The organism is Sphingopyxis sp. GW821-FHT02C12 (assembly GCF_059421785.1).
In genome coordinates this window covers 279,744-336,257 of sequence record NZ_JBWKVQ010000002.1, presented here as the reverse complement: position 1 = coordinate 336,257, position 56,514 = coordinate 279,744, and the positions used below count along the sequence as shown (strand labels likewise).

53 protein-coding genes (2 of these 53 running past the window's edge) are annotated in these 56,514 nt (G+C 65.7%); 16 read left to right on the top strand and 37 right to left on the bottom strand.

What is annotated here, in order from left to right:
• The 7 genes in view from AC07U1_RS16805 to AC07U1_RS16775 are tightly spaced (at most 35 nt apart) and all read right to left on the bottom strand, a layout consistent with a single transcriptional unit that may run on beyond the window.
• A protein-coding gene (locus AC07U1_RS16805) for a flagellar basal body L-ring protein FlgH (RefSeq protein WP_495178230.1) crosses the window boundary here: on the bottom strand, positions 1-471 show its 5' portion. It extends 210 nt beyond the left edge of the window; the window shows 471 of its 681 coding nt (coding positions 1-471); its start codon is at positions 469-471; its stop codon lies beyond the left edge, outside the window.
• Complete coding sequence (gene flgG, locus AC07U1_RS16800) at positions 452-1,240, bottom strand: flagellar basal-body rod protein FlgG (RefSeq protein WP_056349416.1); 789 nt, start codon at positions 1,238-1,240, stop codon at positions 452-454. The genes AC07U1_RS16805 and flgG overlap by 20 nt, the downstream gene beginning before the upstream one ends.
• Positions 1,241-1,252: 12 nt before the next feature.
• On the bottom strand, positions 1,253-1,996 hold the full coding sequence (locus tag AC07U1_RS16795; RefSeq protein ID WP_492740143.1) for a flagellar basal body rod protein FlgF: 744 nt from the start codon (positions 1,994-1,996) through the stop codon (positions 1,253-1,255).
• A gap of 35 nt (positions 1,997-2,031) precedes the next feature.
• Complete coding sequence (locus AC07U1_RS16790) at positions 2,032-2,859, bottom strand: flagellar hook-basal body complex protein (protein ID WP_056349411.1); 828 nt, start codon at positions 2,857-2,859, stop codon at positions 2,032-2,034.
• A gap of 12 nt (positions 2,860-2,871) precedes the next feature.
• On the bottom strand, positions 2,872-3,186 hold the full coding sequence (locus AC07U1_RS16785; RefSeq protein ID WP_495178231.1) for a flagellar hook assembly protein FlgD: 315 nt from the start codon (positions 3,184-3,186) through the stop codon (positions 2,872-2,874).
• Between the two features lies 1 nt (position 3,187).
• Positions 3,188-3,598 (bottom strand): flagellar basal body rod protein FlgC, encoded by a 411-nt coding sequence (gene flgC, locus AC07U1_RS16780; RefSeq protein ID WP_056349404.1) that lies wholly within the window; start codon positions 3,596-3,598, stop codon positions 3,188-3,190.
• Complete coding sequence (locus AC07U1_RS16775) at positions 3,595-3,933, bottom strand: flagellar basal body rod protein FlgB (RefSeq protein ID WP_056349402.1); 339 nt, start codon at positions 3,931-3,933, stop codon at positions 3,595-3,597. Before AC07U1_RS16775 ends, flgC begins: the two co-directional genes overlap by 4 nt.
• 277 nt (positions 3,934-4,210) lie before the next feature.
• On the opposite strand from AC07U1_RS16775, the gene AC07U1_RS16770 reads away from it, so the two are divergent.
• From AC07U1_RS16770 to AC07U1_RS16745, 6 genes are all read left to right on the top strand, one after another.
• Positions 4,211-4,720 (top strand): flagella basal body P-ring formation protein FlgA, encoded by a 510-nt coding sequence (locus AC07U1_RS16770; RefSeq protein ID WP_495178232.1) that lies wholly within the window; start codon positions 4,211-4,213, stop codon positions 4,718-4,720.
• 181 nt (positions 4,721-4,901) lie between these two features.
• Positions 4,902-5,207 carry a flagellar biosynthesis anti-sigma factor FlgM gene (flgM, locus tag AC07U1_RS16765; protein ID WP_495178233.1) on the top strand — a complete coding sequence of 102 codons (306 nt, stop codon included), beginning with the start codon at positions 4,902-4,904 and terminating at the stop codon, positions 5,205-5,207.
• Positions 5,204-5,509, top strand: coding sequence for a hypothetical protein (locus tag AC07U1_RS16760; protein WP_187139378.1), 306 nt, complete (start codon positions 5,204-5,206; stop codon positions 5,507-5,509). The genes flgM and AC07U1_RS16760 overlap by 4 nt, the downstream gene beginning before the upstream one ends.
• 81 nt (positions 5,510-5,590) lie before the next feature.
• Entirely contained in the window at positions 5,591-6,421 is an 831-nt protein-coding gene (locus AC07U1_RS16755) for a transglycosylase SLT domain-containing protein (RefSeq protein WP_495178234.1), read from the top strand.
• Complete coding sequence (flhA, locus tag AC07U1_RS16750) at positions 6,418-8,541, top strand: flagellar biosynthesis protein FlhA (protein ID WP_495178235.1); 2,124 nt, start codon at positions 6,418-6,420, stop codon at positions 8,539-8,541. The genes AC07U1_RS16755 and flhA overlap by 4 nt, the downstream gene beginning before the upstream one ends.
• Positions 8,531-9,277, top strand: coding sequence for a sigma-70 family RNA polymerase sigma factor (locus tag AC07U1_RS16745; RefSeq protein WP_187139376.1), 747 nt, complete (start codon positions 8,531-8,533; stop codon positions 9,275-9,277). The genes flhA and AC07U1_RS16745 overlap by 11 nt, the downstream gene beginning before the upstream one ends.
• 55 nt (positions 9,278-9,332) lie before the next feature.
• Here the strand turns inward: AC07U1_RS16745 and AC07U1_RS16740 are convergent, their stop codons facing one another.
• The 19 genes from AC07U1_RS16740 to AC07U1_RS16650 form a co-directional block, all read right to left on the bottom strand.
• Positions 9,333-9,824: a winged helix DNA-binding protein gene (locus AC07U1_RS16740; RefSeq protein ID WP_187139375.1), complete on the bottom strand. Its 492-nt coding sequence runs from the start codon at positions 9,822-9,824 to the stop codon at positions 9,333-9,335.
• A 24-nt stretch (positions 9,825-9,848) separates the two neighbouring features.
• A complete protein-coding gene (locus tag AC07U1_RS16735; RefSeq protein ID WP_056349371.1) occupies positions 9,849-10,268 on the bottom strand; it encodes a hypothetical protein in 420 nt (139 codons plus the stop codon).
• Positions 10,269-10,295: 27 nt separating this feature from the next.
• Positions 10,296-10,673 carry a hypothetical protein gene (locus AC07U1_RS16730; protein WP_056349369.1) on the bottom strand — a complete coding sequence of 126 codons (378 nt, stop codon included), beginning with the start codon at positions 10,671-10,673 and terminating at the stop codon, positions 10,296-10,298.
• A 59-nt stretch (positions 10,674-10,732) separates the two neighbouring features.
• The gene (locus AC07U1_RS16725) at positions 10,733-11,227 is read right to left on the bottom strand and encodes a response regulator transcription factor (RefSeq protein ID WP_056349365.1); all 495 of its coding nucleotides are present in this window, start codon (positions 11,225-11,227) and stop codon (positions 10,733-10,735) included.
• A 169-nt stretch (positions 11,228-11,396) separates the two neighbouring features.
• The gene (locus AC07U1_RS16720) at positions 11,397-12,371 is read right to left on the bottom strand and encodes an ROK family protein (RefSeq protein WP_495178236.1); all 975 of its coding nucleotides are present in this window, start codon (positions 12,369-12,371) and stop codon (positions 11,397-11,399) included.
• On the bottom strand, positions 12,368-13,081 hold the full coding sequence (locus AC07U1_RS16715; protein WP_495178237.1) for a FadR/GntR family transcriptional regulator: 714 nt from the start codon (positions 13,079-13,081) through the stop codon (positions 12,368-12,370). The genes AC07U1_RS16720 and AC07U1_RS16715 overlap by 4 nt, the downstream gene beginning before the upstream one ends.
• Positions 13,078-13,833, bottom strand: a complete 756-nt coding sequence (locus AC07U1_RS16710) for a helix-turn-helix transcriptional regulator (protein ID WP_156377742.1) — start codon at positions 13,831-13,833, stop codon at positions 13,078-13,080. The genes AC07U1_RS16715 and AC07U1_RS16710 overlap by 4 nt, the downstream gene beginning before the upstream one ends.
• A 75-nt stretch (positions 13,834-13,908) precedes the next feature.
• Positions 13,909-14,814 carry an SDR family NAD(P)-dependent oxidoreductase gene (locus tag AC07U1_RS16705; protein WP_495178238.1) on the bottom strand — a complete coding sequence of 302 codons (906 nt, stop codon included), beginning with the start codon at positions 14,812-14,814 and terminating at the stop codon, positions 13,909-13,911.
• A 91-nt stretch (positions 14,815-14,905) separates the two neighbouring features.
• Positions 14,906-15,592: a TetR/AcrR family transcriptional regulator gene (locus AC07U1_RS16700; RefSeq protein ID WP_495197753.1), complete on the bottom strand. Its 687-nt coding sequence runs from the start codon at positions 15,590-15,592 to the stop codon at positions 14,906-14,908.
• A gap of 43 nt (positions 15,593-15,635) precedes the next feature.
• On the bottom strand, positions 15,636-17,222 hold the full coding sequence (locus tag AC07U1_RS16695; RefSeq protein ID WP_495178240.1) for an AMP-binding protein: 1,587 nt from the start codon (positions 17,220-17,222) through the stop codon (positions 15,636-15,638).
• Positions 17,219-18,844, bottom strand: coding sequence for a carboxylesterase/lipase family protein (locus AC07U1_RS16690; RefSeq protein ID WP_495178241.1), 1,626 nt, complete (start codon positions 18,842-18,844; stop codon positions 17,219-17,221). Before AC07U1_RS16690 ends, AC07U1_RS16695 begins: the two co-directional genes overlap by 4 nt.
• On the bottom strand, positions 18,841-20,148 hold the full coding sequence (locus AC07U1_RS16685; RefSeq protein WP_495178242.1) for a spinster family MFS transporter: 1,308 nt from the start codon (positions 20,146-20,148) through the stop codon (positions 18,841-18,843). The genes AC07U1_RS16690 and AC07U1_RS16685 overlap by 4 nt, the downstream gene beginning before the upstream one ends.
• A gap of 3 nt (positions 20,149-20,151) precedes the next feature.
• Positions 20,152-22,458, bottom strand: coding sequence for a TonB-dependent receptor (locus AC07U1_RS16680; RefSeq protein WP_495197752.1), 2,307 nt, complete (start codon positions 22,456-22,458; stop codon positions 20,152-20,154).
• A gap of 273 nt (positions 22,459-22,731) precedes the next feature.
• Complete coding sequence (locus AC07U1_RS16675; protein ID WP_187139367.1) at positions 22,732-24,444, bottom strand: cation acetate symporter; 1,713 nt, start codon at positions 24,442-24,444, stop codon at positions 22,732-22,734.
• Positions 24,441-24,779, bottom strand: coding sequence for a DUF485 domain-containing protein (locus AC07U1_RS16670; RefSeq protein WP_262408112.1), 339 nt, complete (start codon positions 24,777-24,779; stop codon positions 24,441-24,443). Before AC07U1_RS16670 ends, AC07U1_RS16675 begins: the two co-directional genes overlap by 4 nt.
• Before the next feature lie 58 nt (positions 24,780-24,837).
• The gene (locus AC07U1_RS16665) at positions 24,838-26,118 is read right to left on the bottom strand and encodes a mannitol dehydrogenase family protein (RefSeq protein WP_495197751.1); all 1,281 of its coding nucleotides are present in this window, start codon (positions 26,116-26,118) and stop codon (positions 24,838-24,840) included.
• A gap of 38 nt (positions 26,119-26,156) precedes the next feature.
• Positions 26,157-27,569, bottom strand: a complete 1,413-nt coding sequence (gene uxaC / locus AC07U1_RS16660) for a glucuronate isomerase (RefSeq protein WP_495178244.1) — start codon at positions 27,567-27,569, stop codon at positions 26,157-26,159.
• Entirely contained in the window at positions 27,566-28,882 is a 1,317-nt protein-coding gene (locus tag AC07U1_RS16655; protein WP_056349337.1) for an MFS transporter, read from the bottom strand. The genes uxaC and AC07U1_RS16655 overlap by 4 nt, the downstream gene beginning before the upstream one ends.
• Positions 28,883-28,907: 25 nt before the next feature.
• A complete protein-coding gene (locus AC07U1_RS16650) occupies positions 28,908-29,702 on the bottom strand; it encodes a 2-keto-4-pentenoate hydratase (RefSeq protein ID WP_495178245.1) in 795 nt (264 codons plus the stop codon).
• Positions 29,703-29,848: 146 nt separating this feature from the next.
• Here AC07U1_RS16650 and AC07U1_RS16645 point away from each other — a divergent pair, with 146 nt between their 5' ends.
• Both AC07U1_RS16645 and AC07U1_RS16640 read left to right on the top strand, forming a co-directional pair.
• Positions 29,849-30,898 carry a LacI family DNA-binding transcriptional regulator gene (locus AC07U1_RS16645; protein ID WP_495178246.1) on the top strand — a complete coding sequence of 350 codons (1,050 nt, stop codon included), beginning with the start codon at positions 29,849-29,851 and terminating at the stop codon, positions 30,896-30,898.
• A gap of 4 nt (positions 30,899-30,902) precedes the next feature.
• On the top strand, positions 30,903-32,423 hold the full coding sequence (locus AC07U1_RS16640) for a UxaA family hydrolase (RefSeq protein ID WP_495178247.1): 1,521 nt from the start codon (positions 30,903-30,905) through the stop codon (positions 32,421-32,423).
• 167 nt (positions 32,424-32,590) lie between these two features.
• On the opposite strand, the gene AC07U1_RS16635 is transcribed toward AC07U1_RS16640, so the two are convergent.
• The 3 genes from AC07U1_RS16635 to AC07U1_RS16625 all read right to left on the bottom strand — a co-directional run bounded on the left by AC07U1_RS16635 (position 32,591) and on the right by AC07U1_RS16625 (position 37,729).
• Entirely contained in the window at positions 32,591-32,992 is a 402-nt protein-coding gene (locus tag AC07U1_RS16635) for a hypothetical protein (protein ID WP_495178248.1), read from the bottom strand.
• 185 nt (positions 32,993-33,177) lie between these two features.
• Complete coding sequence (locus tag AC07U1_RS16630; protein ID WP_495178249.1) at positions 33,178-34,791, bottom strand: family 43 glycosylhydrolase; 1,614 nt, start codon at positions 34,789-34,791, stop codon at positions 33,178-33,180.
• 76 nt (positions 34,792-34,867) lie between these two features.
• Positions 34,868-37,729, bottom strand: a complete 2,862-nt coding sequence (locus AC07U1_RS16625) for a TonB-dependent receptor (RefSeq protein ID WP_495178476.1) — start codon at positions 37,727-37,729, stop codon at positions 34,868-34,870.
• A gap of 259 nt (positions 37,730-37,988) precedes the next feature.
• Here AC07U1_RS16625 and AC07U1_RS16620 point away from each other — a divergent pair, with 259 nt between their 5' ends.
• Genes AC07U1_RS16620 through AC07U1_RS16610 form a run of 3 tightly spaced genes read left to right on the top strand, consistent with a single transcriptional unit; the run spans position 37,989 to position 40,750 of the window.
• Positions 37,989-39,371 carry a pectate lyase family protein gene (locus AC07U1_RS16620; protein WP_495178250.1) on the top strand — a complete coding sequence of 461 codons (1,383 nt, stop codon included), beginning with the start codon at positions 37,989-37,991 and terminating at the stop codon, positions 39,369-39,371.
• Positions 39,368-39,766: a cupin domain-containing protein gene (locus AC07U1_RS16615; protein ID WP_495178251.1), complete on the top strand. Its 399-nt coding sequence runs from the start codon at positions 39,368-39,370 to the stop codon at positions 39,764-39,766. The genes AC07U1_RS16620 and AC07U1_RS16615 overlap by 4 nt, the downstream gene beginning before the upstream one ends.
• A gap of 3 nt (positions 39,767-39,769) precedes the next feature.
• Positions 39,770-40,750 carry an alpha/beta hydrolase gene (locus tag AC07U1_RS16610; RefSeq protein WP_495178252.1) on the top strand — a complete coding sequence of 327 codons (981 nt, stop codon included), beginning with the start codon at positions 39,770-39,772 and terminating at the stop codon, positions 40,748-40,750.
• A 115-nt stretch (positions 40,751-40,865) separates the two neighbouring features.
• On the opposite strand, the gene AC07U1_RS16605 is transcribed toward AC07U1_RS16610, so the two are convergent.
• Genes AC07U1_RS16605 through kduI form a run of 4 tightly spaced genes read right to left on the bottom strand, consistent with a single transcriptional unit; the run spans position 40,866 to position 45,019 of the window.
• Complete coding sequence (locus tag AC07U1_RS16605; RefSeq protein ID WP_495178253.1) at positions 40,866-42,380, bottom strand: carboxylesterase/lipase family protein; 1,515 nt, start codon at positions 42,378-42,380, stop codon at positions 40,866-40,868.
• Positions 42,367-43,380, bottom strand: a complete 1,014-nt coding sequence (locus tag AC07U1_RS16600) for a sugar kinase (RefSeq protein WP_495178254.1) — start codon at positions 43,378-43,380, stop codon at positions 42,367-42,369. The genes AC07U1_RS16605 and AC07U1_RS16600 overlap by 14 nt, the downstream gene beginning before the upstream one ends.
• Positions 43,381-43,421: 41 nt before the next feature.
• Positions 43,422-44,177: a 2-dehydro-3-deoxy-D-gluconate 5-dehydrogenase KduD gene (kduD, locus tag AC07U1_RS16595; protein WP_495178255.1), complete on the bottom strand. Its 756-nt coding sequence runs from the start codon at positions 44,175-44,177 to the stop codon at positions 43,422-43,424.
• Positions 44,177-45,019 (bottom strand): 5-dehydro-4-deoxy-D-glucuronate isomerase, encoded by an 843-nt coding sequence (gene kduI, locus AC07U1_RS16590; RefSeq protein ID WP_495178256.1) that lies wholly within the window; start codon positions 45,017-45,019, stop codon positions 44,177-44,179. Before kduI ends, kduD begins: the two co-directional genes overlap by 1 nt.
• Before the next feature lie 158 nt (positions 45,020-45,177).
• On the opposite strand from kduI, the gene AC07U1_RS16585 reads away from it, so the two are divergent.
• Positions 45,178-46,344 carry an iron-containing alcohol dehydrogenase gene (locus AC07U1_RS16585; protein ID WP_495178257.1) on the top strand — a complete coding sequence of 389 codons (1,167 nt, stop codon included), beginning with the start codon at positions 45,178-45,180 and terminating at the stop codon, positions 46,342-46,344.
• Between the two features lie 6 nt (positions 46,345-46,350).
• Here AC07U1_RS16585 and AC07U1_RS16580 read toward each other — a convergent pair whose 3' ends face one another.
• The 4 genes from AC07U1_RS16580 to AC07U1_RS16565 all read right to left on the bottom strand — a co-directional run bounded on the left by AC07U1_RS16580 (position 46,351) and on the right by AC07U1_RS16565 (position 53,434).
• Positions 46,351-48,033, bottom strand: coding sequence for a hypothetical protein (locus AC07U1_RS16580; protein WP_495178258.1), 1,683 nt, complete (start codon positions 48,031-48,033; stop codon positions 46,351-46,353).
• An 18-nt stretch (positions 48,034-48,051) separates the two neighbouring features.
• Positions 48,052-50,652 carry a TonB-dependent receptor gene (locus tag AC07U1_RS16575; RefSeq protein WP_495178259.1) on the bottom strand — a complete coding sequence of 867 codons (2,601 nt, stop codon included), beginning with the start codon at positions 50,650-50,652 and terminating at the stop codon, positions 48,052-48,054.
• A 177-nt stretch (positions 50,653-50,829) separates the two neighbouring features.
• Entirely contained in the window at positions 50,830-52,032 is a 1,203-nt protein-coding gene (locus AC07U1_RS16570; protein WP_495178260.1) for an alginate lyase family protein, read from the bottom strand.
• Positions 52,033-52,231: 199 nt separating this feature from the next.
• Positions 52,232-53,434: a glycoside hydrolase family 88/105 protein gene (locus AC07U1_RS16565; RefSeq protein ID WP_495178261.1), complete on the bottom strand. Its 1,203-nt coding sequence runs from the start codon at positions 53,432-53,434 to the stop codon at positions 52,232-52,234.
• A 133-nt stretch (positions 53,435-53,567) separates the two neighbouring features.
• On the opposite strand from AC07U1_RS16565, the gene manD reads away from it, so the two are divergent.
• The 4 genes in view from manD to fdhD are tightly spaced (at most 45 nt apart) and all read left to right on the top strand, a layout consistent with a single transcriptional unit that may run on beyond the window.
• Complete coding sequence (gene manD, locus AC07U1_RS16560; protein WP_495178262.1) at positions 53,568-54,779, top strand: D-mannonate dehydratase ManD; 1,212 nt, start codon at positions 53,568-53,570, stop codon at positions 54,777-54,779.
• Positions 54,779-55,684 carry a DUF4861 family protein gene (locus AC07U1_RS16555; RefSeq protein ID WP_495178263.1) on the top strand — a complete coding sequence of 302 codons (906 nt, stop codon included), beginning with the start codon at positions 54,779-54,781 and terminating at the stop codon, positions 55,682-55,684. The genes manD and AC07U1_RS16555 overlap by 1 nt, the downstream gene beginning before the upstream one ends.
• Before the next feature lie 34 nt (positions 55,685-55,718).
• Entirely contained in the window at positions 55,719-56,447 is a 729-nt protein-coding gene (locus AC07U1_RS16550; RefSeq protein WP_495178264.1) for a FadR/GntR family transcriptional regulator, read from the top strand.
• Positions 56,448-56,492: 45 nt separating this feature from the next.
• On the top strand, positions 56,493-56,514 hold the 5' portion of the coding sequence (fdhD, locus tag AC07U1_RS16545) for a formate dehydrogenase accessory sulfurtransferase FdhD (protein WP_495178265.1). It continues 785 nt past the right edge of the window; only the first 22 of its 807 coding nucleotides appear in the window; it begins with the start codon at positions 56,493-56,495; its stop codon lies beyond the right edge, outside the window.

Below are 56,514 nucleotides of genomic sequence, written 5' to 3'. Positions count from 1 at the left end.
CACCAGCATCGTGCCGTTCGGATAGACGGCGGCGACGGTCACGCTGACCTCGCCCGACAGCGTGTTCGACTGGGCAGCGTCGCCCTTGCCCTTGAATTGGGACCCGCCCCCCATGGCGACATCGCTGGGATTGAACAAAGACAGCGGTCCGGTGGCCGGCGGGGTCAGCCCGACGCTGCCGTCGCGCGTCGTGCCGGCGCTGTTGCTCTTCGCCGCGATCGTCCGTTCGACGAGCTGGATGGTCAGGATATCGCCGACCTGCCCCGCACGCCCACCCGAGGTGAGCGCGACATAGCTGCCCTGAAAGATCGAGCCATTGGCGGGCGACACCGGCGGCGCCGGTTCGGGCATGGTGATCGAAAAGGCGTCGGGCGCGATCTGGTCCTTCTTCTTCGCCTCGACCGCGGCCGGAGCCGCGAGCAGCGCGAAGAACAGGAGGCCGGTCAGGCCGTCAGAGCGTTTGCGTGGCATTTTTCAGCATCTCGTCGGTGGCCTGGATCATCTTCGAGTTGACCTCGTAAGCGCGCTGGGTCTCGATCATGTCGACAAGTTCCTCGACGACATTGACGTTCGATCCCTCGAGCATGCCGCCGCGCAGCGTGCCGCGGCCTTCCTCGCCCGCAGCGCCGACCAGCGGCGCACCCGAGGAGGCGGTCTCGACGAGGATATTGTCGCCGATCGCCTGCAACCCCGAGGGATTGGCGAAGCGCGCGATCTCGATGCGGCCGAGTTCGGTCGCTTCCGACTGGCCCGCGACCTGCGCCGAGACGGTGCCATCGGCGCCGATCGAGATGCTCGTCGCATCCTCGGGAATCTGGATCTGCGGTTGCAGCGGTTTGCCATCGGGGGTGATGATCGTGCCGTCGGCCGAGCGGTTGAAATTGCCCGCGCGGGTGTATCCGGTGCGCCCGTCGGGCATCTGGACCTGAAAATAGCCAGCGCCTTCGATCGCGACGTCGAGCGCATTGCCCGTCGTCTGCAGCGTGCCCTGCGTGTCCATGCGCGAGGTGCCGGCGAGTTCGACGCCGGTGCCGAGGTTGAGCCCGGTCGCATAGCGGTTTTCCGCCGACGAAGGCGCCCCCGCCTGCGTCATGATCTGATAGCCCAGCGTTTCGAAATTGGCGCGGTCGCGCTTGAAACCCGTGGTGTTCACGTTGGCGAGGTTGTTCGCGATCACCTGCATCCGGAAGCCCTGGGCGTCCAGACCGGTTCGTGCGACGTGCAAGGCACCATAGCTCATATTCTTGTCTCCTTAACGGGGCAGCGCCATCAGGTTCGCGGTCGCGCTGTCCATGTCGCGCGCGTCACTGATGAGCTTGAGTTGCGAATCCCAGGCCTTGCTGGCCTCGATCATGTCGACGAGGGCGACCGTCGCGGTGACGTTCGAGCCCTCGATCGAGCGGGTGATAACGCGCGCTTCGGGATCGTCGGGCAGGATGCCGCCACCCTTGACGCGGAACAGATTGTCGAGCCCCTTGACGATGTCCGACCCCGTCGGGGTCGCGAGGCGCAGCCGATCGACCTCCTGCGGATTTTCAGGATCGCCGCCGGCGGGCACGACAAAGACGCGCCCTTCTTGGTCGATCTTGATCGAATCCGCGGGCGGGATGGTGACGGGTCCTTGCGAACCCTGCACCGGATGACCGTCGCCGGTGGTGAGCAGTCCGCTGGGCGAAACCTGAAGGTCACCGCGGCGGGTATAGCCCTCCTCGCCATTCGGCGCCTGGACGACGAGCATCGCGTCGCCGGCCATCGCGATATCGAGGTCGCGGCCGGTCGCGGTGATCGTGCCGGCGCGCATATCGGCGCCGACGACTTCCTCGGACGCCATGGCGCGTCCGCCCGCACCGCTGCCGTGCAGCCACAGCGACTGCGCTTCGGCCATGTCGGCGCGAAAGCCGGGGGTTTGGGCGTTGGCGAGGTTGTTGGCGATCGCCGTCTGCCGGGCCATGCTGCCCCGCATCGCGGTGAGGCTGGTATAGATGACGCGGTCCATGGGGTTGCTCCTGGCAGGCGGCTAATCGCGAGCTATCAGCGGAGGCCGATGATCGTCTGGGTCAGCGCGGACGCGCCCTCGATCGCCTTGGCATTCGCCTGGAAATTGCGCTGCGCCGCGATCAGCATCACCAGTTCCTCGGTGATATCGACGTTCGAGCGTTCGAGCGCGCCCGACTGGATCGTGCCCATCGGGCCGTTGGTCGCCGCATCGATCGTCGGCTGGCCGCTCTCGCCGGTCGCCTGCCAATGCGCATCGCCGACGGGGCGCAGGCCCTCGGTCGCGGGGAAGGTCGCCATGGCGATCTTGCCGAGCGTCTGGTTCGAGCCATCGGCGAAGGTCGCGGTGGCGAGGCCGTCCTGGCCGATCGACACGTTGACGAGCGCGGCGTCGGGATTGCCGGCGGCGTGCTGCGGCACGACGAAGTCGGTCGTCGAGGCAAGGGTGCGGCTGGTGACATTGCCGTCGGCATCGACGGGCAGCAGCTGCAGCGTCGCGCCGGTCGAGTCGACGACGCGGCCATCCTCGAGCGGCGAGAAGGAGCCGTTGCGGGTGTAGGTGACCTGGTTGCGCGGCGGTTCGCCCTTCACGACGAACATGCCGTCGCCGATGATCGCCATGTCGAACGTCTTTTCGCTCGATTCATACGACCCTTGGGTGAACTGCTGGGTGATGCCGGTCAGGCGCGTGCCCTGCCCCGCGACGGTCTTGGTCGACTGGTTCGGCGAGGCGGCGAAGATATCGCCGAACTGCGCCTTGCTGCGCTTGAAGCCGATCGAACCGGCGTTGGCGATGTTGTTCGAAACGACCGACATTTCGGTCTGGGCGCCCTTGAGGCCCGAAAGCGAGGTGTAGAAAGACATGGGATCGGTTCCTTACTGCGTGCTGGTGGTGTCGGTGGTGGTGGCCGGCGCCGGGGTCGAGGCCTTGATGTCCTTGAGCAGCTGGGTCTGTGCCGTGAGCTGGTCGGAAATCGTCTGAAGCGTCGTGTTCGTCTCGGTGATCCCCGCGAGGCTGGAGAATTGCGCCATCTGCGCGACCATCTGCTGGTTATCGACTGGGTTGAACGGGTCCTGCTGGCTCAGCTGCGCGGTCATCAGGCGCAGGAAATCGCTCTGCCCCATCTGGTTCGCGCTGCCCTTCGGCTGGAGCACGACATTGCTGGTGTTGGTGACGCTGTTCACGGCCATCTTACTGTCCCATCCGCAGGGTTTCGTTGATCAGGCCCTTGGCGGTTTCGAGGACCTGGACGTTGTTCTGATACTGGCGGGCGGTCTCGACCATCTCGACCAGCTCGGCGGCGCTATCGACCGCGGCGTCCCAGACATTGCCGTCGGCATCGGCCAGCGGGTTGTTTGGATCGTGCCGTTTCGACGGCGCCATTTTCGTCTGCGTGACCTGGTCGACCGCGACCGTCGCGCGGCCGCCTTCGTCCATGACGGTGCGGAACACCGGCTTCATCGAGCGATAGGCGCCGGCTTCGCTGCCGGCGGTCGTGCCCGCATTGGCGAGGTTCGACGCCGTGGTGTTGAGCCGGATCAGCTGCGCCGACATCGCGCGGCCGCTGATGTCGAAGACCGAGAAATTGCCGTTCATCGTCATTCGCCCTTCAGCGCGCGGGTCAGCGTGTTGACGCGACCCGAGAGGAAGGAGAGGCTCGAACGATAGGCGAGCGCGTTTTCGGCGAAGGCGGTCTGCTCGGTCGCCATTTCGACGGTGTTGCCGTCGAGCGACGACTGGACGGGAATGCGATATTCGATCGCCCCTTCCATCGAGCCGCCCTGCTGCGCGAGGTCGAGCGCTTTCGAAAAGTCGAGGTCGCGCGCCTTGTAATTGGGCGTCGCGGCGTTGGCGATGTTCGACGCGAGCAGCATCATCCGCTGGCTGCGGAGCTGCAGCGCATTGGCGTGGATGCCGAAGAGCTTCTCTGATGCCATCGTACACAATCCTTCTTTCGGTGGTCCGCTCCGGCACCGGCCGGCGCAGACGCGCGAAAAACACCAAGGCATAATGCAATCGGCGTGCCAAACGTGGACTATTGCCGGATTTCCGCCATTTTTCAGGCCCCGGAACCGTCAGTTGTGCGAGCTGTCGGCGCGAGGGTCAGATTTTTGACGGCCGTGCGGCGGGCCGCCCCGAAAGCCGCGGCAAAGCGCGACTGGCACGCATCCTGCAATCAGGCGAGCGACCATTTTGGACCAAAGGAGATGGGTCATGAACCGCAATCTTTTCCTTGCCATCGGCGCGTTGGCCATGGCGATCCCTGCCGAAGCGCCGGGCCAGACCACCAGCGAGGACTGGCAGACGATCGACGTGCTCACCGCGATGGTGGCCAGTGCCATGGGCCGCACCGCGACCCCGATCGACCGCCGCATCAAGCTCGCGCGCTGCCCCGAACAGGCATCGGTGACCGCCGTCGACAGCTCGACGCTCGCCGTCCGTTGCCCGTCGCTCGGCTGGCGGCTGCGCGTGCCGATGACCGCCCCCGCCGGGGCCAGCGCCGCGGGCGGCTTCGTCGCCAAGCCCGCCGCCGCCGCGCCGGTGGTGCGCCGCGGCGACAATGTCCGCGTCACCATCGATACCGAAAGCTTCTCGATCAGCTATGCCGCCACCGCGACGCAGGACGGCCGCGTCGGCGACCTGATCGCGCTGCGCGGCAGCGACACGAAGAGCGCGCTGAGCGCCGTCGTCACCGGCCCCGGCCGCGCGCGCCTGGTCGACTGACCCTTCCTGATCAAGGTCCCGAGCCTTGCCCTGGGCCCGGTGGTTGTCGGTTTCCCGACGCCGCCGGGCCTTTTCTTTGGTTTTTTTGACCGATCGCGCTTAATCGCCCGATTTCGCGTCCGTTAAGTCCCTTCGAACAGGCCCGTCGTTTTTCTGACGGACCCGAGGAAAGGAGGCGCACATGACGGGAGACGGCAAAATCGGGCTGCAGGTCGGCAACGTCGTGCGCATCGGCGCCGTGCGCAAGATCGCCGGCGCCACCGCCGAACCCGCACCGACGCCCGCGCAGCCCAGGGCCGCGAGCGAACCGGTACCGGTCGCCAGCCTGATCAGCCTCGCCGCCGATATCGCCAGCCAGCCCGCACCGATCGACGGCGCGCGCGTTGCGGCGATCCGCGGCGCCATCGCCGGGGGCAGCTATGTCCTCGACCCCGCCGCCACCGCGCGCGCGATGATGCAGTTCCACGGACGCGGCGCCGACGCATGATGATGCAGATGGAAGAGGTGCAGGCCCAGCTCGACACGCTGGTCGCGGCGCTCGACGGGCACGACGCCGGCGCGATCATCGCGGCGACCGAAGCGCTCGCCACCGCGGTGATCCTGTTCCGCAGCGCGAAGGTTCCGCCGGGCCGCGAAGACCATGCGCGGATGCTGATCGACATGGTGCTGCGCAAGCTGGAGGCCGCCGCGATCCGGGTCAATGTCCTCAAGGACTGGACGCGTCAGAGGATTGACAGAAACCACCAGGTCCGCGGCACCGGGCCGCAGGGCATCGCGCTAAGCTATTAATTAACCAAGACAACTACGCCATTTCCGAAGAATGGCACGATGATTGCTTTTGGTCTGCTGAATGCAGCGGAACCAACAGCCATGACGACGATCAACAACAGTGCCGCCAGCAGCGCCGCCTCCCCCGTGATGGCGGCGGTGCAGGACGCGTCGGGCCGTACCGGGGTCGATTTCGACTATCTGGTCGATGTCGCGCGCGTGGAAAGCGGGTTCAACCCGACCGCGAAGGCCTCGACCTCGTCGGCGCGCGGACTGTACCAGTTCACCAAATCGACCTGGCTCGCGACGCTCGACCGCCACGGCGCCGACCATGGCCTCGGCTGGGCCGCCAACGCGATCGGCCGCGACGCTTCGGGGCGGCTCACCGTCACCGACCCCACCCTGCGCCAGCAGATCTTCGACCTGCGCGACGACCCCGCCGCTTCGGCCGCGATGGCCGCCGCCTTCACCTCCGACAATCGCGCCTATGTCGAAAGCCGGACCGGCCGCACCGCCGAGCCCGTCGACCTGTACCTCGCCCATTTCCTGGGGAGCGGCGGCGCGGTGAAATTCCTGTCGGCGTGGGCGGCCGACCCCGACCAGGCGGGCGCGACGATGCTGCCCGAGGCCGCGGCCGCCAACCGATCGATCTTCTACGCCGCCGACGGCAGCATGCGCAGCCTCGGCGACATTCGCGAACGCTTCCGCGCCAAGCTCGATGCCGGCGGCGAGCCCGGCTTCACCCCCGGCGCCTTCCCCGGCGGCACTGCCCCAGCCCCCGGCTGGCGGATGCAGATGGCGAGCATGAGCGGCACCCAGGCCGGGCGTCCGCCGCTTTCGATGATGGATATTCAACCAATGCCCAAGAAACTCTCGATGGGCTTCGCGGCCCAGGCCTATCAACGCCTCGCCTCGCTCGGAGGCGGCGCATGAACCTGAGCTTCAACGCCCGCGACGCCGGTCGTTTCGCCGGCGCCGCCGCGCTGCCGGCGGGGATGCTGATCCTCGTCGCGCTGATGGTGATCCCGGTATCGCCGCTGATCCTCGACATCAGCTTCGTCGCCAACATCATGGTCAGCCTCGCGGTTCTGATGGTCGCGCTGTCGGCCGCCAAGCCGCTCGATTTCTCGGCCTTTCCGACGGTGTTGCTGCTCACCACCCTCTTTCGCCTCGCGCTCAACGTCGCCTCGACGCGCGTCGTGCTCGTCCATGGCCACGAGGGCACGCACGCCGCGGGTCATGTCATCGAAGCCTTCGGCCAGGTGCTGATCGGCGGCGACTATGTCGTCGGGCTGTTCGTCTTCGTCGTGCTGATGATCATCAACATGGTCGTCATCACCAAGGGCGCGGGGCGCGTGTCCGAAGTGTCGGCGCGCTTCACCCTCGACGCTTTGCCCGGCAAACAGATGGCGATCGACGCCGACCTCAACGCCGGGCTGCTCACCCCCGACGAAGCCAAGGCGCGGCGCCTCGAAGTGGCGACCGAAGCCGATTTCTATGGCTCGATGGACGGTGCGTCGAAATTCGTGAAGGGCGACGCGGTCGCCGGCCTGCTGATCCTGTTCGTGAATATCGTCGGTGGCCTGATCCTCGGCGTGTTCAGCCACGGCCTCAGCTTCTCCGAAGCAGGGAGCACCTATGTCACTCTCGCGATCGGCGACGCCCTCGTCGCGCAGATCCCGGCGCTGCTGCTGTCGATCGCCGCCGCGTCGATCGTCACCCGCGTCACCTCGCCGCTCAACCTGAGCGACCAGATCGGCAGCCAGTTCGCCTCGCCGCATGTCTGGTTCGCGGTCGGCGGCATCCTGTTCATTCTCGGAATGGTCCCGGCGATGCCGCAGATGCTGATCCTGCCTGCCGCGGCGCTGTCGCTCGGCATGGGATGGCAGTTGCGCAAGGCCGCCGCCGCGGTCGCCGCAACTCCCGAACCGGCGCTGCCCGCGCCCGACCCGCACCTGATCGAATGGTCCGACGTCAGCGATTCGAGCCCGTGCCAGCTCGAGATCGGCTATGCCCTCGTCGCCCTCGTCGACGAACGCAAGGGCGCGCCGTTGATGGGCCGGATCACCGGCATCCGACGCCAGCTGTCGAAAGAACTCGGCTTTGTCGTCCCCGCGGTGAAGGTCAGCGACGACCTGTCGCTGCCCGGCAACGTCTATCGCATCTCGGTCGCGGGGGTGATCGTCGGCGAGGACGAGGTCTTCCCCAATGAAATGCTCGCGCTCGACTCGGGCGACCTCGTCACCAAAGTCACCGGACGGCCGTGCAAGGACCCGACCTTCGGCCTCGACGCCTTGTGGATCCCGCGCAGCAGCCAGAACGACGCGATCGCGGCCGGCTATACCGTCGTCGATCCGGCGACCGTTGTCGCAACCCACCTCAACAACAGCATCGTCGCCGCGTCGTCCGACCTGTTCGGTATCGACGATGCACAGGCGCTGATCGACAATCTCAAGGCCCAATATCCGCAGCTCGCGGCGAGCCTGACCCCGGCGGGCTATGCTCTGCCGCGCATCGCCAGCCTGTGCAAGGCGCTGCTGATCGAGCGCATCCCCTTGCGCGATTTCCGCAAGATCGCCGAGGCGATGGTCGCCTTTTCTGGCCAGCAGCTTGGCGAAAGCGACCTGGTCGAGGCGGTGCGCCAGCGCATCGGCGCGCTGATCGTCCAGACGATCGTGCCGAGCCGCATGCCGCTGCCCGTCGTGACCTTCACACCCGAGATCGAGATGCTGCTCAACCAGGCGGTGCGCGCCAATCCGGGCGCCGAATGGCCGTTCGAACATGGCATGGCGATGAAGATCGTCGGACAGATCGGCGAGGCGGTCGAACCGCTGCTGTTGTCGACGCGCAGCTTCGCGCTGGTCGCGTCGCCGATCTGCCGCCCCGCGCTGTCGCGGCTCGTCCGCGCGACGTTCCCCGACGTCGCGGTCATTTCCTACCTCGAAATTCCCGCCAGCAAGGCGACCGAGATCGTTGCGACGATCGGTGCCGATGTGCCGCGGCTAGCCGACGAAAGCGCCGAGCAGATGAAGGACCATCATCATGAGAATTGAGCCTGCCGAGCAATTCGCCGGCGCGGCGGCGCGCGCCGCATCGCCGCAGGGCTATGGCACCAGCGCCGAGGACCTGATCGACGAATATGCGCCGCTGGTGCGCAAGATCGCCTGGCAGGTGTTCTCGCGCCTGTCGCGGACGAGCGACCTCGACGACCTCGTCCAGACCGGGCTGATCGCGCTGATCGAGGCGAGCCGCCACTATGAAGAACGCGGTTTCGCCTTTGCCACCTACGCCTCGACGCGCATCCGCGGCGCGATGATCGACCAACTGCGTCGCGAGGCCGACGTCGGGCGATCGGCGATGGTCGCCAGCAAGCGCATCGGCAGCGTCCGCGCGGCGCTCGAACAGAATCTGATGCGCGCGCCGACGACCGCCGAAATGGCGGCGGCGTTCGAAATGTCGGCGGAGGAATATTTCGCACTCGAACGCAGCGCGACGCACGGGCGGTCGACCTCACTCGACGCGATGCTGGACGAAGGCAGCTTCCTGCTCGCCGACGACAGCGACGGGGCCGACGACCGGTGCGAACAGGACGATCTGCTCGAAGCGCTGGGCGAGTGTATCGCCCGGCTACCCGAGCGCGAGCAATTGGTGCTGCAGCTCTATTTTTTCGAGGAACTCAATCTGCAGGAAATCGGGCTGACGCTCGATGTCAGCGCGGCCCGCGTGTGCCAGATCAAGGCAGGCGCGATGGCCAAGATCGACCGGATGTTGCGCGATATCACCGAATAGGATGACCGGGCGCGGCGACCGGGGGGGCCAGCCGCCGCATCCCGGCCGGAGGGGACTACATTGCGAGCCGGCGACGGCTGTTCCACGCATGGCCCATTTTTTCGAAATAGCGCGTCATGCTGTCGACGCCATTGTCGGTGAGCCGCACGATCGAGCGGCGGCGGTCGCGTTCGTCGATGAAACGTTCGGCGAGATCGAGCTGTTCGAGCAGCGCGATCATGCGCAGCCCCGACGACAGCGGCACTCCGGCGCCGGTCGCGAGATCGCTGGCGCTGAGTTCGCGGTCATTGGTCTTGGCCAGCATCAGGTCGAGCAGCATGTCCCAGGTCGGCCCGGTCAGCTGGTTGCTGCCGAAATGCGACTTGCGCGTGCGGCGCATCTGAAGACTGAAGTTGAGTTGCTCGATCAGGCCCGGAACCGGCGCGTCGATCCGGTCGGGCTGCGACACGACCGGGACCTGCCCGCCAGCACCGCTGCCGAGCATTTCCTGGATCTGGTCGATCCGCGATTTGATTTCCGCAATTTCAACATTCGAAAATTGCTGCATGGATTGGGACCCCCGGGGCGCCCGCTATGCGGTCGCCCTCACGTCACCCCTCTGTTCCGTCGATCCCGCCGCGTACATGATCACGAGCAGGATCGGATAGGATATATATATCGAAAGCAGCGAATAGGGACGCGCCAATATCTCCGAAAACATCAGCTTCTGGATATGCCCGAAAATCGCGATGAGCTGCCAACCGGCGATCCAATAGGGCCAGAAACGCTCTGTTTTGAAGGCGATGTACCAGAAACTTATCAAGACGATGAGGTCTATGACGAAGATATTGATTTCGATATTTGTCCATTCCGGAACGGGTGACACCAATGTGGAGCAGACCGATGCGATCAGCGCGGTGTAAGCCGCCCAGCGTTCCAGGGGACCGCCGCGCTTCATCGCGACGGCCACCGTGATCAACAAAACGCTGTAATAAATCGCAACGGCCCACATGTGGCTTTCGTCAACCTTCCGTAGTGATTACGAAGCCTTGGCCAGCGGCATTTCCACGACGTCGGCGCGAACCAGATCGTTGCTGCCCTCGTCGAGCGACGCGCTGGCGGGCTTTACTCCGGCGCCGAACATGCGGGTGCCGAGACCGACCTCTTTCTGCGTCACGGTCAGCGCGAGATGCGCGTCGGTGAGCAGCTGGCGGACGTCGCCGGCGGCGGCCAGGGCGTGCGCGACTTTCGACATCGCTTCCTGACCGACGATCGCCGACATGTTGGTGTCGCGGCGCACGGTGGGCAGGGTCGCGGCGAGGTTGGCGATGCGGATCATCACCTCGTCGATGGCGTCTTCGGCCTGGTGCAATTCGGAAGCGATTTTTTTCGCGCCGGAGAGTCTTTGGTTCAGCATTTCTTGGTCCTTGAAAAAAGAATGCTACCGGTTCCCCCCCGCAGCATTCGGCTCGAACGTCAGGTCAACCGACCAAGTCCGACAAGGATCGAGTAGAGAGCGGAGAAGGCCAAAATCGTCACGAATGCGATCAAGATCGGCCAGATAATCCTTTCCAACAACCCATGCCGATTGATCGGCTGGGACTTGGTCGGAAACGGCAAACCGATATTGAAGATCTGCCGAAACGACCCGTGCCCCGGGTCGCCTTCGTCGGCGGGCAGGGAATCGGAAAGGTTAACCGGTTGATATGTCAAAGGCTGATAAGGGGTAACATCTTCGAAGACACCGTTACGAGCCAATATCGTTGCGGCCTCCACCCTGTTGGAAACGTTGAGTTTTTTTAGAGACCTTCGCACGCGTTCGTCGACCGTGTGCGGCGACACGTTCATCAGCCGCGCGATCTCCTTGGAATTTTTATGCTCGAAAACATGCCGCAGCGTTTCGATTTGCGCGGCAGACAGCAGGCTGATGTAATTGTCAGGATCGCCTTGCACGGGTCGGGAATAGTACATCTCGAGTCGAAAGCAAGCTGGCTAACTAGGTGTTAACGCTGTGGCGCGCGCATGCGGCGACCGCACCGGCGGCCCGGCGATGCCGCCGTCCTGTTTCGACAAGATGTCAAATCGCTTCATTCTAGTCTCCGCTCGCTGTTGTGCTCATCGGCGGAAGCCGACCCGATTTTTATCTATGCCCCGCTGAATCACGAAGGGCGACCGAACGCAAGCCCGTTGTGACACCGGGTGTCCCGCGTTGCGCCGCCCGGACGGCGAGCAAAATCGCGCCAAGCGGCCCGGCATCCTGCTTCAGCGCCGGCGGAGCGACGATACACGACAATGCCGTAAGGTCATAATCGGCGATATAGATCACCAGTCTTTCGGCGGCGAGGATCGCGGCGCGCGCCACCACATCAGGCTGGCCGAGGGCGACGCTGCCGCCGACGATGATGCGGTCTGGCGACAGGGCGAGCATCAGCACGGCAAGGAGTTCGGCGAGGTCGGACGCGACCGCCGCCCAACCCGGATCGGCCGGATCGACGGTCGCGGGATCGCGCCCGAAGCGCGCGCGTAGCGCCGGCCCGCTCAGCAGCCCCTCGACGCAATCGCGGTGGAAGTGACAGGCGCCGACGAAACCATCGCCCGCGGCGCGGCGCAGCGACATATGCCCGATTTCGGGGTGAAGGCGCCCGGTCACCGGCTGACCGTTCACGATCACCCCGCCGCCGACGCCGGTGCCGATGGTCAGATAGACGATCGTCCTGCAGCCGCGCCCGGCGCCGAACTCGGCCTCGGCGATCCCGGCGCCGTTGACGTCGGTATCGAGCGCCACCGGACAGGCGAAACGCGAGGCGAAAGGGGCGACGACGCGCGCACCGGTCCAGCCGGGCTTCGGGGTGTCGAGGATCGTGCCATAGTCGGGCGCGGCAGGGTCGACGCGGACGGGGCCGAAACTGGCGATCCCGATCGCCGCGATCGGCGCCTGCCGGTCCCATGCGGCGGCGATATCGACCGCGGCGCTCAGCGTTTCGTCGGGGCTCGTGGTCGCAAGGCTGCGCTGGTCGACGATGTCGAGCCCGTCGGCGAGGGTCACGACGACCTTCGTCCCGCCCAGTTCGACCCCGGCGAAACGGCCGGCCGGCGCGGGTGCGGTCGTCGTCATCGGGCGTCGCGCAGCCGCTCGCCGACCGAATTGGCGAAATGCCGCTCCATCGCGGCCCGCGCCCGCGCCGGCTCGCGCGCCGCGATCGCATCGGCGACCTCGTGGTGGAGGGTCAGCGATTCGGCGCGCTCTTCGGGCAGCGCACGCTCCTGCCAGGCGCGCGGGACGGCGCGCGCCATCATTTCCTCGAACGAACAGATGATCTGGTAGAACAGCGGATTGCCGCTCGCGGCGGCGATCACCTGATGGAATTCGGTATCGGCGGCGGTGCGCGCGCCCTCGTCCCGATCGACCGCAAGGCGGTGTGCGGCGGCCGATATCGCGCGCGCCTGATCGTCGCTGCGGTTGAGCGCGGCGAGTTCGGCGGTGCGCAGTTCGAGCGTGCGGCGCACGTCCCAGACGTCGGCGAGGCTGACCTGCGCGGTGTTGATCGCATGGCCCAGCGATGCCGCCATCGGCGACCCGTCGATCGCGCCGACGCGCGGGCGGCGGCCGTTGCCGACATCGACGAGGCGGAGCGCCGCGAGCGCCCCGAACGCCTCGCGCATCACCGGGCGGCTGACCCCCATTTGCGCGGCGAAGCTCCCCTCGCCCGGCAAGCTGTCGCCGACTTTCAGGTCGTGGGTGCGGATATGATCGCGCACCATCTCCATCGCGCGCTCGACGAGCGATCGGCTCGCGGTCGCATCGATCGCGGCGACGCGGCTCATGCCGCGACGCCGATACGGCGCATCGCGGTCGGCGCCATGCCGAACCGGCGCGAAAAGGCGCGGGTGAAGCTGGCGTTGTTGAGATAGCCGCAGCGATAGCCGATGCTCGCCACCGGCAGGTCGCTTGCCGCGAGCATCTGCCGCGCCTGGCGCAGCCGCCGTTCGCTCAGCGCCTCGGCGACGGTGCAGCGATAGAGTTCGCGAAAGCCGCGCGTCAGCTTGTCGCGGTTGAGGCCGCAGCTCTTCGCGATATCGTCAATGGTCAGTTTTTCGTGCCAACGTTCGTCGACGATCCGCCGCGCCGCGGCGATGCGCGCGATGTCGCTTTCGCACAGGCTCGGCTGGCCATCGACCGGCACCATGCGCCCTGCGGCGAGCGCGGCGAAAAACTGGCAGAGCAGTTCGAGCGAGCGCGCGAGGCGCAGCGTGTCGGCGGCGCGCGGATCGCTGTCGGGCGCGACGATCGACTGGCCGAGCCCGCGCAGATCCGACGGCAGATACCAGCGCGCGGCGGGATCGGGCAGGTCGCCGAACAGGCGGCGGCACGCGGCGCGCGACACCGCGAAGATCAGCAGATGATCGTCGGCGACAGCATCGAGTTCGGCGAGACCGAGCGTGCTGACCACCGGTTCCTGCACCCCGCCAAAACCGAGCAGCAGCGCGTCGGACGGCAAGTGGCGGCGATCGCAGCCCCCCGACCCGACAAAACTCGTCATGTCCTGCGAAACGATCACCACATGCTTCGACGTCATGGCTGTTCTCCCATGCGTCGTTTAAACCTGTCAGACAGCTCTTGGCAACAGCTGTATGACAGGTTGGCCGCGCGCTTAGCTGGCCCCCGCCATCGCCGCGTCGGCACTCGCGACTTCGCGTTCGGCCTGGGTGAAGCCGTAAGCGGGCACGATCGCACCGTCGCGGTCGGTCACGCGCGGCAGTTCGGCGATCAGCCGCTGTCCCGCATCGGTCCCGCCGCCGATATGGAGCCCCTGCGACAGCGTGACCTCGGCCGCGGCGAAATGTCCTGCCCCGGCACACAGGATCATACGGGTCGGCGCATCGTCGGCGACGAGCGGCAGCAGCGCCGGGCTGACCAGCGCCGGGTCGAGCGCAGCGAGGCTCGCGTCCGACAGCACGCCTTCGGTCATCTGGGTCGCCGCGGTCGGCGCCAGCGCGTTGACGCGGATGCCATATTTCTCGCCCTCGATCGCCAGCGTCTGCATCAGCCCGACAAGCGCCATCTTCGCGGCGCCATAATTGGCCTGGCCGAAATTGCCCCACAGCCCCGACGATGAGGTGGTCATGACGATGCGGCCATGCTGCTGCGCGCGCATCACCTCCCACACCGCCTTGCAGCAGATCGCGGCGCCGATCAGATGGACGTCGATCACGGTGCGGAAATCGTCGAGGCTCATCTTGGCGAAGCTCTTGTCGCGCAGGATGCCGGCGTTGTTGATCAATATGTCGATGCGGCCCCATTGGTCGAGCACCTGCCGCACCATCGCCTCGACCGCCGCTTCGTCGGTGACCGAGGCCGCGACCGCGAGCGCGGTGCCGCCGCCCTGCTCGATTTCGCGCACCACCGCCTTCGCCGGTTCGATCGCAAGATCATTGACGACGACGGCGGCGCCCTGGCTCGCCAGATACAGCGCGTGCGCGCGGCCGAGTCCGCCACCCGCGCCGGTCACGATCGCCACGCGGCCGCCGAGCGGCAATTCCGAACCCGATGTCGTCATCCTGAGAACTCCTTAATTCACTCTCTAGTTAGTTAATGTTATCCCCAGCGGAGCTTCGGGGACGCTACGCGCTGCGCAACTCCCGCCCCGCCTAGGCCGTCTTGTTGCAGATCTGCAGGAAGCCCGCGGCCATGAACGAGGCCATGCGCGCCTTGATCGCTTCGAAATCCTCGGACTTGCACACGCCGCCCGACAATTTGTCGATGCGACCGGTCCGCGCCAGCGTGACCATCAGCGCGCCGGTGACGAAATGATAGCCCCAAAAGATGTCGCGCTCGGCGCAATCGGGCAGCGCCTTCTTGAGCAGGGCGATCAGCCGCAGCACCACCGGGTCGAAATGGCTGTCCATCAAATCGGCACCCCATTCGGGGGTGTTGGCGACGAGCGCGCCGAGCGCGCCGTAATTTTTCCAGCCCTCGCCGCCATGGATATAGAGGTCGAGGTCGGTGTCGAGAAAGGCATGAAGCGCGCCTTCGACGGTCGGTTTGTCGCCCGCCAGTTTCTCATAATCGTCGAGCGCCTTCATCCGCCGCTCGCTGGTCACCACCGCACGGCGCGCGAAGACCGCGTCGAACAGGCTCTTCTTGTCCGCGAAATAATAGTTGAGCAGCGTGTGGTGGACCCCGACGCGCTTGGCGACGTCCTTCAGCGTGACGCCGTGCAGACCGTGCTTCGAGAAAAGATATTCGGCCTCGTCGAGCATCTGCTCGATCGTTTCGGCGCGCTGTTCGGCCTTGGTCGACCGCCGACGCGTTTTTGGCTCGTCTGCCACTGGCACCACTTCCGATCCCTGTTCCCCGGCGCCCCGCGCCGCAGTCCGCTCAACCCGCTCCATGCTCGTTCCGCAAGCGAATCTTATCGATTTTTCCGGTCGGCGCCAGCGGCATGGCGGCGAGCCGCACCACCGCATCGGGGATCCACCAGGGTGCGACGCGTCCCGCCAGCGGCGCGAGCAGCGCCGCATCGTCGATCTCCTCGCCGCCGCGCATTTCGACCAGCAGCACCGGGCGCTCGCCCCATTTGGCGTCCTGCCGGCCAATGACGGCCGCCAGCGACACCTGCGGCAGCGCGCCGACCACCGCCTCGATCTCGGCGGGGTTGATCCATTCGCCGCCCGACTTGATCAGATCCTTGGCGCGGCCGGTGATGATCAAATTTCCGCGCGCGTCGATCCGCGCGAGGTCGCCGGTCGGGAACCAGCCCTCGGCATCGGTCGCGGGCGCCTCCTCGCCGAAATAGCGGTCGACCACCGACGCACCGCAAACATAGAGATGCCCCTCGCCGCCGCGCTGCTCGGTCAGCGGGATGCCGCCTGCGTCGGTCAGCCGCAGGTCGACGCCGATCGCCGGCCGTCCCGACACCGCCGCGCTGCGACCGGGATCATCGGGTGGCGCGATGACGCCAAGCGGGGACAATTCGGTCATGCCCCAGCTCGTCTGCACCGTCACGCCGAGCCGCTTTTCGAGCCGCTCCATCAATGCCGGCGCCATCGGGGCGCCGCCGACGATCAGGCGTTTGAGCGACGACAATTCGCCGCCCACGACCTCGAGATGTTCGACCAGCCCGAGCCACACCGTCGGCACCCCAACCCCGATCGTCACGCCTTCGGCGGCGATCAGCCGCGCGAGGCTGGCGCCATCGGCCATGCGGCCTGGCAGCACCAGCTTGCCACCGACCGCGGGCAGCGCAAAGGGCAGACCCCAGGCGTTGGCGTGGAACATCGGCACCACCGCGAGCACCGCGTCGCGGCTGGTGAAGGCCATGACGTCGGCCTGCAGGCTGCGCAGCGTATGCAGGAAGCTGCCGCGATGGGTATAGGTCACGCCCTTCGGCGCGCCGGTGGTGCCCGAGGTGAAGCAGAGGCCCGCGGGCGCGGTTTCGGGGAAATCGCCCCAGACGGCTCCGCCCGGCGCATCGGCGATCAGGGGTTCGAGCGCGACAACCGATACGCCGACAAAGGCGCCCTCCCCCGCCGTGCCGTCGATCAGCAATATCCGCTCGATCGCCGGCGCGCGCTCGGCGATCAGCTTCGCCAGCGGCAACAGGTCGGCGCTCGCGACGAGGATCTTCGCGCCCGACTGCACCGCCATCGACGCGAGTTGCGGCCCGGTGAGGCGCGGGTTGAGCGTATGGCACACCGCGCCCATGCCCATCACCGCATACCAGAGTTCGACATGCGCCTGGCTGTTCCACGCGAGCGTCGCGACCCGGTCGCCCTGCCCGATTCCGAAACCGGCAAGCAGCGACGAGATCGCCAGACTGCGGTCGCGGAGCGCGGCGTAAGTAACGCGCGTCACGCTGCTGTCGTCGCGCGCGCTCACCACCTCGGCGTCGCCATGCCAGCGCGCGGCATGGTCGAGGAAGCGGTTCAGCGTCAGCGGATAATCCTGCATGCTCCCGTCGATCATGGACAATCGGCGCCCTTCGCGAGCACCGGCGACAATATGCCGGTGTTCCAGTTCCACGGCACATTGCCCGCGGCGCGGCGGCGGCACATTGCCGCCTCGTGCAGCGCATACATGCCGGGCATCAGCCGCGCGCCGGGGCGCGGGATGTCGGCGAAGGCAAGGAAGGCGGCGTCCTGGCCATAGGGCCGCCAGACCGCCTGCCCCGCCGCCTCGGGCTTGCCAGTACGCGCGAACGACACCCAATAATCGCCCATCGCGGCGGCGAAGCGGCGCTCGGTGACGGTGTCGGGGATTTTTGGCCAATAGGGCGGCGTGTCGGTCGCGGTGCCGAAGACGAAGGGGATTTCGGCGGCGTGGAAACCGTGCAGCCCGGCCTCGCTGGTCGCCGGATAACCATGGTCGAACAAATAGAGATAGGCGTTCTGGCCGAGCGCACTCTGCTTGACCGCGAGCCGCTCGGACGTCCAGCCATAGAGCGCATCGCGGGTCGTCGCGATCACCGCTTCGTTCAGATTCCTGGCGGGATAAAGCTTCAGCCACGCATCGGCGAGATCGCCATACCGTTCACGGATCGCGATCTCATAGGCGGCCGCGCTCGCAGGCGGCGGCGGCGCGAGCATGCGCAGCGAGCGGATCTCGCCGATGTTGGACCCCGCGATCATCGGCACCGGCGCCTGTTCACCGCGATCGAAGCTGTCGACGAGTTGGCGCGGCAAGACCTTGCCGTCGACGGTGCCCCAGGGAAAATAGCCCGCCTTCGCCGCGCCCTCGGTCAAGGCGACCGGGTCCATCGCGCGCAGCGCCGCGAGGTCGGCGGCGCCGAGCGCGGCGGCGACCTTGGTGCCCATCGCCTCGGCGGGAATCTCGCCGTGACGCGCCTCGCGGAGCGACGGGGTAGAGATCATATAGGCGCTCTGCGCGATGGCCTTGTGAAAGAGGCCGCGCGCTTTGGGCGCGGTCATCAGATACATCACGCTGAGCGCGCCCGCGGACTCGCCCGCGATCGTGACATTGTTCGCGTCGCCGCCAAAGGCGCCGATATTGGCCTTCACCCATTCGAGCGCCGCGATCTGGTCGAGCAGCCCGTAATTGCCCGACACCCCGTCGGGCGATTCCTTGCTGAGTTCGGGGTGCGCCATATAGCCGAGCGCGCCGAGCCGATAGTTGATCGACACGATAATCGCGCCGCGCGCGGCAAGCTTGGCGCCATCGTACATCGCCTCATGGCTGTAGCCGTTGGTCAGCGCGCCGCCGTGGATCCACACGATCACCGGCGCGTCCTTGGCCGCCTCGGGCGCCCAGATGTTGAGCGTCAGACAGTCTTCAGAGGCCTTGGCAGGCGGGTTGGTATAGATGCCGATCGCGGTCGGGCGCGGCTGGATGCAGGCGGCGCCGAAGCTCTGCGCCTTGCGCACCCCCTGCCACGCGGGCAGCGCGACCGGCGGCTTCCAGCGCAGCGGGCCGACCGGCGCCTGGGCGAAGGGAATGCCCTTGAATATCCGGACCTTGCCCACCGCCTTGCCCTCGACCGATCCGGCGGGGGCGTCGACCACCGGCGCGGCGGCGATGGCGGGCGTCGCCACCAGCATCGCGGCGGCGAGCAGCGTAGTTGTCTTTTTCATGCCGAAGCCTCCTCGCGGCGCAGCCGCCGTGCGAGCCAGAGAAAGAGAGCGATGGCGACCAGATAGAAGGGCGTCAGCGTGTAGAGCGCGGTCTGCAGCCCGTGCGCGTCGCCCTGCGCCTTGAACCAGTCGCTTGCGAAACCGACCCATGTCGGCCCGAGTCCCAGCCCGATGAAGTTCATGATGAGGAGCAGCAGCGCGCCCGCCAGCACGCGCTGGTTCGGCTTCACTTCCTCCTGCACCAGCGCGACCGATGCCGAGAGATAGAAATAGTTGAAGACCATCACGACGCTGAGCAGCGCGAGCGCCAACGGCCAGCCCGGTGCCCAGACGAAGCCGATATAGAAGGGCATCGCGACGACCAGCGACAGCGCCGGAGCGATCGCATAGCCGGCGCGCGATTTCCGCACCATGCGGTCGATCACCCGCCCCGACACGATCATCCCGCCGCCCATGCCGACCAGCAGCACCAGCGCGTACCAGATCGCGACGTCGCCCAGTTCCATGCCCTTTTCGCGCATCAGGAACAGCACCGCGAAATTGCCGAGGCCATAAGTCACGAACTGCGTCGCGCCGCTGCCGAGCGCCGCGAGCATCAGGATCGGGTGCGACAGGAACATGCGCACCGTCGGCCAGAACTCCGCCTTCTCGTCCGCAGGCGAACTCGAAACCGGCGCCGCAACATCGGTCGCCCCGCGCTTCGGCTCGCGCACTGTCAGCCACACGACCAGCGCGGTGACGATGCCGATGACGCCGACCGCGATGAAGGGGATACGCCAGCCGAAATGCTCAGCGATCGCCGCGCCGAACGCCACCCCCGCCGCGGCGCCGATCGCCGGGCCAAGGTTGAAGATGCCCAGCGCCGCCGCGCGCTTGCCCGGCGGATAGGTATCGGTGATGATCGCATAGGAGGGCGGCACGCCCCCTGCCTCGCCAAAGCCCACGACCATCCGCGCGATCGCGAGCTGGGTATAATTGGCCGCCATCCCGCACGCGACGGTCGCACCGCTCCACACCGCGCAGGCGAGCGACAGCACCCCGACGCGGCTCGTCCGGTCGGCGAACCAGCCGACCGGGATCGCGATGAAGCAATAGAACATCGCGAAATAGAGACCGCTGATCAGCCCGAGCTGGCCGTCGCTGATCTGGAGCGCATCCTGGATCGGCTTGGCGAGGATCGACAGCAGCTGGCGGTCGAGGAAGTTCAGCACATAGACGAAGCAGAGCATCCCCAAGACGAACCCGGGCTTGCCGCTCGGCCGCGCACCAGGCGCGGCGGAGGGCGAGAGATCGGCGACCGCCACGGCTTAGAGACTGTAGCCGAGACGAATGCCGAAGGTGCGCGGCCGCATCGTGCCGAAGCGGCTGTTCAGGAAGGCCTCGGGATGGATGTAGGTGATCGAATGATCGTCGAAGACGTTCTCGACATATAGCTGCGCCGAGATATCGCCCTTCTTCAGCCCGAGGCTGAGGTTGACGTTGCTGTAAGCATCGGTCTTGCCGAAGGTCGCGAGCGGCACGTTCGGCGCGCCCGGGGTGTTCGGGAAGCTGCTGTTGTACGACCCGATATGCTGCGCATTGACCGCCAGCAACGCATCGACGTCGGACCCGATCTTGAAATTATACGACATATAGGCCGATCCCTGAATCCGCGGCGCCGACAGCCGGTGCCCGAGCACCGCGCCCGAAATCGCCGCCTCGGCAGGCGACAGCCTGGTGATCTTGCTATCGTTATAGGCGCCATTGAAACCGATCGACCAGCCGGTCACGGGGATCACCGCGACCTCGAACTCGAAACCCTTGCTCTGAGCCGCGCCGATGTTGGTCGCGAACTGCACCGAGTCCGACACGCGGTTCGCCTGCGCCTGGATGTTCGTCCAGTCGATCAGATAGAAGGCCGCGTTGATGCTCACCCGCCCGCCGAGCCAGCGCCCTTTGGCGCCGACTTCATAGCTATTGAGGCTGTCGGACGTCGCACCAAAGGGAATGGTGATGTCGTTGGGGCTTGTCGCCGGCGGCGGGCGATTTGCGAAGGCGTTAACAATTGGCGCCCGAAAACCGGTAGAGATGGTGGCATATGTGGTCAGCGTGTCGCTCGGCTTGAAGGTCGCGCTGGCTTTCCATGACGGCTTGGATCCTTTCGCTTTGAGTCCGGTCACGGCTGCAAAAGGCGTTTGCGTAAAGTTTATGTTCCGGAACCCAAGCAGGGCGTAATCGAAATAGCCAAAGCCTGCGGCGGTGGAGAGATAACCGCCCGCCTTCGTAAAGCCCTGCGCCGACGTCTCACCGTACCGCATGCCACCGGTGAGCCAGAACTTGTCCGAGAAGCGATAGGTCAGCTCGCCAAAGCCCGCGAGTTCCTTGCTGAGCGAATGCGTATATTGCTTCTGATAATATTTGTCGGGCAACCCAGTGTAGTTGCGTTCTGCCAGGAAGGCCAAGCTCGAGCGGTAGAAATAATCGACGTCGCGGCGGCGATCGAGATAGAAGCCGCCGACCACGAACTGGAACGGGCCGTCGAGCGTCGAGGCGAGGCGCGTTTCCTGCACGAACACCTTGTCATAGCCATCGGCGTCGAGGCCGAAGGCAATCGGCGCCCCCGGGAACGAGCCGGGTTGAAAGGTGCCGGCGAGGTCGACGTAGAAACGCTGCTCGAAATCCGAATATGTCGACGAACTGGTGAGTTTGGCGAAATCGAACTCATAGTCGATCGTCGCGTTCGCAATCAGCTGCTTGCCGGTGAAACGATCGGGTTCGTCCGAAACGCGCTTGTTGCGCCCCAGCGACGGGCTGGTCAGCGAACTGTCCTTGGGGTTGCTATATTCGTAGCTGCCGAGCAGCTTGATCGACAACCGGTCGGTCGGTTTCCACAGCAGGGTCGCGCGCCCGCCATAATCGATCAGCGTATTCGAATTGTGGACGCCCGTCCCGACATTGTCGAGATAGCCTTCCTCGTCGCGGTAAAAACCGACGACGCGCAGCGCCAGCTTGTCTTCGACCAGCGGCACATTGACCATCGCATTATAACGCTGGCGGACGCTGTCCGAGCCGGTCAGCCCGAGATCGACGAGCGCGGCGGTGTCGAAATCATTGAGGTCGGGGCTTTTCTGCAGGATGCGCATCGCGCCCGACAGCGAACCCGATCCGAACAACGTCCCCTGCGGCCCGCGCAGGAATTCGACGCGCTCGACGTCGAACAGATTGGGATCGACGACAGTGGTGTTACCGATCGTCGAGACCGGCAGTTCGTCGATATAGATGGCGACCGAGCTCTGCAGGTTGGCGTTATAGCCGTTGGTCGCGATGCCGCGTGCGGTGAAATTGTTGAAGTTCGCGGTCGGCTTGTTGAGCACGACGCCCGGCGTCTCGCGCCCGATGCCCTCATAACCGACGATGCCCTTTTCGGTCAGCTCTTCCTGCGAATAGGCCGAGATGCTGAGCGGCACGTCCTGGATGCGTTCGGCGCGGCGTGTGGCGGTGACGATGATCGACCCGTCGTCGCCATCCGGCTCCTCGGCCTGCGGGGCGGTGCCCCCGGCATCCTGCGCCACGGCGATGGTCGGAACGGTGAACAGCGCGCCCGCGCACACGGACGCCAAGAAAATTGCCCTCATCATATCTCTCCCAGCATGCGCCGATCGGGTGTCGGCGTCGGGACGTTTATGCCGAGACTTCACGGATGAGTCAATATTCACTCTCTCGTGTGTGAATGTTGTGGGAAGGGACGAATTATGCGTAAAGTTTGGCAGAAATCATAGGCTATGAGTCGAACTACCCTCACCCTTCCCACCGGCTTTGCCGGCGGGCCCCCTCCCTCTCCCGGCGGGAGAGGGAGGGAGGCGCGAAGCGCCGGAAGGGTGAGGGTAAACGAATCAGGCGGGCCGAATTCAGTGGTCCGCAGCCCCCGCGGCGCCGATACCGGTTTCGGCGCGGACGCGCTGCGCCGGGTAACCCGCCCGGTCGACCGCCGCGCGCCCGCTCTTGTCGGCGAGCGAGACGAGCCAGATCGCGAGGAACGCCGCGGGCATCGAGAAGATCGTCGGCGAACTGTACGGAAAGACCGGGTCGGCATGGCCGAGCACCGCGACCCAGATCGCCGGCGACAATATCGTCAGCACCAGCGCCAGCAGCACCCCGACGAAGCCGCCGACGACGACGCCGCGCGTCGTGCAGCCATCCCACAGCAGCGACATCACCAGCACCGGGAAATTGCCCGACGCGGCGAGCGCGAAGGCAAGGCTGACCATGAAGGCGACATTCTGCTTCTCGAATGCGATACCGAGCAGGATTGCGAGGATCGCGAGCACCGGAACGGTGTAGCGCGACACCTTGAGCTCGTCGGCCGAATTCGCCTGCCCCTTCTTGACGATCGACGCATAGATGTCGTGCGACACCGCCGACGCCCCCGACAGCGTCAGCCCCGCGACCACCGCGAGGATCGTCGCAAAGGCGACCGCGCTGACGATGCCGAGGAAGATATCGCCGCCGATCGCCGAGGCGAGATGAATCGCCGCCATGTTTCCTCCGCCGCGCAGAGAGCCGTCTGGCATCAGATAGTCGGGGTTCGACGCGACGAAGGTAATCGCGCCGAAGCCGATGATGAAGGTCAGGATATAGAAATAGCCGATCCAGCCCGTGGCCCACAGCACCGACTTGCGCGCTTGCTTCGCGTCGGGAACGGTGAAGAAGCGCATCAGGATATGCGGCAGGCCCGCGGTGCCGAACATCAGCGCCATGCCGAAGCTGATCGCCGACAGCGGGTCCTTGATGAAGCCGCCCGGCCCCATGATCGACAGGCCCTTCGCTGCCGCGTCCGCGGGCGTCGCACCCGCCGAGGCGGCAAGCCCGGTCTTCACCTCGACCGCCTTGGCGAACAGCGCCTCAGGCGAGAAGCCGAAGTTCCACAGCACCGCGAACGCCATGAAGCTCGCGCAGCCGAGCAGCATCACCGCCTTGATGATCTGGACCCAGGTCGTCGCGATCATGCCGCCGAACAGCACATAGCAGGTCATCAGCGCGCCAACGATCAGCACCGCATAGGTATAGGGCAAGCCGAACAGCAATTTGATCAACTGCCCCGCGCCGACCATCTGCGCGATGAGATAGAAGAGCACGACCGCGAGGGTGCTGAACGCCGCGAACAGCCGCACCGGGGTCTGCGCGAAGCGGAAGCTGACGACGTCGGCGAAGGTGTAACGGCCGAGATTGCGCAGCCGCTCGGCGAGCAGGAAAAGCAGGATCGGCCAGCCGACGAGGAAGCCCGTCGAATAGATCAGCCCGTCATAGCCGTCGGCGAAAATCTGCGCCGAAATGCCGAGGAAGGAGGCGGCCGACATATAGTCGCCGGCGATCGCGAGGCCGTTCTGGAACCCCGTGATGCCGCCGCCCGCGGTGTAGAAATCGGACGCGGTACGCACGCGCCCCGCCGCCCAGCGCGTGATGCCGAGGGTCGCGAGCACGAAGGCGGAGAACATCAGGATCGCCGGCCAGTTCGCCGCCTGCTGCTCGGTCTGGCCGGTCAGCGCGTCGGCCGCCGCGATCGCGGGCCAGCCGAGCGCGAGCAGGATCAGCGCAGTGCGGGTGATCGGAAAGCGGCTCATGCGCCATAATCCCGGCGCAGCGCATCGAGGTCGCGATCGAATATCTTGTTGGCACGGCGCACATAGAGCGCAGTGAGCAAGATGCCCGCGACGATCACTCCGAGTCCGAGCGGAATGCCGAGCGAGGTCACGCCGCTCCCCAGCGGGCGCGCGAGGATATGCGGTTCAAACGCGATCAGCAGGATATAGCCGAAATAAATGACCAGCATGACGATCGTCAGCCGCCAGCCGAAGCGCGACCGCGTCGTCACCAGCCGTTGATAGCGTTCGTCCTGCTCAATATCGCGCGTCGCGGCGGCGGCTTGTGCCCCCTGCCCCTCTCCCCGTTGTTCCAAACCGTGTCTCCCGTTTGTTGCAACAGCTATGCGGTGATTGGCGGGCAAACCCAAGCGCTTATTCGGGCCGCCATTCCGAGGGCAGGACCCCGTCCGCTCCGAACAACGCCGTCATCGCATCGGGACCTGCCACGGCTTCGCGCAGCCGATCGGCGAGCGGGTCGTCGATCGGGAAAGCACCACCGCGCAAAAAGGCGATCCACGCATCGATCGCCGCGAGAAGCGACGGACAGCGCGCGCCGCGCCGCTGGTGCCAGGCGAGCGTTTCGAGCCAGCGCTGCGGGATCTTCTGGCTGCCGTCCATCGCGATCTGGATCAGCCGGTGGTCGAGCGCGGGGTTGGCGAAGCGGTCGAGCAGCGCATCGGCATAGACGGACAAATCCTGCCCCGGCGCGGCGTCGATCGTCGGCGCCGCCTCGTCGCGCATCAGGCTTTCGATGACCGGCCGGATCGCGCGATCGGCGATCGCCTGATGCACATAGGCGTGGCCGCGCCCGAGGCCGATATAGGCAAGCGCCGAATGCGCGCCGTTGAGCAGGCGCAGCTTCGCGGTTTCATAGGGCGCGACATCGGCGACAAGCTGCGCCCCGACCGCCTCCCAGCGCGGGCGCGGGCCGGCGAAATCATCCTCGATCACCCACTGGCTGAAACCCTCGGTGACCACCGCGCCCTCGTCGCGCACCCCGAGTTCGGCTGCGATCGTGGCGCGGTCGGCGTCGGTTGTCGCGGGGACGATGCGGTCGATCATCGTCGCGGGACAGCGGCACGTCGCATCGAACCAGGCGGTCAGGTCGGAATGATAGGCTATCAGATACTCGCGCATCAGCCGTCGCAGCACCGCGCCATTGTTCGCCAGATTGTCGCAGCTGAGCAGGGTCAGGCCGGGCAGTCCGGCCGCCTTGCGCTGGACCATTCCGGCGGCGACGAAGCGGTAGAGGCTCGATACGCCCATCGCCGCGGCGAGATCGAGCGCCCCATCGGCGCCATGCAAATAGCCCTTCTCGGTGACGGTAAAGCTGACGATATGCGTCGTCGGCGCGGCGATCGCGTCGATCACCGCCTGGCCGTCTTCGACCGCGACGAGCACCTTCTGCACCGCACCGATCAGTCGCAGTTCGCTGCCCGCCGCGCTGCGCGTCGCGACCGAATAAAGCCCGCCCTGCGGATTGAGCTGCGCCGCGACATCGCCCGAGCGCAGCGACACGCCGATGATGCCCCAGTCGCGGTCGCCCGCGCCCATCGCATCGTCGGTGTAGACCGCCTGATGCGCGCGGTGAAAGGCGCCGATGCCGATATGGACGATCCCCGCGGTCTGCGCGGCGCGGTCGTAACCCGGCACCCGCACCGACGCCGGGAGCGGCGTTTGCGCCGAAAGCCTCACAGCTTGTACGCGGCCTTGGCGAGATTGTAGCTGAGGTCGGTCGCCAGTTCGGCGGCTTCCCATTCTTCCATGCGGTGCTCGGCGACGAGCTGGGCGAGGAAGCCGCAGTCGATCCGCCGCGCGACGTCGTGCCGCGCCGGGATCGACAGAAAGGCGCGGGTGTCGTCGTTGAAGCCGACCGTGTTGTAGAAACCCGCGGTCTCGGTGACCTGATTCCGGAACCGGCGCATCCCCTCGGGACTGTCGTGGAACCACCAGGCGGGGCCAAGCTTGAGCGCCGGATAATGGCCCGCGAGCGGCGCGAGTTCGCGCGCATAGCTCGTCTCGTCGAGCGTGAAGAGAATGACCGTCAGCGCCGCCTCATTGCCATATTTGCCGAGCAGCGGACGCAACGCCTGGACATAATCGGTGCTCATCGGAATATCGGCGCCCTTGTCGCGCCCATAATGGTCGAACAGCCAGGCATTGTGGTTGCGCAAGGCGCCGGGGTGGATCTGCATCACCAGCCCGTCGTCGAGGCTCATCCCCGCCATCACGGTCAGCATATGGGCACGGAACAGCTCGGCATCGGCGGCGCTCACCTCGCCGCGCGTGACGCGCGCGAACAGCGCCTCGGACTCGGTGCGCGTCAGGTCGGCGGTCGCGGCGGTCGGATGGCCATGGTCGGTCGAGGTCGCGCCCATGCTGGCGAAAAAGGCCCGGCGCTTGCGGTGCGCGGCGATATAGCCCGCATAGCTGTACGCATCCTCGCCGGTCAGCTCGGAGAAGCGCGCGAGATTCGCGTAGAACCCTTCGAAGTCGGGATCGACCACCGGGTCGGGGCGATAGGCGGTGATCACCCGCCCCGCCCATTCGCCGCTGTCGTTCGCGGCGCGGATCACGCGATGATGCTCGAGCGTGTCGAGCGGGCTTTCGGTGGTCGCGATCACCTCGATGCCGAAGCGGTCGAACAATGCGCGCGGGCGGAAGGGCCCGGTCGCGAGCGCCTCGGTGATCCGGTCGTAATAGAGGTCCGACGTGGCCGCCTCGAACTGCACTTCGATGCCGAACGCCTCGGCGAACACCCAGTCCATCCACATCCGCGACGGGGTGCCGCGGAACAGGTGATAGCGCTCGGCGAACAACCGCCAGCTTTCGCGCGGATCGGCAGCGGGGTTGCGAATGCCGAGCGCGTCGAGCGACACGCCCTGCGAATAGAGCATCCGAAACACATAATGATCGGGGTGCAGCAGCAGCTCTGCGGCGTTGCCGAACGGCGCGTTGTCCGCGAACCAGCTGGGGTCGGTGTGACCGTGCGGGCTGATGATCGGCAGCCCCGCCACCTCGGCATAGAGCCGCCGCGCGATATCGCGCTGCCCCGGGTCCGACGGGAACAGGCGATCGGGATTGAGGGCGAGCGGACGGGTCATGCGGGGGCAGCATCGCTTTCTACGGTCACCGGCGCAAGCTTGGGGCTGAGCAGGTGGATCGCCAGCACCGCGAGGAAATAGACGGTGGTGCACGCGGCGAAGATGAGCGTGTAGTTGCCGCCGGTCGCGTCGAGGACGAGGCCGGTCGATTTGGCCATGATCATGCCGCCGACGCCGCCCATGAACCCGCCGAGCCCGATCACCGACCCCACCGCGCGTTTCGGGAACATATCGGGGGGGATCGACAGGATCGTCGACGAGAAGGCCTGATGTCCGGCGAGCGCGATGCCGATCAGCACCACGGCGAGCCACATATTTTCGAGGCCGGTGACGAACAGCAGCGGCAGGACGCAGAATCCCGCGCCCAGCATCGTGACCTTGCGCGCGAAATTGACGCTATGTCCCTGCTGAATCAGCTTAGAAGAGGTCCAGCCTCCGACGATGCTGCCGACGTCGGACAGCAGATACATGATGATCATCGGCAGCAGGACGACCTTCAGGTCGACATTATAGGTCGTGCTGAAATATTTGGGCAGCCAGAACAGCATCAGGAACCACACCGGGTCGGTCAGGAACTTGCCGACCGCAAAGGCCCAGGCTTCGCGCTTGGTGACGATCTTGCTCCAGCCGAGGCGTTCGATCTTCTCGGGCGGGTCATGCTCGATCCATGCGAGTTCGGCTTCGCTGACCTTGCCGCTCTCGCGCGGATTGCTGTACAGCCAGAGCCACAGGACGAGCAGGATCGCGCCGAAAATGCCGGTGTAGATGAAGGTCTGGCGCCAGTCGAAACCCATCCAGACCATGAACAGCCAGATCGTCGGGGCGGTCAGAATGACCCCGATCGTCGTCGCGCTGTTGACCCAGCCGATGGCATAGGCGCGCTCCTTCTGCGGAAACCATTCGCTCGATGCCCGCACGACCGAGGGGAAATGCCCGGCCTCGCCGACGCCGAGGATGACCCGCGCCATCATGAAGGAGACGACCGACGAGGCGAAGCCATGCGCGACATGGCCGATCGTCCAGATCGAAATCGCGATCGCATAGCCGACCTTCGGCCCGAAACGGTCGATCAGCCAGCCCATCAACAGGAAGCCCATCGCATAAGCCGCCTGGAAGGCGGTGACGATGTTGCCATAATCATTCTCGGACCAGCCGAGATCGTCGCCGAGCACGGGGGCGAGAAGCCCCAGCATCGTCCGGTCGATATAATTGACCGTCGTCGCGGCAAAAAGCAGCGCGATGATCAGCCAGCGGTACCGTCCGGCCCGGGGCACCGGCGACGCCGTACCTCCGTCCGCGATTGCCTGTGCCATGACTCTCTCCCGTTATCGGCTCTTGTTAGCTTGTGATTTTACAGCTGACGCGGATTTTTCCGTCGAACAGCGCCTCGGCGTCCTGGCCGGGGCGAATTTCATGCACCCCGGTGATCGCCCCCGCCGACACCCAGGTGCCGGGCGGGATGGCGATACCGCGGGCGCGCAGCGCGCGGATCAGGAACAGCGCCGACCCGAACGGGCCGTCGAGCATCGTTTCCATCGTCGCCGCACCGATCCGTTCGCCATCGATGCGAAATTCGACCGGCATCGCGATCAGGTCGGCATCCTGCCATCCGGCGATGCACGGGCCGACGACCAGCCCCTTGTTATTGCCATAGTCCGACGCCGTGACCGCGGGGCCATGTTTGTTGATATCGGGAAACGGCGAACTCGCGATCTCGATCCCCGTGCGCACTTCGTCGATCGCGTCGCGGACCGAGGCGATGTCGTACTCGCGCGTACCCACGTCGCCGAAGCGCAGCAGCACCTCGGCCTCGGCCGCCGCGAACCCCCCGCCGTAGACCGGCATGGCGGGGACCGCCCCGTCGGCGGCATCGACGATCTCATTGGTAAAGATCGGCCCCGCGATGCGGTGGCCTCCGAAACGCGCGACCAGTTCGTCGGCTATCCGCCCGACCTTCCAGCCGCCGATCGGGCGACCGTCGAAGGCGATCGCCGAATCCTGGATCGCATAGGCCTCGGCCAGGCCCTGCGGCATGGCGCCGGGATAGTCGGTAAGCGGTGTCTTTGCGGCCCGCGCGGCCAGAAACGCCTTGGCTATGGCTTGTTGTTCGCTCGTTGCCAGCATCTTTGTCATTTCCCTCATCCGAAAATTCCTGTAAGAGACACCGGTGTCAAAAGCAAGCGAATAGCCATCAGCGCGGTTGATTTTGTGACAGCGGGCGCGCAGTAGGAAACAGCGGGCCGGACCAACCGGGTCCGCACAGGAAAAGTGAAACCTCCATGGCGCCACGCACGCGGGAAAAAAGCGGCAAGCAACCGACGATCAACGACGTCGCGGCACTTGCCGGCGTCTCGAAAAAGACCGTCAGCCGGGTCATCAACCGGTCCGAATTCATTACCGACAAGACGCGCCAGGCGGTCGAACAGGCGATCAAGATGCTCGGTTTCGTGCCCAACCCGCAGGCGCGCGCGCTGGCCTTTCGCCGCAACTTCCTGATCGCGCTGCTCCACGACAATCCGAACGCGCAGACGGTGCTCAATTTCCAGCAGGGCGTGCTCGACGCGATCAAGGACAGCGACCTCGCCTTGCTCGTCCGCCCGGTCGATCGCGGGTCCGACCGGATGCTCGACGATGTGCGCGTGTTCCTCGAAAAGCAGCGCCCGATCGGCGCGATGCTGCTGCCGCCGATTTCGGAGAATGACGAACTCGCCGCGCTGTGCGAGGATCTGGGCGTGCGCTACGTCCGGGTCGGATCGGCGCAACTCGACGACGCCAAGCATTGCGTGTCGTCAAACGACCGCGAAGTCGTTGCCGAGGCGGTCGGCAAGCTTGTCGAACTCGGCCATCGCCGCATCGGCTTCGTGCGCGGCCCGGTCGGTTTCCGGTCGGCCGCCGAACGCGAAAAAGGCTTTCACGAGGCGCTGGCCGCGGCCGGACTGACGCTCCCCGCCGAACTGTCGGCACCGGGCAATTATCGCTATACTGCGGGCATCGAGGCGGGCGAGGCCTTGCTGTCGCTGACCGCGCCGCCGACCGCGATCTTCTGCTCGAACGACGAGATGGCGGCCGGCGTGATGAGCGTCGCGCACAGCAAGGGCATCGCGGTGCCCGCCGACCTGTCGATCATCGGCTTCGACGACAGCCCGACCGCGACGCATATCTGGCCCGCGCTGAGCACCGTGCGCTGGCCGATCCGCGAAATGGGGGTGCGCGCGGCGCGGACATTGGTCCCCGACTTCCTCGATATCGGCACCAAATCGTCCGACGAACCCAATGTCATGGCGTCGACCTTCGTCGAACGCCAGTCGGTCGCCGCGCCGAAAGGCTGAGGCGATGGCGAATATATCCGATCCTCCGACGACGTTGACACCGGTAACCGCGCTGAGGATCGATCCCGGCGACACCGTCGCGATCTGTCTGGCCGATACGGCGGCGGATGATCGCATAACGGTGGATATGGCGACGATCACCCTGATCGACGCCATCCCGCGCGGGCATAAATTCGCCCTCGCCCCGATCGCGCGCGGTGATGCGGTGATCAAATATGGCTTTCCGATCGGCGTCGCGACGGCCGACATCCCGGCGGGCGCGCATGTCCACAGCCACAATCTGGCGACCGCGCTCGGCGGCGGCGACGATTATCATTATGCGCCGCGCGGTGCCGCGCCCCCTGCCCCGCCGGTCGCGATCCGCAGCTTTGCCGGTTACCGCCGCGCCGACGGACGTGTCGGCACGCGCAACGAAATCTGGATCCTGCCGACGGTGGGCTGCGTCGGCAATCTCGCGGCGCGGGTCGCAAGGATCGCGGGCGCGCGCCATGCCGGGCGCGTCGATGGCGTCCATGCTTTCAAACACCCCTTCGGCTGTTCGCAGCTTGGCGACGATCTGGGGCACACGCGCGACCTGCTCGCGGCGCTCGCGCAGCATCCGAACGCCGGCGGGGTGCTGATCGTCGGGCTCGGCTGCGAGAGCAACCAGCTCGGCGCCCTGCTCGACACCATCCCGCCCGATCGGCGCGCGGCCATCCGCACGCTGTCGGCGCAAGCGGTCGAGGACGATCTCGCCGCCGCGCTGACGCTCGTCGATGAGCTGGTGGAGATCGCCGCCGCGACGATACGCAGCGATGTGCCGCTCTCCGCCCTCACCCTCGGGGTCAAATGCGGCGGATCGGACGGCCTTTCTGGGCTCACCGCCAACCCGCTCGTCGGGCGCATGGCCGATGCCGTCGCGGGAGCGGGCGGCAAGGTCATCCTCACCGAAATCCCCGAAATTTTCGGTGCCGAACAGATGCTGATGGACCGCGCCGTGTCGCGCGAGGTGTTCGACCGCGCCGCCGAACTGGTCCGCAGCTTCAAAACCTATTTCATCCGCCACGGCGAGCCGGTGAGCGAAAACCCCTCCCCCGGCAATATCGCCGGCGGCATCACGACGCTCGAGGAAAAGTCGCTCGGCGCGGTGCAGAAGGGCGGGCAGGTACCGCTCGTCGATGTCAAACTCTATGGCGGCGAAGCGGTGCTGCCCGGGCTGACCCTGCTCGAAGCACCCGGCAATGACGCGGTGTCGTCGACCGCGCTCACCGCCGCCGGCGCGACGATGATCCTCTTCACCACCGGGCGCGGCACCCCGCTCGGCTTCCCCACTCCGACGCTCAAGATCGCATCGAACAGCGCGCTCGCGCAGCGCAAGGCGGGATGGATCGATTTCGACGCCGGGCGGGTGCTGGCGGATGGCTTCGACGCGGCGTCGGATGCCCTGCTCGACCTGATCGCCGCGACCGCCTCGGGTGCGCCGACGCGCGCAGAGGCGAATGAGGAACGCGACATCGCGATCTGGAAATCGGGCGTCACGCTTTAAGGGTTCGCCGCGCAGGAAAAGTTTTGCGCAAAGACGCAAAGACACGAAGAAGGCGTGCGAGATTGCAAAGCCTGTTGCCACCGCAAGCGGGCTTTTTTGACAATTTTTGGACGTTTGCGAAGATGAATGAGGGACTACCGGTGTCGACAGATTGCGGACATAGAGCGTCAGAATTTCCGAGCGCCTGGTTCGGCAACTAACTGATGCTGGTCCTGCCAGATAATATGTCCGGGATCGCGGGTGGTCAAAATATCTACATGAACACCACAGGCTTCCAACGCCAACTTCAGTTGGTGCATTTGCCTGATATGCTCGATCGCAACAGGCTTGAACCATGACAGACCGGGCTGTCCGCGGCCCTTCCAGCCGCCACGTGAAAACTGGCTGGGAACTGCCAAATTCTTTTTGAACCAGTCGTAAATTTCGCCAATCTGCATCAATGCCCAAGAAGGGGCGAAACTACACTCTCGCGCTTCGTCCAAGGCTTGGAACAAGCCCAAGCGCTGGCGTTGAGATTCAACCTGCTGATAGCAGACGAAACGGACATATACTTTTTCGGGCTTGGCCATAAACTCGGGGCAGGCAATGGACTGATGCCGGGTCTTTTAATCGCTGATTCTAAAACTGCCAGCCCGCCTCCCACCCCAAAGCCGACGTTCGGCACGCGGGTTTCTTGGCGCATGGAAAAGGCGAGCGCAGATCCTTGGCGCGTGCCTGCTTGGTGTCCTTGCGTCTTTGCGCGAAACAGATATCGCTACGCCAGCGCCTCGAAGCGGAAGTTGCGGAACTTCGCCTCCCCTTCTCCCGCCGAATACAGTCCCGGCCGCAGCATCAGGAAACCGCCGCGCACATTATGATGGTACCCCGACACCTCCATACCGCGATCGAAACGATGCCAGCTCTTTCCGCCGTCGCCGCTGGTGTCATAGGTGACGATATGGCGGTCGTTGGTCACCCGCATCCGCATGCTGCGACCATGCGGGTTGGCCGGGCGACCGCGTTCGATGCCATATTGGTGGGTGACGAACTTCTCTCCGTCGAAGCCGAGCCCGCAATAGAGCTTTTCGTCATAAAAGAGGATCAGCCCGGCGACCCCGCCCGGCGCGATCTCGATATCGCATTCGAACCTGTACGCCTGATCGCCCGCAATCAGCAGCAGCGGCGAAGAGTCCGACGGCGCCTTGCCGCGCGCCGTGAGTAGCAGCGCGCCATTCTCGACCCGCGCGCGGTCGCGCTCGTCGGGGGCGGGCTTGAAGAAATTCCATTTGGCGCCGAGCGCCAGCGTCTTGAAATCGTCGGACAGAGCCATGCCATGCGATCCCGCGACGGCCCCGCCCTCGGGCTTGGCGATCGGCTGCGACAAATCGCCGCCCGTCATGCGAAACCAGCCGTCGTCGGTCCACTCGATCAGGTCGAGCAGCGCCTGCCGCCCCAGCGTCCAATAGCCGTTCTCGAACCCGTGATAGACGCTCCACCAGTCACCCGCCGGGCCTTCGACCAGCGTCGCATGACCGCGCGACCACCATTTTTCGCCCGCCGATTTGGTGTGGACGAGCGGGTTCGCCGGGCAATTTTCCCACGGGCCATGGATCGACTTCGAGCGGGCGGCGATCACCATATGGCCGGTCGGCGGGCCGGCGGTGCCGCCGACCGCGGTGACCATGTAATAATAATCGCCGTGACGGGTGATCTTCGGCCCCTCGGGCGCGAAGCCCTCGACCACCCAGTCCGACGGATAGCGCCAGGGGTCATAGACATGTTCGGGTTCGCCGATCCGCGACAGGCCGTCGTCCGCCAGCCGCACCCGGTCGCCCCCCGACAGGAACAGCCAGCGCGATCCGTCCTCACCCACCGCATGGCCGGGGTCGATATGGTTGGGCAGGTTCAGGTCGACGGGGTCGCTCCACGGCCCCTCGATCCGATCGGCCCAGATCACCCAGCTGGTGTTCGGGCCCTTGGTGGGGATGTAGAGATAATAGCGGCCGTCATGCTTGCACAATTCGGGTGCCCACACCGACCCGATATTCTTGTGCAAGGCCGGACCGATCGGCCGCCAGTTCACCAGATCGCGCGAATGCCAGATGACCAGCCCCGGATAGCTGTCGAAGGTCGAGAAGGTCATGTAATAATCGGCGCCGTCCTTCAGGATCGACGGATCGGGATGGTCGCCCGCCATGATCGGGTTGAGGAAGCGTCCGTCGCCGAGGTCGGCCTTGCGCTGGCCGTCGAAGCCCCTGGCCCAGGGCGGCGCGACGCCGCTCGGCGCGGGCGCTGCCTGCGCCAGCGCGGCGGGGGCGGCCAATCCCGACAGGCCGGTCGCGAGCAGCCCGGTTCCGGCCAGTTTCAGCATCTCGCGGCGATGGGTCATAGTGCGTTCCTCGAAAAAGAAAGGCCCGGCCCCCGCAAGCGAAGACCGGGCCTTTCCGGGGACTAACTCGCGATCATCACATCTTGAAACGCGCACCGAACAGGATGGTGCGGCCGAAATGGTTGTTCTCGTAACTGCGGTCGGCATCGAAATCGGTGAAGCGATAGCGATAGGTGTCGAGCAGATTGGTCCCCTCGACCGACAGTTCGACCCACTCGGTCAGCTTGTAACGGATCGACGCATCGACATTCCATGTCGCGCCATAGCCTTCGAAGACATTGCCGGTGCCGCTGTTCGAATCGACATAGCGGCTGCGATAGCTTGCCGATGCGCGCGCGCTGAAGGCCCCGTCGTCATAATAGAGCGTGGCGTTGTAAGCGCGCTTCGACACGCCGAACAGGGTCGAGGTGCGGGTGGCGCTGACCAGCGGGCCGAAGGTGCAGTTGGGCAGCACGCAGTCGGTGATCGCGGGACCCTGGACCGTGTAATCGGCGGTCGAGCTGATGAAGGTGGCATTGGCGAGCACGCCGAAGTGGCTGAATACACCCTGATCGACGAACGCGCTGAACGGTATCTGAGCCGCCAGCTCGACGCCCTTCAGCGTCGCGCCGGTGCCATTGACCTGCGCCGAAACGGTGTACAGCTGGCTGGGATCGTTCGCGATATAGGCGGGCGAGCTCGGCAGCAGCACGCTCCGGTCGACACCGAGTTGCGCCAGCGTCGCCTGATAGGTGCCGGACACCGGGAAGCTTTCGATCTTTTTCACGAAGCCGGCGACCGACAACAGGGCCTGCGGCGCGAAATACCATTCGATCGCGGCATCGAAATTGGTCGCGCGATAGGGGTTGAGATAGGGATTCCCGTAAGTCGCACGATAGTTGAAGCCATCGAAGGTTCCGCTGGGGTTGAGATTGCCGAAGCTGGGCCGCGTCATCACCTTTCCGATCGCGCCGCGCACGACGACATCCTGCGAAGGGTAGAGCGCGACGTTGACCGACGGCAGCCAGTCGTCATAGCTGCGCTTGACGCTCACGCCATTGGCCGCCGACGAGATCTGCGCCGTCCGGACATAACGGATGCCGGCATTGGCCGCATATTCGAGCCCGAGAAGTTCACCCTTGGCATCGAACTGAAGATAGCCGCCCGATGTGGTTTCCTGCACCGAACGGGTGTTTGCCGCATCGATCGCGGGGTTGCGACTGTAGAGCCGGGTGAAATCGGTCGCGGCCGGGAAAGCCGGAATCAGCCACTGCGTCGTCGTGCCCGCCGGTTGTCCCGCCTGGCCGAGCGTGAACAGCTCCGACAGGGCCGCCGTGGCCGGGAAGCCATAAACGGCGTTCGGGCCGAAGAGGCTGGTCGGCGTACAGGTGATCGTCCCCGACGTGCTGGTCACGAGGCTGGTACCGCCATTTCCGCATACCGCGGTGTCGCGAGTGAAGGCCATGGTGTCGAAATTGAACCGGCGCCACATGCCGCCCGCCTTGACCTGGAATCCGTCGGCGACATCCCATTCGGTGCGCAGCTGGACCGTCTTGAACCGGTTGGTGACGTTCGACGGACGATCGCGGATTTCGGCGAGCTGGAAGTTCGCCGGATCGGTGACGCTGGTGCCGAAAGTCAGCACCGGACTCTTCATATCACTGTAATCGTAGAAATAATTCTGGGCATCACGGTCATCGAACACGACCGTCGTTTCGACCGGAATGTCGGCGTTCGATTTCGAAAAGCCGCCGAGCAGGGTGAAACGAAGGCTGTCGGAAATATCCTGGTCCCAGGTTCCGCCAAGCTGATAGAATTCGGTATCCGATTTGCGCAGATAATGTTCGGTGCGGACGTACACATCGTTCAGCGTCGCCGAAATCATATTGTTGTCGGCATCGTAAACCGGGTTGACCACGTTGATCGAACGCTCGTTCGAGCGCAGCAGCACCTCACCCCATTTCTCTTCACGGCTTTCCTTGAAGCGCGAATAGAGGCCATCGATCGAGAATTTCGTCGAATCGCTCGGTTCGAACTGGACCGAAGCCGTCAGCCCCAACCGTTCACGGCGATGTTCGATCTCGCCATAGCGCGGGATACGGGGGTGAAAGGACAGGGCGGCCTTTGTGCATCCGGCGCTGGGAACATAGGTGCCGCCGCTGTTCGCGGTGGTCCAGCAGTTGGTTCCATCCACCGAGTCGAACCGTGCCTGCGCCCAGCGGACCGAGTTGTTGCCAAGCTCCAACGTATCGCTCTTCGAATAGGCACCGGACACCGCCACGCCGAAGGTGCCGGCATCGTTGCGCCAGCTCAGCAGCCCGGCGACGCGCGGCCCGACATTGTTCGACAGGTCGTTATAGGAACCGACGATCGACAGCGCACCGCGCAGCCCGGATTTTCCACCCAGCGGATTGCCGGTGTTGAGGTCGACCACCGCGCCGAGCGAGCCTTCGTCGAGCGAGGCTTCGGCGGTCTTGTGAACGACGATGCTGCTGAACAGCTCGGACGCGAAGACGTTGAAGTCGAACGAACGATCACGGTTCGACGACGCACCGTCGGTCGAGGTCGCGATGGTCTCCAGCCCGTTCACGCGAACGCGGGTGAATTGCGCACCGAGCCCGCGAACGGTGATCGCCCGGCCCTCGCCGCCGTCACGCTGGATCGAGATGCCGGGAATGCGCTGCAGCGATTCGGCGAGATTCTGGTCGGGGAATTTGGCGATGTCCTCGGCGACGATCGCGTCGACCGCACCGACCGAGTCGCGCTTGACGTTGAGCGCGGCCTCCAGCGAGGCGCGAAAGCCGGTGACGACGATTTCGTCCTCGGTCGATACTTGGGTGTCGGCGGCGTCCGTCGCGGTATCCTGCGCAGAGGCCGGCGACACCGCCAGCACGGCAAGCGAAACGCCGCATGCCAACCTGCTCAAATTGCGGACGCCCTGCATTGCGTGAATAGCCATCATGTTCCTCCCTTTTGCCAGTCCATCCAGCGCTTCAGGCATGAATGACACCGGTTACTTTACGCGACAAAGTTGATCGCCCCGATCCTTTGTCCAGAAATTTAAGAGAGTAGCGCAATGCCGTCGCGATTTCGCGACGGGCCATCCATTGGCCTCTCCCCGACAATATTTTCTCGTTGACCGGTTGGGGTAACCGGTGTCAGGAAGATTGAAGGAATGTGACCATTGTGTCAATACCCCAATGAGAAGGAGAGGCAGGATGCTGAAAAAGCTCTGGTTGGCAGCGCTTTTGCTGACGCCGACCATCGTCGCACACCCCGCCACCGCCGCCGATTCGTCGCCCCTCGCCTTTCCCGGCGCGGTGGGTCCGGCGGCGCAGACGGCCGGCGGGCGCGGTGGCCAGATCCTGCGCGTGACGACGCTCGCGCCCGACGGCCCCGGCTCGCTGAAAGCGGCGATCGAGACCCCCGGACCGCGCATCGTCGTGTTCGAGGTCGGCGGCGTGATCGACATGGGGCGCACGACGATCGAGGTGAAGCACCCCTTCCTCACCATCGCCGGCCAGACCGCGCCGGGTCCCGGCATCACGCTGATTCGCATCGGCATCGACGTGAAGACGCACGATGTGATCTTTCGTCACCTGCGCGTCTATACCGGGGTCGACGGCCAACCGAAGCGCAGCGGGTGGGAGGCCGACGCCTTTTCGACCGTCGCCGCCGCCAATGTGATCGTCGACCATTGCACCTTCCTGTGGGCGATCGACGAGAATATGTCGGCCTCGGGTCCGCGCTTCACCGGCAAGACGGTCGACGAATGGCGCCAGGGCACCAGCCACAACATCACTTTTTCGAACAATCTCGCCGCCGAGGGCCTTGCCGACGCGAGCCACCCCAAGGGCGAGCACAGCAAGGGGTCGCTGATCCACGACAATGCGACAGGCATCGTCTTTTACCGCAATGTCTGGGCGCATAATGTCGAGCGCAATCCGCTGATCAAGGGCGGCGCGCAGGCGCTGATGATCAACAACCTGATCTACAATCCGCAACACCGCGCGGTGCACTATAATCTGATGAACCTCGAATGGGTCGGCCATCCCTATGTGACGGGCCAGATCACCGCGATCGCCAACGTCATGCGCGGCGGCAACGACACCGATCCGAACCTGCCCTTCCTGATGCTCGGCGGCGACGGCGACCTCGAATTTTACGGCAAGGACAATCTGGCGGTCGACCGCCATGGCGAGCCGCTACCCGAGGTTGGCCGCTATGGCGAAACGCGCGCGCAACTGATCCGCGCCAAGGCGCCGCTCGCGCCGATCGCGGGATACAGAATCCTGCCGGTCCGCGACGTCGAAACCTCGCTGCTCGCGACGGCGGGGGCGCGTCCCTGGGCGCGCGATGCCGAGGAAATCCGCGTGCTGTTCTTCGTCGCCGAGGGCCGTGGCGAGGTGATCGACGACGAGAAGGAGGTCAGCGGCTATCCCAAGGTCAAGGAAGCGATCCGAGCGCCCTTCGTCGAGGGCGACTGGGACCTGGCGACGATGGAACCGCGTTGGGGCCTCTTCTATCCCGCACAGACCGCGCCGATGCCACAGGAGCATCTGTCGGCGCGCGACCTCGACTCGCGCGGCGGCGTGAAATGAGCGCGCTGCTCGCCCTGCTGCTCGCCGGCGGCGCGGCGCCCGCGATGGTCGTGATCGACGAGGCCGCGACGCTACGCGAGGAAGCGCCGCCGCACGGCGCGATCGGGATGTCGACGGCGTACCGGATCAGCGATGCCGTCCCCGCGCCGCGCAGCTTCGAATTCCGCAAACGCGCGCTGCACGTCGGCGCCGCGATCGGTGTCCATCCGATCGACCATGACGAAATCTATTATGTCCTGTCGGGGACCGGCATCGTCCATTCGGACGGCGAGGAGAAGGACCTCAAGGCCGGCACCGCCGCCTGGCTTTACAAGGGCGCGAAGGTCGGCATCCGCCAGACCGGAGAGGAACCCTTGGTGCTGATCATCGCTTATCCCAACAAGGTCGCCGAGTAAGCGATGCGGTTCGGTCGCCGCCTCCTGCTCGCCGCCGGGCTGACGCTGCCGCTGATCGCCGCGGGAAATGCCAGTGCGAAAAGCGCCTGGACGCGCCCGGCCGGCCTCGCGCCCGACGACAGTATCGCACTGTGGCCCGAGGATCATCTGGCAGTGCCGGCGGGCCTGGTCGAAAGCGTGGTCCAGCGCAGCGACGACCCGAACGCCAGCGACCGGATGCTGCAGGGCATCACCCGCCCGCGCCTCGACATCTTCCGCCCCGAAAAGCCCAGTGGCGCGGCGGTGATTCTCGCCCCCGGCGGCGGCTATCGCTATGTCGTGGTCGACAAGGAGGGCTATGAGCTCGCGCGCTGGCTCCGCGATCGCGGGGTCACCGTCTATGTCCTCTTCTACCGCCTGCCCGGTGACGGCTGGGCCGACCGCTCGAACGTCCCGCTCGCCGATGCGCAGCGCGCGGTGCGGCTGGTGCGCAGCCGGGCGAAGGCCGACGGCATCGACCCGGCGCGCGTCGCCTTCGGCGGTTTTTCGGCGGGTGGCCATGTCGCGACCAGCCTGCTGACGCGTTTCGATGCCAAGGTCTATGCGCCCCTCGATGCCGCCGACACGCTGTCGGCGCGCCCCGACACCCTCGCCGCCTTTTACCCGGTGGTGTCGATGGATCCCGCGATTGCCCACGCCGTCAGCCGAGAAAAATTGCTTGGCCCCGCCCCCGACCCGACGCGCGCGGCGCTCTACTCGCCCGAGCGGCAGGTCCGCGGCGACATGCCGCCGTTGTTCCTGCTCCATGCCGAGGACGACGATGTCGTACAGGCGGGGAACAGCCTGCGCCTCCACGACGCGGCGCGGGAGATCGGTGTTTCTTGCGAGGCGCATTATTTCGCCGAAGGCGGGCATGGCTTCGGGCTGATGAAGACCGCAGGGCTTCCCGTGGCGGTCTGGCCCGAATTGTTCTGGAACTGGTTGGCAGCGCGAAAGATTGTCTAAACCTTCGTCATTGCGAGCGGAGCGGGCTGAAGGCAGCCGCAGACCAACCAATTCAGCGCAGCCTACGCGACTCTGGATTGCCGCGTCGCCTTCGGCTCCTCGCAATGACGGATGATTACGAACCGGGTTGGATGTACGGCACTCGCGCGAACAGCTCGCGCTCCCACGCGCGCGGATTGTCCTCGACGCGGGGACCGGCGTCGAAGATCATCGTGCGGCGTTTCTTGAGGTCATAAGCCGCCCAGCCCGGATTGCCCGTTTTCGCGAAGCGCGTGAAGGCGGTCATCATCGCCGCGCTCACCTGATGTTTGCACGTCGACTGGTCGGGTCCGGTTCCGAAGACGAGGGCGATGTCGTCGGCGTGCTTCGCCTCCATATAGTCGAGCTGATAGACGAAGGCCGGCGCGCCGGCGCGCGCGCGGGCCTCAGCCTCCTCGACCTGCCCGCGCCAACTGCGCGCGGCGGTGACGATGCGGTGGAAGAGCTCGAGCGGCTGGGCGCCGGGATAATGCGCGCGGAACTGCGCGACGACCCACACCGGATCGATGTCGACGCGCATTTCGGGGCCGATGCGTGCCGCAAGATTGTCGAAGCTCAGCCCCGAAAGCTGCTTGCCGTCGGCGGCGAAAAAGGCGCGCGTTTCCATCACCGTATTGCCGAGCATCATCGGGATGCCCAGCGACTGCGGCGCGGGATCGGGCCAGAAAGGATGGCGCGTCAGATGCTTCATGTCGAGCACCGGCCCCATATAGACCCCGCCGCCGATGATCGGGTCGGTCGCCGACAGCGCCGCGACGAGCTGTTCGACCGGCGCGGTCGCGGGATCGATGCCCTGCCCCAATTTGTCGAGGAACGCCGCCGCGCGTTTGGCCGCATTGAGCGGTCCCGAGGCGGTCACCTGCTGCCCGCTCATGGTGATCGCCTTGTGGAACAGCCCCGCCGCTTCGGGCATCGCCATCAAGGTCGCGATCTTGGCGCCGCCGCCCGACTGGCCGAAGACGGTGACATTGGCCGGATTGCCGCCAAAGGCTGCGATATTGCGCTGCACCCATTTGAGCGCGAGGATCAGGTCGAGCTGTCCGGCGTTGCCGCTGTCGGGAAAGCGGTCGGGCAGATAGAGGTAACCGAGCGCGTTCAGCCGGTGGTTGACCGTCACCACCACGACGTCGCCCTGTGCCGCGAGCGTCGCGCCATCGTTGAGCGGGTCGGTCACGCTGCCGGACGAATAGGCGCCGCCGTGGAAATAGACCATCACGGCGCGCGGTTTTTTGGCTGCAGCCGTCGGCGTCCAAACGTTGAGAAACAGGCAGTCCTCGGATTGCGGCTGATACCGGTCGCCAGCTTGCGGGCAGGCGGGACCATATTGCCCCTGATCGGCAAAAGGCTGTTCGGCGGTGGTCACCGGCACCGGGGCGCGGAACCGTTCGGCGCGCGCGTAACGAATGCCGGGATAGGCAGTCGCCCACAGCGGCGCATTCTCGCTGCGCGGCTTGCTGCGATAGGTGCCGTCGGCTGCGGATACGGTCGCATTGGGCGGCTGTGCCCATGAAGGCGCGGCACAAGACAGCAAGACCAATCCTGCTGCTCCGCCCAGCAGCAAACGACGACCAAACGGCTCAGCGCCGGACATCGAGCCCTCCCCCGTGAAATGCGTCGATATCCGCTTGGCTAAAGCGGCTCGCATCGCCGGGCAAGCTATGTTTGAGGCAGGTGAGCGCGAGGCCGCTGTCGGCCATTGCTTTGGCATCACCGCCGCCGAGATGCGCGTGGAGCACCCCGGCGGCAAAGGCATCGCCCGCGCCAATCCGGTCGACGATGCCGGTGACGTCGATCTCGTCGGTCTGATGCGCGCTGTCGCGCCGATCGACCCGCGCCGCGATGCGGTGATGATCGGCCGACACCGTATGTCGCGCGGTCGAGGCGATCAGCTTGAGGTCGGGGAACGCGGCAAAGCCCGCGTCCGCCGCTTCGCGCCGCCGGTCCGCGCCCCCGCCGGAAAAATTGCGCCCAAGCACGAGCGACAGGTCGCGATGGTTGCCGAACAAGATGTCGGTCAGCCCGATGAGTTCGGACAGGATCGCGCGCGGATCGCTGTCCCACGCCTCCCACAGCATCGCGCGGTAGTTGCCGTCGAAGCTGATCGGCACGCCGAGCCGCTTGGCGGCGCGTGCAGCCGCCAGCGCGGCTTCGGCCGAGCGCGGGCCGAGCGCGGGGGTGATGCCCGACAGGTGGAGCAGACGCGCGCCGGTCAGCAATGCGTCGAAGTCATAATCTTGCGGCCCGCTCGCCGCAAAACTCGACCCCGCGCGGTCGTATACGATCTCGGATGCGCGCAGCCCCGCCCCGACACTGAGGAAATAGAGCCCCATCCGCCCGGGCGATGGCGTGACGGCGGTGCAATCGACGCCTGCGCCGCGCACCGCCGCCACCGCTCCGCGACCCAGAGCGTTCGAAGGAATTTTGCTCACCATCGCGCAATCATGGCCGAGATGCGACAGGCCGATCGCGACATTCGCCTCGGCGCCGCCGACATGGAGCGACAGCGCGGGGGACTGCATCAGCAGCTCGTTACCCGGCGCGGTCAGGCGGATCAGCAATTCGCCGAAAAAGACGAGTCTACCCTCTGCCATCCCCACTCCGTTCGCCGCCTGTTGCGGTTCTATGCGCGATGCTAGCGCGCGAGCCAGCCGCCGTCGACCGCGAGTATATGGCCCTGCACATAATCCGACGCGCTTGAGGCCAGAAAGACCGCCGCCCCGCCGATATCCTTGGGATCACCCCAGCGGCCCGCCGGGATACGCTCCATGATCTGGCGGTTGCGCGTCTCGTCGCCCTGCAGCGCCGCGGTGTTGTTCGTCGCGATATAGCCCGGCGCGATCGCATTGACCTGAATGCCCTTCGCCGCCCATTCATTGGCGAGCAGCTTGGTGAGGCCGCCGACCCCCGATTTCGACGCGGTGTAGCTCGGCACCCGGATGCCGCCCTGAAAGGTCAGCATCGAGGCGATGTTGATGATCTTGCCCGACCCGCGCCCGATCATGTGGCGCCCGACCGACTGGCAAAGGAAGAACAAGGTCTTGAGATTGGTGTCCATCACCGCGTCCCAATCTTCCTCGGTGAAATCGACCGCGTCGGCGCGGCGGATGATCCCGGCATTGTTGACGAGGATGTCGATCCGCCCGAACTCACCGAGCACCGCATCGACGAGCGGCTGCACCGCCGCAACGCTCGAAAGGTCGGCAGCGAAATTCTCACCCTTGCGGCCGAGCGCCTCGACCTTGTCGACCGTCTCGGTCGCGGGCGAGCGGCCCGCGGCGGCGATGTTCGCCCCCGCCTCGGCGAGCGCGAGCGCGATCCCCTGCCCGATGCCGGTGTTGGCGCCGGTCACCAGCGCCACCTTGCCCGAAAGATCGAAGAAACCCGCCATTACGACAGCTGGCAGATGTCGAGGACGTTCATGTCGGTATAGTCCTGGTTCTCGCCCGCCATTGCCCAGATGAAGGCATAGGATTTGGTGCCCGCGCCCATATGGATCGACCAGGGCGGCGAGATCACCGCTTCCTCATTCTGCATCACGATGTGGCGGGTCGCCTCGCCTTCGCCCATGAAGTGCATCACGCGGTCGGTGTCGACATTGTCGAGTTCGAAATAGAAATAGATCTCGCTGCGGCGCTCGTGGATGTGCGGCGGCATGGTGTTCCAGACGCTGCCCTCGTTGAGCACGGTCAGACCCATGACGAGCTGCGCGCTGTCGCAGACGCCTGGAATGACGAGCTGGTAGATCGACCGTTCGTTCGACTCGGCGAGGCTGCCGCGGTCGAGCTTGTTCGCATCGGCGATACCCAGCTTGCGCGTGGTAAAGGCCTTATGCGCCGGGCACGATGCCATATAGTAACGCGCGCCTTCGCCCGCGAAGCTGACATCGGTCGCGCCCATCGTCACATAGAGGCAATCCTTGTTGCCGAGCGTGAAGCTTTCGCCGTCGACCGTGACAGTCCCTTCGACCGACGAGACATTGACGATCGCAAGCTCGCGGCGTTCGAGGAACGGATGACCCGCCGCCGACGGCGGCTCGGTCTGCGCCGGCAGCTTGACCGGGGCCGCGCCGACGGCGACCCCGCCGATCACGAAGCGATCGGCGTGGGTGTAGTTGAGCACGCACTCGCCGGTGCGGAACAGGTCCTGGATCAGGTAACGGTCGCGAAGCTCCGCGTTCGACACCTCCTCCATCATCACGGGATGGGTCGCATAATAGGTCTTCGAAAACATCGGGGCATCCTCGCGATAGATGTTGGTGATTGGCCGCCTTGCTACGCCGCAAGGTAACCGGTGTCAAGATCGACGTCGCGGGCGACTGACCAGTCGGCGATTTCCTCCGCGCCGCGATGAAGCTAGGGTGACGCCGCGTTCGACGAGGAGACAATGAGTTGAGTATCGCCAGCATCGCCCTGCCCCGCATCCTGCGCATCGGCGGCGGCGCGTCGAAGCAATTGCCCGAGGTGTTGACGGCGCTGGGCCTCGCGCGCCCGCTGATCGTCACCGACGCCTTCCTGCAAAGCAGCGGCCGCGTTGCCGAATTGCACGACGGGCTGGCCGCCGCGGGCATCGCGGCGCGTGTCTTCGCCGACACCGTGCCCGACCCGACCATCGCCTCGATCGAGGCGGGCTTGGCCTTCCTGCGCGAAGGCGACCATGACTGCGTCGTCGGTTTCGGCGGCGGCAGCCCGCTCGACAGCGCCAAGGCGATCGCCCTGCTCGCGAAGCACGGCGGCGCGATGGCCGACTATAAAGCGCCCCACATTCAGGACGAATCTGGCCTGCCGGTCATCGCGATCCCGACCACTGCGGGCACGGGGTCGGAGGCGACGCGCTTCACGATCATCACCGAGGAGGCGACCGACGAGAAGATGCTGTGCCCCGGCCTCGCCTATCTGCCGATCGCCGCGCTCGTCGATTATGAGCTGACTTTCACCAAGCCCAAAAGGCTGACCGCCGACACCGGCATCGACTCGCTCGTCCATGCGATCGAGGCCTATGTGTCAAAGCGCGCCAACCCGTTCAGCGACGGCATGGCGCTGCTCGCGATGCGCGCGCTGGCGCCGAATTTGCGCCGCGTCTGCGCCGACCCCACCGACGCGGCGGCGCGCGAGGCGATGATGCTCGGCGCGACGCAGGCGGGCATCGCCTTTTCGAACAGCTCGGTCGCGCTGGTCCACGGGATGAGCCGCCCGATCGGCGCGCATTTCCATGTCCCGCACGGGCTGTCGAACGCGATGCTGCTGCCCGCGGTCACCGCCTGGTCGGCGCCCGCGGCGCTGCATCGCTATGCCGACTGCGCGCGGGCGATGGGCGTCGCCGACGAAGCCGAGGGCGACCAGTCGGCGGTCGCGCGGCTGCTCGACGAACTCGCCGCGCTGAACCGCGAGCTCGAGGTGCCCGGTCCGGCGGCATGGGGCATCGACGCCGCGCGCTGGGACGCGCTGGTCCCGACGATGTGCGCGCAGGCGGCCGCGTCGGGATCGCCCGCGAACAACCCGCGCGTGCCCGATGCCGACGAAATGGCGATGCTCTATGCGCAGGTCTGGGCGGGGTAGCCGACCCTAGCGCCGCCGGCGCGCCAGCTGCCAGTCATAGAGCGACGGCACCGCATCCAGCGCCTGCCCGGTCGCCTCGATATAGGGCGCGGGGGTGTAGCTGATCGCGATTGTGCGGTTCGCGTGCAGCCCGACGATACGCTCGCCCGGTCCTTCGAGACCGCTGGCGATCGTCACCGTCGCGTCGGCGGGCACCGTGTCGGGCATCACCAGCCGCGCGTTCCACAGCGTGTTGTACAGACCGTGTCCGGGCTTCCAATAGGGCGCGCCGCCGCCGACCCACAGCTGATAGGCCCATTCGCCCTTCGCCTGTTTCGGGTCGATATGCAAGACGATCTGGTCGAACAGATTCTGGTGGTTTGACCCGCTATGCTGGTCGATGATCGCATCCTGCATCACCTCGGACCGAAGGAACACCGACCGTGTCGAGCGCGTGTTGACGCTGAGCGGGTGGATCACCGGATTTTCGACCTTGAGGTCCTTGACCAGCACATTGTGGACCGCCCCGACATGCACCGAATAATGCGCGCGGCGGTCGCCGGTGGTCGTGACATTGGAGATCGTCAGGCTCGCCGCATTGTCAGTCAAAATGCCGCTGTCCGAACGGTCGATGACGAGGTTGCGGATCCAGCCGTCGAACACCCCGGTCATGTAGATGCCGTTATATCCCTGCTCCAGATGGTGACCGAACGACGGCGCCTCGGGAAATTGCAGGCGCAAATTCTGGATGCCGACGTTGGTGAGGTGGCGCCACGCGGCGATCACCGCAGGCTGGTCGGGTCGCACGTCGTGGAGCAACGGATCGCCAAGCGTCACGCGCTTGCCGTGGATCGCGGCGACGCGCGTCGACTGCACCACCACCGGCCGGTTCGGCGATGTCCAGTGGTGCGAACCGATCGGCAGGTCGGTATCGCCATAGAGCGACGTCAATATCTTGCTGTCGGGTCCGTCGACCGAAAACCACTGCAGCTGGACGACGTCGCCGACGCGCAGCTTGGCGGCATCGTCGACCTGCAACGCGCGCGCGAATTGTTTGCCCGCCACGCCATTCGCCAGCCTGTCGTCGCGCACATCCTTGTTGCCGTCGTAGGAGACCGGCCGGGCCTTTTCGGGCGCGACGAGGATCATCCCGCCGGCCCAGCTATATTCGGTGAACAGATAGTCGATATTATGCTCGGGTTCGACCTGCTGCTTCTTCTCGCGGACGAGATATTCGCGCAGCTCGTCATAATCATGGCTCTTGTCGATGATCTTGAGCGGGCGCGGAAAATAGAGCTCGCTGCCCCCCGCCCCTTCGCCCGCACCGTCGAGGACGATATCGCTGCGGGTGATGCGCAGCACCTCGGTGATCTGGGTGCGCCCCTTGGGGAAACGCAAGGTCACCCGGCCCTGGACCGCATTGGCGGCATCGAGCGCGCGCAGCACCGCCTTGCTGTCGTCATACCCGTCGTCGGGGATCGCGCCATAGGCGGTGACGTCCACGACCGTGCCCGCATCGTCGGGGATCGGCGCGAGGCCGAAGCCATAGCCGGCGTAGGAATAATCGGGCAGCGGCGTCGCCGTCATCGTTCCGCGATCGGACAGGATCTTCGGCAGCGACGACGACTGGGCGAGCGCGGGAAGCGCGGTGCCCACGGCGATCGACAGGGCAAGGCCGAGGACGCACTTGTCCCTGTTGAGCGGCTTCATCACTTCATGTCCTCGTCTTCAGAATTTGGCGCGCAACCCGACCGAGTAGCGCCGCTCGGACAGCGCATAGCTGTTGAGCGCGGTCGGGTTGAAATTGCTATACTCGCTCGTCGCCGATTTCCGCGGCATCAAGTTCTGCGCCTGCAGCGACAGCGCGAAATTCCTGGTGATGTCGAACCCGACCTGCGCATCGAGCTGCGAGCGCGCGCCCACGAAACTCGGCCGCCCTTCGGAAAATTCGAACACCGCCTCGTCGCGATAATTATAGGCGACACGCGCCGAGAAGGGACCCTTTTCGAACAGGCCGACAAGGTTGTAGCTGTTCTTCGACACCGCGACGAGCGGGAAGCCCGCGGCATCCTCCGAGTCCGAATAGGTGTAGTTGGCGATGATGCCGAGGCCATCGAACGGCGCGGGCAGGAAGTCGGCGAACTGCTGGATGCCGATTTCGAAACCCTTGATCCGCGCGCTCGACAGATTCTCGGGCCGCGAGAAGGTCAGTTCGCGCCCCTGCGGATCGAGGTTGGTATCGATGCCAGTGGTGACGAAGCTGGCGATGAAATTCTTCACATCCTTGTAGAAGAAGGCGCCCGAGATCAGCGAACTCTTGCCGGTATAATATTCGAAGCTGATGTCGGCCTGGGTCGAAATCGGCGGTTCGAGGTTCACGTTGCCGCCGGTCACCGACAGGTTGGTCGCGTTGAAGAAGGTCGATGGCGCAAGGTCGGCGATCGAGGCGCGCTGCATCGTCTGCGACGCCGACATGCGGACGAGGAAATCGTCGGTGACGTTGAACGCGATATTCGCGCTCGGCAGCACATTGGTATAGCGGTTCTTGTCGTTGACGAGCGTGCTGACGGTGCCGACATTGACATAGCTGTCGACCGACAGTCGCGTGCTCGCGATGCGCACCCCGGCGTTGGCCTTATACGGGATGCCGACGATCTCGCCCTCGCCCGACACCATCAGATAAGCCGCGAGCGTGCGTTCGCTGAAATCATAGTCGCGCTGCAAATTGGGCAGCAGGGTCGACAGGCCGTTGGCGTTGGGATTGGGCTCGGCCGCCTGCGCGCGGGTGAAGACATAGTCGAAGGTCGGTGCGGTGCTGAGGAAGCTGCGCGGGAAGGTCCCGCCGATGTCGGACAGGAAGTGGCCCATGTCGACCAGGTTCAGATAGGGTTCGAGTTCGGCGCGGGTCGGGGTGACCTGGCTGCGGAACGCATTCGAGCGTGCATGCAGGTCGGTATAACGCGCACCCGCCGAGATGGTGACGCCGCCGGCGGTTTCGTAGCTGACGTCGAGCTTGCCGGTCCACTCCTCGAGCAGCCCGATCAGGCGGTTGCTGCGCACGCCGTTGTTCGCGGGGTTGTACGACGCATAGCTGGTCGGGTTGAACGTGCCGCCGAGCGTCAGCGACGGGATCGTCACGTCACGGAAATCGAAGGCGCCCGGGACCGCCGCGGTCCCTTGCAGCGTGATGATCTGGATCGTCTGGTCGATCGTGCCCTTGCTGTAATAGCCGTCGGCCTCGATCGTCAGCCCGTCATTCTCATATTTGCCGTTGAGGCCATAGAGGAAGCTTTCGGTCGGCTCCTTGCGGATCTGCCCGGCGGTGGTGACGGTGCCGTTGGCATTGCCCGCGACGACCATGCCATTTTCGACCACCGCATTGGTCACCGGGTTGGTGCCGGTCGGCAGGCGGAACGCGAAGAAGTCCTGTTTCCGGCCCGTCGTCAGCTTCGAATAGAGCGCGTCGGCGGTGATCGTGAATTCGGGGGTCACCTCGAACTGAATCGCGCCGTTGAGCCCGAGCCGCGAGCGGTCGACGGTGAATTGTTCATATTGCAGCAGCACGGGTGTCTGCTGGACGGTGGTGACGCCGTTCGCGGTATAGTTGCGGTTGAGGAAATTGTTGCGCTCGAAGGTTTGGGTGGTCGAGGTGCGCTTCTGATATTCGCCCGCCAGCATGATACCAATGCGGCCGTCGGCGAATTTGGTCGTCGCAAAGCCGGTGATCGCAGGTTCGAACTTGTCGCTATTCTCCGAATAGACCCCCTGCACGCGCAGCGAGACGGTCGGCTCCTTGAAGCTCAAGGGCTTCGGGGTGACGAGGTTGACGGTGCCGCCGAGCCCACCCTCGGCCTGGCTCGCGAGCGGCGACTTGCGCACTTCGAGGCGGCCGAACAGGCTGGACGGGACCGAATCGAGCCCCGACGACCGGCCGAGCTGGTCGTTCTCGGGCGGCGAGAGGCGCGCCGACCAGCCGAGCAGGGTGCGGCCATCGACCTCGACGCGTACCTGCTGCAGCCCGCGGACCGAGACAGACTGGCCTTCGCCGAAGACGCGGGTGATCTGGACCCCGGTGACGCGTTGCAAAGCCTCGGCGACGTTGGCGTCGGGCAGTTTTCCGACATCCTCGGCGGTGATGACATCGACGACCTGGTCGGCCTCGCGCTTGATGTCGGCCGCCTGTTCGAGCGAGGCGCGGATGCCGCTGACGACGATCTCGCCTTCGGGCGGCGCGTCGACAGCAGCGTCCTGCGCAAAGGCGGGTGCCATCGCGAGCACCGCCAGCGATGCCCCGCCCGCCAGCTTCGCCAGAAAATTTGTGCCGCGCATCGCCATCTCGTCTCTCCCACCCTGGCCGCTCGATCCCGCGATAGCGGAATGGCGACTTTTTGATTTTCAAATTCTTGTGCGCCGATCTTGGTAACCGGTGTCAGCCATGATCGATTCTTGAGGCAATCCTGTCAAGAAAAAACTTGTATGACAACCTTTGGGGCGGCGTTGGTGCGGTTAGCGCCCTGAGAAGCGACCGATAATGGCGTCGGGCAACCACAGCAGCGGCTGGCGCACCGGGAAATTGCGCACGACCTCGCCGGTCGATGGATCGGGATCGAGTCGCCGCCATAGCGCCAGCCAGTCGTCGCGACGCAGCGCGAGGCCGCCGAACAACAGGCTCGGCTGACGCACGGGAAAGCCGCCGGGATATTCGACATCGGGCGGCAGCGGCCACGCCGCCTTGTCGGCGATATAGGGGGCCATCCAGCCGATCGCGCCCGCGATCGAGCGGCCGTCGTCGGTCCGCCACCCGATCAGGTCGCCCTCGCCTCCCAGCAACCAGGCGGTCGCCGCGAGCACGTCGAGATTGAACAGCGCATAGGCATAGGGCTTGGTCCGCGCGAGTTCGAGCGGCTGGCGTCCGGCGGGCTCGATCTGGGTCGGGATGATGACGGTCTTCAGCCGCGTGCGCGCGTCGTCGAGCACGTCGTTGCGGCCGAGCAGCGCCGCGAAGGACGCGGCTTGCAACAGCCAGCAGGTTCCGTGATTATTCCTTTCGTCGCGCTCCTCGATGCCGAAGGGCGACGTGGTGAGCCAGTCGAGATAGGCCGCGAACCAGCCTTCGACACCCGGGCGGATCGCGGCATAGCCGGGCGCCTCCGCCTGCACGAACAACTGCGCGGCGCGCGCGACCTCGACGATCTGCAGCGTGTCGATCACCCCGATCGCGCGGCCATTGTTGACCCCGATGATCGCCTGCGCGTGGTCCAGCTTCGGGTTCATCCGCGTCGCCGGATCGACGAACCAGGCCGCCAGGTGGCGCATCGCCGCCGCCGCGAAGCGCGCGTCGCCGGTCAGCCGCCACGCCGCCGCCAGCGTCGGCACGGTGCGCCCGAACGCGATCAGCGCGTCGCGGTGGCCGTCGAACTTGTCGGGGTTCGACCGGCCGTCGCGGCGGATATAGGGACCGCCGGGGTTCGCCGGGTCGGGCCACCAATAATCGCCCTCCGAATAATAATCCTGCCGCCCGGCCGGGCTGCGCGGCGCAGGGATCGCCGCGATCGTGCGCGGCGCCGCATCGAGCAGCGCGAGCGCCTGCGGCACCACGCGCGCGCGTTCGATCGCGGCGATATCGAGCGGCAGGCCCCTGCCCCGCGCCAGCACCGCCACCGGACCGGCGAGCATCAGGCCCAGCAGCAACGCACGGCGCGCGATCATGCCAGTATCCGGGGAGGAGAAAATACCGCCGCCGCGAGTGGCATCGCGGCGGCGGCTGTGACCGAAACCAGCGGGAGGTCGTGCTGGGCCGGCCAGATCACATATCGAGGATGGTGCCCCATCATAGGATCGACACCATAGTTGTAGGACAACTTAAGTCAATCGATGTTGTGATCCGGCCCCGCACGGGCGCCGCGGGTCAGTAACGCCCGCGTTTGCGCGCCAGGTCGTACATCGCCGAGCCCGCCAGCAAGAAGGCCCCGCTGCCATAGAATTGCGTTTCGGTCGCCGAGACGCTGTCGGGCCGGTCCCCGACCTGCTGCACCCAGCCGAGCATGCCGTCGGGTTGCACCGCGCGAACGACAGCGTTCCAGCCGCGGATCGCCGCCGGCTCATAGGCTTTGCGATCGAGCAACCCCGCGTCGACACCCCACGCGAAGGCATAGGTGAAAAAGGCCGTGCCGCTGGTTTCGGTCGGCGTGTCGGGGTCGGTGTCGAGCAGCGAGGGCGACCAATAGCCATCGACCTTTTGCAGGCTCAGCAGCTTTGCCGCCATGTCCTTGAACTGTTTTTCATACGCCGGTCTTTTCGGGTCCTTGCGGTCCATCGCCTGCAGCATCCGGACCAGTCCCGCCATCACCCAGCCATTGCCGCGGCTCCAGAACAGCTTGCGCCCGGCACTGTCGCGCTGGTCGAAAAAGCGGCTGTCGCGAAAATAGAGCTGCTCGGTCGGGTCATAGAGATAGTCGGTGGTCGCCCGAAACTCGCGGTGCGCGAAATCGGCGTAGCTCGGATCGCCGGTCGCCTTGGTCATCCGCAGCAGCGTCGGCGGGGCCATGAAGATCGCGTCGCACCAGCACCAGCGGTCGGTGCAGTCCGACGTGCCCTTGCCCGGTTCGTGAGGGATGAATTCCAGCCCGATCGGCGGCGGGTTAGCGAGGACATGGTCGAAATAGGCGCGCGCCGGCGCGATCGCCGCCTTGCCCGCGCCATGACGCGCCGACCACAACCACGCCTGCCCGATCAGTTGGTCGTCGGCGTGGAAGGGCCGGTCGCCGAGCCGCCACGCCTGTTCGCGGCCAAGGTCGAGCAGCGGCTGCGCGTAGCGCCGGTCGCGGTTCGCGAGTTCGGTGAGCGCGACCCAGAAGGTCGCCTGTTCCCAGCCGCGCGGCTCGCGCACGCTTTTGCGCCCGGCGGGTATCTTCGCCCAGTTGGTGCGGTTGGCGAGTTGCCAGTCGGCGACCCGGCGCGTTTCGGTCAGTATCGCCGATGCGCGCGGCATCTGAGGCGACGCCTCGACCATGACGGCGGGACCGGCGGGTTGGGCCGCTCCCGGACTCGGCCATACCGTCAGCCCAAGCGCGACGATATTCGTGCCGACGAGCCACACGCTTCGAACCACATCCACCTCCCTCGAAACATAGTCGGGCTTTTACCCTTGACACCGGTGACAATATCTTTCCTTTTCCGGGAAACATGTCAATAAGGTTGTCTGACAACTGAGCCAAGCGCGGAATCGCGCCAAAGGGGATGGAATGCCGAAGATCGTGTCTGCCCGGGTGATCGTCACCTCTCCGGGCCGCAATTTCGTCACGTTGAAAATCACATGCGACGACGGCACCACCGGCGTCGGCGACGCGACGCTCAACGGGCGCGAGCTGGCGGTGGCGAGCTACCTGGCCGACCATGTCGTCCCCTGCCTGATCGGCCGCGACGCGCAGCAGATCGGCGACATCTGGAACTATCTGTATAAAGGCGCCTATTGGCGGCGCGGACCGGTGACGATGACCGCGATCGCCGCGGTCGACATGGCGCTGTGGGACATCAAGGGCAAGGTCGCGGGACTGCCCGTCTACCAATTGCTTGGCGGCGCGGCGCGCAGCGGCTGTATGGTCTATGGCCATGCCAATGGCACGACGATCGCCGACACGATCGAGGCGGCGCTCGACTACCAGCGCCAGGGGTACAGGGCGATCCGCCTGCAATGCGGGGTGCCGGGCATGGCGTCGACCTATGGCGTCAGCAAGGACCGCTATTTCTACGAACCCGCCGACGCCGACCTGCCGAGCGAAAACATCTGGTCGACCGAGAAATATCTGCGCGTCGTCCCCGAGCTCTTCGCCGCGGCGCGCGAGGCGCTGGGCTGGGACGTCCACCTGCTCCACGACATTCACCACCGGCTGACCCCGATCGAGGCGGCGCGGCTCGGCAAGGACCTCGAGCCCTACCGCCCCTTCTGGATCGAAGATGCGACGCCGGCCGAGGATCAGGAGGCGTTCCGCCTGATCCGACAGCACACGACGACGCCGCTAGCCGTGGGCGAAATCTTCAACTCGGTCTGGGATTGCAAGGGGCTGATCGAGAACCGGCTGATCGACTATATCCGCGCCACCGTGCTCCACGCCGGCGGCATCACCCATATGCGCCAGATTGCCGCGCTCGCCGACCTTTACCAAATCCGCACCGGCTGCCACGGCGCCACCGACCTGTCGCCGGTAACGATGGCGGCGGCGCTGCATTTCGGACTGTCGATCCCCAATTTCGGCATCCAGGAATATATGAGGCACACCGATGAGACCGACGCCGTCTTCCCCCACGCCTACAGCCTGACCGACGGGCTGATGCATCCGGGCGAGGCGCCGGGGCTGGGGGTCGATATCGACGAGGCACGTGCCGAGACCCACCCCTATGCCCGCGCCTATCTGCCGGTGAACCGGCTCGAGGACGGGACGATGTGGAGTTGGTGATGCGCAGCGCCCTGCTCGGTCTTTTGCTGCTTGGCGCACCCGTCGCGGCGCAGGACAAGCAGCCCATGCGGCCCGCGACGGCCGAGGAGCAAAAGGCGCGCGCCGCGGTCGCCATCGCCGATTATCGCTACGATGATTTGCTGTGGGAAAATGACCGCACCGCGTTTCGCATCTATGGCCGCGCGCTCGAACGGGCCGAGCCGCCCTCGACCTCGGGTATCGACGCCTGGGGCAAGACTGTCCGCTGGCCCTTCATGGAACGCCAGTTGCGCACTGGCGAGCAGCACGACAATCATGGCGAGGGGCTCGATTTTTATAACGTCGGCACCGGGCGCGGCGTCGGCGGGCTCGGCATCTGGTACGACAACAAGCTGTGGACCTCGCGCAACTATGTCCGCCCGCACATTCTCAGCGCCGGGCCCGATGTCGCCGACTTCCGCGTCGATTATGACCCGTGGCCGGTCGACATGCAACGCACGGTCAGCGAAACGCGGCGCTTCACCCTGCCCGCCGGGACCAACTTCACCCGCCTGACCTCGACCATCGCGTCGAGCAGCGACGCCGAGATGATCGTCGGCATCGGCATCTCCAAACGCCCGATCAACGGCGGCAAGCTTGGCGAGATCGTCAAGGACGCGAAGGCCGCGCGGATGAACTGGTGGGGACCCGCCGATGGCGAAGGCGATGGTGGCAAGGGCCGCATGGCCGCCGCCGTCATCGTCGATCCCGCCGCCTTCGCGGGCTTCGCCGAGGATGCCGACAATTATCTGATCCTCGTCCGCGTTACCCCGGGCCGACCCTTTACCTATTACAGCGGCGCGGCGTGGGACGGCGGGGGCGACTTTGCGACGCGCGACGCCTGGACCGCATATGTCGATGCCCAGCGCCCCGATTTCCGCCCCTAGCCAGCCCGAAGACGCGATGATAACGCTATCGCCCATGAGGGTAACCAAGGCGGCATCGCTGGCCGACGATCTGGTCCAGCGCTTCGAGGAACAGATCGAGTCGGGCGACATGCCCGCCGGATCGCGCTTCCCGACCGAAAAGGCGATCACCGAGGCGTTCGGGGTCAGCCGCACGGTGGTGCGCGAAGCCTATTCGCGCCTCGCCGCGCGGGGACTGCTGGTGTCGCGCCGCGGATCGGGCGCCTATGTCGCCGACGGCGCGCGCTATCGCGCCTTCCAGATCGCCGCCGACGAATTCAGCGAGATCGAGGATGTGCTCCGCCTGCTCGAAATGCGCATGGGGTTCGAGGCCGAAATGGCCGACCTCGCCGCACGCCGCCGCACCGATGCCGACCTTGCGGCGATCCGCGACGCGCTCGACGCGATGGAGAATAGCGAGGACGTCGACGCCTCGGTCGTCGCCGACGCCGCCTTTCACGCCGCGATCGCCGCGGCGACGCGCAACGATTATTTTCTCCGCTTCACCCAGTTTCTCGGCGTGCGCCTGGTCCCCTCGCGCAAACTCTATCTGCAGGGCAGCGACCGGCAACGGCACCAGCAATATGCGCGCACGATCAACCGCGACCATCAGGCGATCTACGACGCGATTCTGGCCGGCGACCCGGCGGCGGCGCGCCGCGCGGCGCGGCGGCACATGGACAAATCGATCGCCCGCTACCGCGCGATGCAGGACGGCCTGCCCGCGGAGGCCGCTGAGGACTAAGTGCGCGGTGCTTGCACGCCGACCGCAACATCCTATTGCGGACGCATGACGCAGTTGCAGACCCTTT

Excerpts from the sequence above, each read along its gene's own strand:
- AC07U1_RS16675 (WP_187139367.1), bottom strand. The coding sequence starts at position 24,444 with ATGAGCCGCTTTCCGATCACCCGCACTGCGCTGATCCTGCTCGCGCTC.
- AC07U1_RS16645 (WP_495178246.1), top strand. The coding sequence starts at position 29,849 with ATGGCGCCACGCACGCGGGAAAAAAGCGGCAAGCAACCGACGATCAAC.
- AC07U1_RS16630 (WP_495178249.1), bottom strand. The coding sequence starts at position 34,791 with ATGACCCATCGCCGCGAGATGCTGAAACTGGCCGGAACCGGGCTGCTC.
- AC07U1_RS16720 (WP_495178236.1), bottom strand. The coding sequence starts at position 12,371 with ATGACGACGACCGCACCCGCGCCGGCCGGCCGTTTCGCCGGGGTCGAA.
- AC07U1_RS16690 (WP_495178241.1), bottom strand. The coding sequence starts at position 18,844 with ATGAAAAAGACAACTACGCTGCTCGCCGCCGCGATGCTGGTGGCGACG.
- flgG (WP_056349416.1), bottom strand. The coding sequence starts at position 1,240 with ATGAGCTATGGTGCCTTGCACGTCGCACGAACCGGTCTGGACGCCCAG.
- AC07U1_RS16695 (WP_495178240.1), bottom strand. The coding sequence starts at position 17,222 with ATGATCGACGGGAGCATGCAGGATTATCCGCTGACGCTGAACCGCTTC.
- AC07U1_RS16650 (WP_495178245.1), bottom strand. The coding sequence starts at position 29,702 with ATGACAAAGATGCTGGCAACGAGCGAACAACAAGCCATAGCCAAGGCG.
- flgM (WP_495178233.1), top strand. The coding sequence starts at position 4,902 with ATGACGGGAGACGGCAAAATCGGGCTGCAGGTCGGCAACGTCGTGCGC.
- AC07U1_RS16640 (WP_495178247.1), top strand. The coding sequence starts at position 30,903 with ATGGCGAATATATCCGATCCTCCGACGACGTTGACACCGGTAACCGCG.
- AC07U1_RS16745 (WP_187139376.1), top strand. The coding sequence starts at position 8,531 with ATGAGAATTGAGCCTGCCGAGCAATTCGCCGGCGCGGCGGCGCGCGCC.
- AC07U1_RS16705 (WP_495178238.1), bottom strand. The coding sequence starts at position 14,814 with ATGACGACATCGGGTTCGGAATTGCCGCTCGGCGGCCGCGTGGCGATC.
- AC07U1_RS16795 (WP_492740143.1), bottom strand. The coding sequence starts at position 1,996 with ATGGACCGCGTCATCTATACCAGCCTCACCGCGATGCGGGGCAGCATG.
- AC07U1_RS16575 (WP_495178259.1), bottom strand. The coding sequence starts at position 50,652 with ATGCGCGGCACAAATTTTCTGGCGAAGCTGGCGGGCGGGGCATCGCTG.
- AC07U1_RS16605 (WP_495178253.1), bottom strand. The coding sequence starts at position 42,380 with ATGTCCGGCGCTGAGCCGTTTGGTCGTCGTTTGCTGCTGGGCGGAGCA.
- AC07U1_RS16550 (WP_495178264.1), top strand. The coding sequence starts at position 55,719 with ATGAGGGTAACCAAGGCGGCATCGCTGGCCGACGATCTGGTCCAGCGC.
- AC07U1_RS16555 (WP_495178263.1), top strand. The coding sequence starts at position 54,779 with ATGCGCAGCGCCCTGCTCGGTCTTTTGCTGCTTGGCGCACCCGTCGCG.
- AC07U1_RS16625 (WP_495178476.1), bottom strand. The coding sequence starts at position 37,729 with ATGGCTATTCACGCAATGCAGGGCGTCCGCAATTTGAGCAGGTTGGCA.
- uxaC (WP_495178244.1), bottom strand. The coding sequence starts at position 27,569 with ATGACCCGTCCGCTCGCCCTCAATCCCGATCGCCTGTTCCCGTCGGAC.
- AC07U1_RS16570 (WP_495178260.1), bottom strand. The coding sequence starts at position 52,032 with ATGATCGCGCGCCGTGCGTTGCTGCTGGGCCTGATGCTCGCCGGTCCG.
- AC07U1_RS16725 (WP_056349365.1), bottom strand. The coding sequence starts at position 11,227 with ATGTACTATTCCCGACCCGTGCAAGGCGATCCTGACAATTACATCAGC.
- AC07U1_RS16635 (WP_495178248.1), bottom strand. The coding sequence starts at position 32,992 with ATGGCCAAGCCCGAAAAAGTATATGTCCGTTTCGTCTGCTATCAGCAG.
- AC07U1_RS16775 (WP_056349402.1), bottom strand. The coding sequence starts at position 3,933 with ATGGCATCAGAGAAGCTCTTCGGCATCCACGCCAATGCGCTGCAGCTC.
- kduD (WP_495178255.1), bottom strand. The coding sequence starts at position 44,177 with ATGGCGGGTTTCTTCGATCTTTCGGGCAAGGTGGCGCTGGTGACCGGC.
- flhA (WP_495178235.1), top strand. The coding sequence starts at position 6,418 with ATGAACCTGAGCTTCAACGCCCGCGACGCCGGTCGTTTCGCCGGCGCC.
- AC07U1_RS16735 (WP_056349371.1), bottom strand. The coding sequence starts at position 10,268 with ATGTGGGCCGTTGCGATTTATTACAGCGTTTTGTTGATCACGGTGGCC.
- manD (WP_495178262.1), top strand. The coding sequence starts at position 53,568 with ATGCCGAAGATCGTGTCTGCCCGGGTGATCGTCACCTCTCCGGGCCGC.
- kduI (WP_495178256.1), bottom strand. The coding sequence starts at position 45,019 with ATGTTTTCGAAGACCTATTATGCGACCCATCCCGTGATGATGGAGGAG.
- AC07U1_RS16740 (WP_187139375.1), bottom strand. The coding sequence starts at position 9,824 with ATGCAGCAATTTTCGAATGTTGAAATTGCGGAAATCAAATCGCGGATC.
- AC07U1_RS16680 (WP_495197752.1), bottom strand. The coding sequence starts at position 22,458 with ATGAGGGCAATTTTCTTGGCGTCCGTGTGCGCGGGCGCGCTGTTCACC.
- AC07U1_RS16715 (WP_495178237.1), bottom strand. The coding sequence starts at position 13,081 with ATGAGCCGCGTCGCCGCGATCGATGCGACCGCGAGCCGATCGCTCGTC.
- AC07U1_RS16790 (WP_056349411.1), bottom strand. The coding sequence starts at position 2,859 with ATGTCTTTCTACACCTCGCTTTCGGGCCTCAAGGGCGCCCAGACCGAA.
- AC07U1_RS16760 (WP_187139378.1), top strand. The coding sequence starts at position 5,204 with ATGATGATGCAGATGGAAGAGGTGCAGGCCCAGCTCGACACGCTGGTC.
- AC07U1_RS16610 (WP_495178252.1), top strand. The coding sequence starts at position 39,770 with ATGCGGTTCGGTCGCCGCCTCCTGCTCGCCGCCGGGCTGACGCTGCCG.
- AC07U1_RS16615 (WP_495178251.1), top strand. The coding sequence starts at position 39,368 with ATGAGCGCGCTGCTCGCCCTGCTGCTCGCCGGCGGCGCGGCGCCCGCG.
- AC07U1_RS16580 (WP_495178258.1), bottom strand. The coding sequence starts at position 48,033 with ATGAAGCCGCTCAACAGGGACAAGTGCGTCCTCGGCCTTGCCCTGTCG.
- flgC (WP_056349404.1), bottom strand. The coding sequence starts at position 3,598 with ATGACGATGAACGGCAATTTCTCGGTCTTCGACATCAGCGGCCGCGCG.
- AC07U1_RS16755 (WP_495178234.1), top strand. The coding sequence starts at position 5,591 with ATGACGACGATCAACAACAGTGCCGCCAGCAGCGCCGCCTCCCCCGTG.
- AC07U1_RS16600 (WP_495178254.1), bottom strand. The coding sequence starts at position 43,380 with ATGGCAGAGGGTAGACTCGTCTTTTTCGGCGAATTGCTGATCCGCCTG.
- AC07U1_RS16710 (WP_156377742.1), bottom strand. The coding sequence starts at position 13,833 with ATGACGTCGAAGCATGTGGTGATCGTTTCGCAGGACATGACGAGTTTT.
- AC07U1_RS16655 (WP_056349337.1), bottom strand. The coding sequence starts at position 28,882 with ATGGCACAGGCAATCGCGGACGGAGGTACGGCGTCGCCGGTGCCCCGG.
- AC07U1_RS16730 (WP_056349369.1), bottom strand. The coding sequence starts at position 10,673 with ATGCTGAACCAAAGACTCTCCGGCGCGAAAAAAATCGCTTCCGAATTG.
- AC07U1_RS16785 (WP_495178231.1), bottom strand. The coding sequence starts at position 3,186 with ATGGCCGTGAACAGCGTCACCAACACCAGCAATGTCGTGCTCCAGCCG.
- AC07U1_RS16620 (WP_495178250.1), top strand. The coding sequence starts at position 37,989 with ATGCTGAAAAAGCTCTGGTTGGCAGCGCTTTTGCTGACGCCGACCATC.
- AC07U1_RS16770 (WP_495178232.1), top strand. The coding sequence starts at position 4,211 with ATGAACCGCAATCTTTTCCTTGCCATCGGCGCGTTGGCCATGGCGATC.